Source organism: Drancourtella sp. An12 (genome assembly GCF_002160935.1).
Taxonomy (GTDB): Bacteria; Bacillota; Clostridia; order Lachnospirales; family Lachnospiraceae; genus Sellimonas; species Sellimonas catena.
In genome coordinates this window covers 1-57,671 of the sequence record NZ_NFLO01000022.1, presented here as the reverse complement: position 1 = coordinate 57,671, position 57,671 = coordinate 1, and the positions used below count along the sequence as shown (strand labels likewise).

Here is a 57,671-nt window from a genome sequence, read left to right as displayed (position 1 = left end):
TCCCGCAATATCTACGAATTCAATGACAGCCGGAACGATCTTTTTTGTCTGGTACATTTCCGCCAGTACATTAAGTCTCTCGTCCGGTACAGTTACGACGCCCACATTCGGGTCAATGGTACAGAACGGGTAGTTGGCTGATTCCGCTCCTGCCTTTGTCAGGGAATTAAACAGCGTACTCTTCCCTACGTTCGGTAATCCTACGATTCCAAGTTTCATTTAATTTCTCTCCATTCTCTTTGTAAATTTCTTACTCGTCTTTTGTTTCCATCAAAATCAGTGTTCCGTATGCAAACGTGATCACAAGCTCGTCTTCCGCGATCTCATTGCTGACACAGAGACTGTCGTTCGGGAGCAGGTGATGATGGTTCAGCGGATATTTCGCTCCGCGGATCGTGAGATCCTCCACCTCTCCCCCAAACGGGAACAGGGAAAAATATTTCCCGAATGCATTGCGCCGTTTCAGGCGCACTTCCCGGTCGCATAGCCGGATCCTGTTGCATGAATCCAGAATCTCCGCCTGTATTCCTGCCTTTCTGGCAATTTCCAGAGACTGTACATTGGCCCAGACATGGTCAATCCTGCATCCCGTTGCTCCCAGAATAATCATCCGGTCGCAGCCAAGTGTAATGGCAAGCCGGATTGCGATCTCTGTATCCGATGCATCCTTGACCGGATTATACTCCCGGATCGGAATTTTCGTCTCCTCCCGGTAATAGCGGATTACTTCTTCTGAGATACTGTCAAAATCCCCTACAATGTACTCCGGCTCAATTTTGTGCCTGTACAGAAACTCCACTCCTTTATCCACTCCGATGATACGTTTCGATTCGTAAGATTCCAGTACGGAAAGTGCGAAATTATCGTTAATCGCGCCTCCGCTGATGATGATTGTCACTCTACTCATATTGTCTTAATCTCTCCATCATAGCCTTTGTATTTTGTCCCGGATCTCCGCCAAATACCGCGGATCCTGCAACAATTACATTCGCCCCTGCTTTCAGCACTTCCTCTACATTGTCCTGATAGATTCCTCCATCCACTTCCAGATCAATGTCCCGGCCGCATTCCGTAATCATCCGGCGTACCTTCCTGATCTTTTCAATGGATTCCGGAATAAACTTCTGTCCTCCAAATCCAGGCTGTACACTCATGACAAGAATCATGTCCACAAGCTCCATATACGGGAGCAGCTGATCCGCATCCGTCTGCGGACAGATGGAAATCCCTGCCTTCTTCCCGCAGTTCTTAATTTTCTGAATCGTTTCCTTCACATCCTGACATGCTTCCAGATGGATCGTAATGATATCCGCGCCTGCATCTGCAAAATCTGTCACATAGCGGACCGGTTCCTGAACCATCAGATGCACGTCCATCACCTGCTCTGTAGCTCCTTTGATGGACTTTAATACCGGCATCCCGAAAGAGATACTTGGTACAAACATCCCGTCCATTACATCAAAGTGCAGGTACTCTGCCCCGTTTTCCTCTGTCATTTTCATCTGCCCGGCAAGACATTTAAAATCTGCCGCCAAAAGAGACGGCGCCAAAATATATTTCATGCTTTTCCTCCTCAATATCGCTTTTTCTGCTCCAGTTCGCGGTACATCTCCAGATAATTTTCATATCTGCTCTTCGGAATGAATCCTTCTGAAAGTGCCTCCTTTACCTCGCATCCCGGTTCATGGATGTGGCTGCATCCCTGAAAACGGCAGCTTCCCTCGTAAGGTCTGAATTCACGGAAATAATCCTTCAGATCTTCTTTTTCAAAATCATTCACATACAGCGAACCAAATCCCGGCGTATCCATGATATAGGTCTCCCCGCCAATGGAAAACAGTTCGGAATGTCTCGTTGTATGGCGTCCCCGTTCAATCTTCCTGCTGATTTCTCCGGTCTCCATATTGGCATTCGGATCCAGCAGATTGATCAGTGAGGATTTTCCCACACCGGACGGTCCCGCAAGGGCAGTCGTCTTTCCTTCCAGGATCTTCCTTACCTGATCGATATTCTCCTCTTTTGCGGCGCTGGTAAATATAACCGGATAGCCGCAGGCTTCATAAGTCTCTTTTAACAGTTCCCATTCTTTTTCGTCTGCCAGATCCTTTTTATTAAAGCAGAGCGTCACCGGAATGGATTTGCTCTCCATCATAATCAGAAACCTGTCCAGCAGATTCAGATGGGGTTTGGGGCTTGTCACCGCGAATACAATCAGTGCCTGATCGATATTTGCGACCGCCGGACGGATCAGTTCATTTTTCCTTGGCAGGATCTCTGTGATATTCCCCGTTTTCTCCGACTCATTGATCACATCAATTTCGACATTGTCTCCTACAAGCGGTTTGATCTTCTCCTTTCGGAAGATCCCTTTTGCCTTACATTCATAAACACCGGATTCTACTACGTGAACGTAGTAGAATCCGGCAATTCCTTTCACAATCTTACCCTTCATGAAAGTCTCCTTGTATGTTTGTCCGCATCCTGTCCTTAGCCGAGGCTGACATAAAAGGTGTAGCTTCCGTCAGAATTCTGTTCGTAACGGATCACCTGTCCACGGCTTACCGAAGAATTTTCCTCGTATTCCACATTATATTTCGGATTTCCGTTTTCCTGTACCCAGGATTGGATGTTGCTCTCCCAGACCGGTCCATCCGAAGATGTAGAAGATCCGGAATCGTTTCCGGATGAGGAATCGCTTCCTCCATTATTGGTATTGTCACTGCTGTTGTTGTCATTGTTATTACTGCTGTCCGACGGCTCTTCTTCGTCCGGCTCTCCTCCAAGGCTCACCACGTAGCTGATGGTCGTGCCTTTTGCCACAGTGCCGGATGTCAGAGACTGGGAAATGATTCTTCCTATGCCCACATCATCACTGTAGTCCTCAGACCTAGATACGTTGATCTCATTGTCTTCTGCCCAGGATGTCAGATTTCTCTCCGGCATGCCGACAAAGCTCTGAACTGTCACCATCTCATCCTCCGGATTTACTCCCTGGCTGACTACCAGATTAACTGTGGAGCCTTCTTCCACCTCACTGCCGGAAGACGGTGTCGTCCGGATCACTTCTCCTTCATCGTACTCATCGCTGTACTCTTCACTTGTGGAACCCACGCTGAGTCCTTCGGCCTCAATCTTCTCGGTTGCCGTGCTGACATCATCACCGGTTACATCCGGAACAGTCACGGTCGACGGTCCTGCACTTAAAACAACATTGATCGTGCTTCCTCTCTCAGCCTCTTCTCCATATTCCGGATCCTGATCGATGACAGTACCTTCGTCCTGGTCAGACGCTTCGGTGCCGGATACTTCCAGCTTGAATCCTGCTTTCTCGGCAGCTTCTCTTGCCTGGTCTTCTGTCAGGCCAAGGTTGGCAAGATTCGGAACGTCCGCCATACGGACCTCTTCCTCTTCCTGACTGCCGGAGCCTCCTCCAAAAAGGCCTACCGCGCTTCCGATTCCGTAAGCTGCCGCACAGACAACAAGGACTGCCACCAGCGCAATAATGATCTTCATCATATTGCTCATCTTCGGCTTCTTGCCGGTGTGTTCCTCTTTGTTCCTGTGGGTTTTCAGGTTTCTTGTATCGTAATCGTCATCGTCGTAACCATCGTCATAGTCATCGTCGTATCCGTCATCGTACTCATCGTCGTATCTGTCGTCATCATCATACTCGTCATCGTACTGATTCTGAAGTTTCCTTCTGTCTGACTCGGAAATCATGACAGTATCAGCGCCTGCATCGTATGCGGCAGCGCCGTTCTTCACGAAATCACCATTCGGATCGGAAAGTGATCTTCTAAGATCCTGTGCGAGCAGTGTCACGTTTGGATATCTCAGATCCGGATTCTTCTGGGTACATTTTAAGATGATCTGCTCAAGACTGTACGGCATCGGCACGTACTCTGACGGCGGCACGATCTCTTCCTGAAGATGCTTCATGGCAATCGCAACTGTGGAATCTCCGTCAAACGGCACACGACCGGTCACCATTTCATACATCGTAATACCGATGGAATAGATGTCGCTCTTTTCATCGGAAAAGCCCCCTCTTGCCTGTTCCGGTGAAGTATAGTGGACCGATCCCATGGCATTGGAACTCGTTGTATTAGAGCTTGCCGCCTTGGCAATACCGAAGTCGGTTACTTTTACCTTTCCTTCATTTGAAATAATAATATTCTGCGGTTTGATATCACGATGAATGATGTGGCCTTTATGTACCGCCTCCATGCCGGCACATACCTGAAGTGTGATGCTGATTACCTCTTTCGGTGTCAGCTTTTCTTTCTTTGCGATATATTCTTTCAGCGTGATTCCCTCTACTAGCTCCATTACCATATAATAAAGTCCGCGGTCCACGCCTACATCATAGACATTGACAATATTCGGATTCATGATTCCGGCTGCGGCCTGAGCCTCCGACCGGAACTTCTTCACATAGGTTTCATCTTCCCGGTATTCTTTTTTCAGTACTTTGACGGCAACATAACGATTCAGTACATTGTCGCGTCCTTTGTAAACATCGGCCATGCCTCCGGCACCGATCTTACTGAGGATCTCATACCGCTCCCCTAATACAATACCATCTTTTACCATACACTCACCTCATCTGCATACGGCTGCGCCAGTACTACTCCAATATTATCCGAGCCGCCGTTTTCATTTGCTCTTTGAATTAGACTTTCCACTGCTTCCACTATATCACGTGCGCTCTTTACAATCTGAAAAATTTCATCGTCATCTACCATATTCGTGAGGCCGTCGCTGCACATCAGTATGATGTCTCCGCCCTTTAAGCGGTACTCAAAAAAGTCCGGCTCTACTTTCTGCTTCACCCCGATCGCACGTGTGATGATATTTTTATCCGGATGATGCTTTGCTTCCTCTTCTGTCAGTCCTCCAAGCCTTACCATCTCTTCCACCATGGAATGGTCTTTGGAAAGCTGTCGGATCTCCTTGTTGATCAGATAGAGTCTGCTGTCTCCGACATTTGCAAAATAAAGTACATGATCCAGTATCGTGGCAGCGACCAGAGTCGTTCCCATGCCCTCCAGCCTGTTGTCCTTTTCGGCCTCTTCTAAAAGCCGCTCGTTTGCCGCCTGGATCGAGTTTCCAAGAATCGTCTCAGGATGGGTCTCTTTGCAGTTCTGTACCTCTTCGGCCAGAACCTCCACAGTAAACCTGGAAGCAAAGTCACCCGCACGATGTCCGCCCATTCCGTCAGCTACCACAAGAAGATTCGGGAGATTCCCGATCGTTTCATCTGTAGCGAACACGTAGTCCTGATTGACCTCTCTTTTTCTTCCAATATCAGTCATTGAAAATGTTTTCATTTTCATTCTCCTTATTATTGTCTCTGTGTTTTATTCTGAGCTGACCACAGGCTCCGTCAATATCAGAGCCCATTTCTCTTCTTATAGTAACATTAATCCCATTTTTTTCAAGTTTATTTTGAAAAATCCCTGCAGTTTTTTTATCCGGTCTTTTGAAATTATTTTCCCTTACCGGGTTGACCGGAATCAGATTCAGGTGGCAGTTTCTATGCTTCAAAAGGGCCGTCAGCTCCCGGATGTCTTCTTCTGTATCGTTGACACCGTGCACCAGACTGTACTCAAACGTGATCCTTCTTCCGGTCTTTTCAAAGTACTCGTCACACGCCTCAAGGACTTCAGACAGCTCATATTTATTTGCCACGGGCATAAGTGATTTCCGATTCTCCTGGTTGGATCCGTGAAGGGAAAGCGCCAGCGTGATCTGAAATTTCTCATCCGCCAGGCGCCGGATATTCGGCACAATCCCGCAGGTGGATGCGGTGATGTTTCTCTGGCTGATGTGAAGCCCGTGCCCGTCGCTGACCATCCGGATAAACCGGACGAAATTCTCATAATTGTCAAGGGGTTCGCCCGTTCCCATCACAACGATGTTCGAGATCCGCTCCCCGCTGATTTTCTGCACTTCATACACTTCTCTCAGCATCTCTGACGCGGTGAGGTTTCGCACCAGTCCGCCGATGGTTGACGCGCAGAAGCGGCACCCCATCCTGCATCCTACCTGGGAGGAAATGCAGATGCTGTTTCCGTGTTTATATTTCATCAGGACACTCTCAATCATGTTTCCGTCCGAAAGCTCAAAGAGAAATTTGTTCGTTCCGTCGATTCCGGAAATCTGCCGTTCCACCAGACTTACCGTCGCGATCTCATACTCCCGGTCCAGCTTTTCCCGGAGAGCTTTGGATACGTTGGTCATCTCATCAAAGGATTCCACCAGTTTTACATGAATCCACTCGTAAATCTGCTTTGCCCGGAACGGCTTTTCACCGATGGCTTTCATCTCGTCTTCCAGTTCCTGAAGAGTATAGGACGCAATATCTTTCTTTTCCATCTATTTCGACTCCTGTTTTTTCATAACTGCTATGTAAAATCCGTCGCACGGATCAATGCCCGGAAGAAACTGTTTTTCCTTATTAAGTGCAAACTCCCTGTGCTGTTCCAGAAACCAGGCTGTATTTTCCTCGTTCTCCTCCCGGTTGATGGTGCAGGTGCTGTAAAGAAGCGTTCCGCCCGGCTTCACATAACGGTGCACCACGGACAAGATCTCCCGCTGAAGCGCGGCAAGCTCTTTTTGTGTCTCCGGCGTCATATTGTAACGGATATCTTTCTTTGTGGCAAGTACGCCAAGGCCGGAACATGGAAGATCGGCAATGACGATGTCCGCCGTTTCAACCGAAGCCTCATCGCACACTCTTGCGTCCTGCTGCCGCGCGCTGATATTGGTAAGCCCGCTGCGCCCGATATTCTCTTCGATGAGTCCCACTTTATATTCCGTCAGGTCTCTGGCGTCCACATGCCCGGTTCCCGCAAGCTTTTCCGCCGCATGGAGCGCTTTCCCGCCCGGCGCGGCACAGACATCGATAATCGAATCGCCTTTCTTGACCGGCAGGCTTTCCACCGCCATCATGGAACTTGCATCCTGCACATAAAACAGTCCTTCTTCAAATGTTTCCAGGCCGCCCAGATAATCGTATCCGGAAATCCACAGCGCATACGGGAGAACCGGATGATCCTCCACTTTTTCCACTCCGTCTTCTTTCAGGCGGGCTTTGATTTCCTCTTTGGTGATCCGTTCCGGGTCAAACCGGATACAGGTCGGATGCTCTTCCATCATAAAGGAAAGCATCTTCTCCACCGTCTCTTCCGGATAGCTCGAAAGCCACGTTTCCACCATCCATTCCGGAATGGAATACTGCACAGAAAGACGTCTGGAAAGAGGATGCTCCGGAAGCTTCACCTGATCCATCTGTCTTGCGATGGTCCTAAGTACTCCATTGACAAATCCGGAAAGATTCTGAAATCCTCTCTTCTTTGCAAGTCTTACCGCCTCATTGCAGACTGCGGAGGCCGGTACCTGATCCATATACTTCAGCTGGTAGACCGCGCTTCTTAAAATAATACGGATAACCGGCTTCATTTTTGCTGTTTTTGTTTTGGAAAACTGATCGATGATGTAATCAATCTCGATCATATGCTCCAGCGTTCCTTCCGTCACCCTTGTGATGAAGGCACGTTCTCTTTTATCCAGATACTGATACTTGCTAAGGACTCTTGACAGGGCCAGGTGGCCCGGCACCTTGTCTCTTGTCACCTCCAGCAAAATGGCAAGAATCAGTTCTCTTTCTTCGATCGGTTTATTCACGCCGTCTTCCTCCTGTCAGCAGAATGATACGCAGAAGCTGCAGAATCGCCGAGGCGGCTCCTGCCACATAGGTCAGCGCCGCAGCCCGTAATACTTTCTTCGTCATGGAGAGCTCATCCGGAAGCAGCATCCCGCTCTCTCCCAGAATCTGCACTGCCCTTCTCGATGCGTTGAACTCCACCGGAAGGGTAACAAGCTGAAACAAAACGGCAAACGAAAATGCCAGAATCCCGATCTGGATCAACAGATACGAAGAACGGCTGTTGAATAACAGTCCCAGAAGGATCAATGGCCATGCGATGGCAGATCCAAAATTCGCCACCGGAACGATAGCGCTTCTGATTTTCAACGGCGCATATCCCCGTGAATGCTGGATCGCGTGTCCGCACTCGTGGGCCGCCACTCCAACCGCCGCTACAGAAGCAGACTGATACGTGGCATCTGACAGGCGCAGTACCCTGTTTCCCGGATCAAAGTGATCCGTCAGATTTCCGCTCACATGCTCGATCCGCACATCGTAGATCCCTGCGCTTCGCAGAATCCGCTCGGCAGCCTCCCGTCCGGTGAGCCCGGAACGGCTCCGCACTCTCCCGTACTTTGCATAGGTGGAACGAACCCGTGCCGATGCCGCAAGGCAAAGGAGGAGCCCGATCAGTACAAGGCTGTACGTCGGATCATAGTAATAGTAAAATGGCATTTCTACCTCTCCCTTTCTTTATTCAGATCAGTTCTCCCCTAAACTCATTCCTGCTTCCAGCGGATATCCACGCAGAAATGCTCCCGCGTCCATCCGCTTTTTCCCCGGAATCTGAAGCTCCCGGATCACCAGACTCTTCTCTCCGGTCTTTATTGTGAAATCCTTTTTGGACACTGCCGTGATCTCTCCCGGTCCGGCATCTTCCGTTCCCGGCACATCTTCTGTCACATCCGCATCCCAGATTTTCATTGTCTTGTTGTCCCATGTAGTATATGCACTTGGCCATGGATTTAAACCACGGATCAGCCGTTCAATAGAAACCGCATCCTGATTCCAGTCAATGGCTCCCATCGCTTTATTCAGCATCCGGGCATATTCCGTCGGGCTTTCTCCCTGCTTTTCCGGCTGGATGCTTCCTTCCTCCAGACGTTTTAATGTTTCAACACAAAGCTTTGCCCCGGCATCTGAAAGTTTGTCGTGAAGGCTTCCTCCCGTCTCCTTTTCATCCAGAACAATCGTTGTCTTTAACAGCATGTCTCCGGTATCCAGCCCTTCATCCATCTGCATGGTCGTCACTCCGCTTTCCTTTTCCCCGTTGATCACGGCCCACTGAATCGGCGCCGCGCCCCGGTACTTCGGAAGCAGGGAGGCATGAACATTGACACAGCCATACGGCGTCATCTCCAGAATCTCTTTTGGCAGAATCTGTCCAAAAGCGATGACAACCATGATGTCCGCCTGATAGGCGGCAAGTTTCTCGATACATTCTTTTTCCCGGATTCTTCTTGGCTGGTAAACCTCAATTCCATGCCGAAGAGCCGTCTCCTTGACCGGAGGAAACTGCATTTCCTTTCCTCTTCCCTTCGGCTTGTCCGGCTGTGTCACCGCAAGGACAACCTCATGTCCTGCCTCAAGAAGCGCCTCCAGTGTTCCGACGGAAAAATCCGGTGTTCCCATAAAAATGACTTTCATACTCTGTCACAGTCCTTTCTATTCTTCTTCCGCTGCATTGTCATGGATGCCGTCTTCTGCAAGACGCATGTACATCAGGCCGGAGAGATGATCAATCTCATGACAGAATGCTCTTGCAAGGAGGCCTTCTCCCTCCCAGATGACTTCTTCCATGTCCTCGTTGAGCGCCCGCACTTTGACATGGTTCGGACGGGTTACAATGCCGTATTTGCCCGGAAGACTTAAACATCCTTCCTCCCCGGTCTGCGTGCCGTCCGATTCAATGATTTCCGGGTTGATCAGCACGATCGGCTGATCTCCTACATCAATGGTGATGATCTGCTTTAAGATGCCAACCTGCGGAGCCGCAAGTCCGACTCCCATTGCGTCATACATCGTATCGAACATATCCTGAATGAGGATCTTCGTCCGAAGTGTCATCTTGTCCACCTTTTTGCACTGCTTTTCCAGTACGTCATCTCCAACTTCCCGTATCTTTCTGATTGCCATAATGAATCCCTCTCTTTACTATTAAAATGTCTGAACCGGATCAAAGTCAAACTGGATCCGGATGTTTTGAAATCCTTCATTAATCTCAATATATTGTTCCATCTTATCCTTTGCCTCTGTCAGCACGCGGTAATTCTCATGCTTCAGATAAAGCACTTTCCGGTACTGATCCTTCACCTTTCCGATGGCAGGACTGGCAGGCCCGATGATCTCAAGCCCTGCATCCGTCCGGATCCTGCCCGCAAACAGCTTTAGATAGTAGGCCCCTTTATTTAAAAGAGCCTCATCTTCGCTCGTCATCAGCACCGCCATCAGGTGAGCCGCCGGCGGATATCCCATCAGCGTCCTGAACTTCATCTCCTCCGCAAAGAACGCCTCGTAGTCCTGCCTTGCCGCGGCCTGTATGCTGTAATGCTCCGGATTGTAGCTCTGGATCACCGCTTCTCCCGGCAGATCCCCCCGGCCTGCACGGCCTGCCGCCTGACAAAGAAGCGCAAAAGTCCGCTCTGCCGCCCGGTAGTCACTGATATAAAGGGAAAGATCCGCCGCCAGCACCCCGACCAGGGTGACATTTGGAAAATCATGTCCCTTTACGATCATCTGGGTACCGATCAGAATATCGGCCTCCTGATCTGCAAACGACGAGAGAATAGTCTCGTAGCTTTCCTTCCCTCTTGTCGTATCCAGATCCATCCGAAGCACCTTTGCCTCCGGAAACTCTTTCCGGATCAGATCTTCCACCTGCTGCGTCCCTGCCTTAAAGGCTCCGATGTGAGGGGAACCGCAGGACGGGCAGGTATGAATCATCGGTTCCTCATACCCGCAGTAATGGCAGACCATCCGTCCCCCTCTGTGCCAGGATAAAGACACGTCGCAATGAGGACATTTTACTACATATCCGCAGGACCTGCAAGACAGGAAGCCCGCAAATCCCCTCCGGTTCAGGAAAAGCATAACCTGTTCCCGCCGCTTCAGCCGGTCCTCGATCTTCTCCCGTAAACAGTCACTTAAAATGGAGCGGTTTCCTTTTTGCAGTTCCTTTCGCATATCGATCACGGACACCTCGGCCATCTTCTGCTTCTTCACCCTTTGGGTCAGGCGGAGCAGGCGGTACTGCCCTCTCCTGCATCCTTCAAAGGCTTCCAGCGACGGTGTCGCCGATCCGAGCACCACGCCCGCCCCTTCGATTCTGGCCCGCTCGATCGCGGTCTCCCTTGCATGATACCTTGGCACCTGCTCGCTTTTATAGGTCGTTTCATGCTCTTCGTCAATCACAATCAGACCCAAATGCTCAAACGGGGTGAAAAGCGCCGACCTTGGACCGATCATCACATCGATCTCACCATTCTTTGCCCGCATCATCTGGTCATAGCGTTCCCCGGCAGACAGTCTGGAATTCATAATGGACACCCGGTTTCCAAATACCCGCACAAACCGCATGACCGTCTGATAGGTCAATGCTATCTCCGGGATCAGGACAATCGCCTGCCTGCCGCTTTGTACAACGCTTTGGATCATCTCCATGTAAACTTCCGTCTTCCCGCTTCCTGTCACGCCGTACAGAAGATAAGTCCCCGGATTTCCCCGCTGGAAATCCTCCTTGAAAATCCGGATTGCTTCTTTCTGCTCTGTTGTATATTCGATCTGCTTCGTCTGCTCTTCGGATGCCTTGACCGGATTTCTCCATACCGTTTCTGTATCCACGGTAAGAATCTGCATTTCCTCCAGTGCCCGGACAACCGAAGCGGTCAGACCAAGCTTTCTCAAAATCCAGCCGTAATCCAGCTCCTCATTTTCCAGAAGCGCCTCCAAAAGCCTTGCCCTTGCCTTCTGATTCTTCCTTTGGAACAGAGCAAGCCACTCTCTTCCTTCTTCCTCTGTGACAGTCCGGCGGATGATCCGCTTTTCTTTTGGACGCTCCTGTTTCTTTACCGGCCAGACCGTCTTAAGCGCCTGGATCATCGTACCGCCGTAATGCTCTTTCATCCAGGCTGCCAGCGCTACCAGATTCTCCTCGATCCGGACACTTTTCGGAGCTTTCCCCCTGATCTCTTTGATCTTTGCCGGATCAAAGCTGCTCTTTTCCGAAAATCCGATGATAAAACCTGTTCGGACTTTGTCCCCGTTTCCAAACGGAACCAGAACGCTGCTTCCGACGGCAAGTGTCCCTTCCAGTTCTTCCGGCACCTTATACTCAAAGGTCCGGTCCAGTTTTTCATGTGTGATATCTATAATAATTTCTGCGTACATGCTTCCTCTACCAATTCCTGTTCATCCATCCGATAGAAAACACCCTGAATCTCCTGGGTATTCTCGTGGCCTTTTCCCGCGATCACAACCAGATCGCCCGGTCCTGCCATCTCCACCGCCTGTTTCACTGCTTCTTTCCGATCCGTGATCCGAAGATACTTCCCGTCTGTCTTTCGTACTCCGGTCTCGATGTCATCCATAATCGCCTCCGGGGCCTCCCATCTTGGATTGTCAGATGTAATCACCGTCAGATCCGACAGTCTTCCCGAGACTTCGCCCATCTGAAATCTACGTTCCTTCGCCCTCTGGCCTCCGCAGCCAAACACCGTAATCAGCCGGGCCGGTCGGTATGCCCGAAGCGTCGTAAGCACACTTTCAAGGCTCATGGCATTGTGCGCGTAATCGATGACCGCCTCTCCTCCTCCCGGGATGGAGAAAAACTGCATCCGTCCCTTTACCTGAAAATCAAGAAGGGATCCGGCTGCCGTCTCCGGCGTCACGCCGTACTGCATACAGACACGGACAGCTGCCAGCGCATTGTATACCGTAAAGATTCCGGGGGCCGGGATCTGAAAATGCACCTTCCCGATGTCAAACTCCACTCCCGGATGCCCCTGGACAAAGCTTTCCGTCCGTATCTTTACCGCCCGGAAGTCTCCATTTCGGATACCAAAGGTCTGAAACGGGCATTCCGTTCCCGCAAGCATCTGCTTCCATGCCGGATCATCCGCATTGACCACTGCCTCCCGGCTCTGCAAAAACAGCTTCCTCTTACATGCCAGATATTCCTCTTTGTCCGCGTGCTCAAATCTTCCGATATGATCATCCCCCAGATTCAAAAACACGCCGGTATCAAAGCAGATCCCCTTCGTTCTCTGAAGCTTCAATGCCTGGGAGGATACTTCCATCACACAGGCACGGCAGGCATTTTTCCTCATTCTTGCGAGACTTCTCTGCAAGGTCACCGCATCCGGCGTCGTATGTTCGGACGGCAGATGCTCCTTCCCGTCAAACTGCCCGGTCGTTCCGATCATTCCGGTCCGGATTCCGGCCTCCGACAAGATCTTCCGGATCATGCTGACTGTCGTCGTCTTTCCCTTGGTTCCTGTCACGCCGATCATCGTCATGGATCTCGACGGTTCTCCTTCGTACCTTGCCGCCAGAAGGGCCGCTGCCTCCCGCTCATCCTCTACAAGGACTCCTTCACATTCCGGGAATTGCCCAAGTATCTTACCGATCAGTTCCTGCTCTTCTTTTGCTGCCACCAGAACCTTTGCTCCATGCCGGACCGCTTCTTTTGCATAGCGGCTCCCGTTGCATACGCTTCCCCGGATGCATACAAACACCGAACCCTCCCGGCAGTCTCTGGAATCGATACTGACTCCGGAAATCTCTCTGTCCGGAAACCGGATCTTCTCTCCTGCCGGCTCATACCGGACTGCCTGTAAAAGCTCAACTGCTCTCATAAGCCCGCATACTTTCTGACAATTCTTACTATCAATATAAGTAATCATAGCATAATTGTTACTTTTCGCCAACCGTCATCTTAGAGCCCTCCTTGTCTTTTCCATACCCTCATGTTATACTGGTTAGGCACAAAAACTATATCATTGGAGGTTGCTATGTTCAGTATTTTTGGATGTCCGATGCACTTTGGGGTTGGCGCACCAGGACTGAAATATAGTCTGGATTATCTGAGAAATCGTTACGAAAATTTAAGAATTGTAAAGCTTCCGGAAATCATAATGGAGGAAGATCCGGACTGCGTATTAAAAAACCGGAATACCGTGGCTGCTACCTGTCAGAGCATTGCCCAGTATATGTATTCTGTATTTGAGACAGGAAAGACGCCTTTGTTTCTGGGCGGTGACCACAGTGTAGTGATGGGCTCTGCCTCGGCTGCCAGTGTCTATGTAAAGGATCACTTTCAAGAGGAAATCGGACTGATCTATATCGATGCCCATGCGGATATCAATACGGATGCCACGACGGTAACCGGAAATATTCACGGTGTGCCGGTAGCTTCTCTTCTGGGACTTGGCGATCCTAAACTCACCGGATTCTTACACCCGGGTGCCAAGATCCGCCCTGAGAACATTGTATATCTTGGACTTCGGGATATCGATCCGCCGGAGCTTACGATCATGAAGGATCTTGGGATCCGCTTCTATACCTATCCGGAGATCTGCAAAAAGGGACTGGCTTCGTGTCTCTCCGAGGCGGTACAGTATCTCTCCCGCCTGAACTACTTCCATCTGAGCTTTGACATTGACTCCATGGATCCGGCCCTGATGCCGGGAGTGTCTGTTCCTGTCAAAAGCGGCTTTACGGAAGAAGAAGTCTATGAAATGATGGGAACTCTGATGAAAGAACTGCCGATTGTATCGTATGATATCGTCGAGTTCAACCAGGAGTTTGACCGCGATAACCGGACCGCCGACTTTGTCTCCGAGCTGGTTGACTTTATCACAAACGCCGAACGAAAAGAGGCCTTCTGACAAATGATGCCGGGGAAGCACATCCCCGGCATTTTTCTTTAATGAGTCTGGTCGTAAATCTCCAGATATTTTTTCACATATTCCACGTCGGACGGGCAGTCGATGTACTCACTTCCGTACTTCTGACGTGTCTCATTTCCCTTTCCTGTCACAAGGATCACGGTCTTGTCCTCTGACTCCTCGATCGCTGTACGGATGGCTTCCCCACGGTCTTCGATCATCACATACGGACAGTTCTGGGCTTTCACATACTGGGCGATATCGCCGGAAATCTCTTCCACCGGCTCATATCCCGGATCTTCCGCCGCCAGATACACCTTTTCGGAATACTGTCCCGCGATAGTTCCCAGATCCTTTCTCCGGATGTAGGCTTTCTTTCCCGGGCATCCGAACACCGACTTGATGGCGTAGTCCGGATATTCCTCCTTCGTAGAGGAGAACAGCTTTTCAAAGCTGAGCTTGTTGTGGGCATAATCGACAATGGCAATGATCTTTTTGTCCCTGCTTGCGTAAAGCTCCATCCGTCCGCTGGATCTTGCTTTTTCCAGTCCTGAATGAATGCAGGAATCCGGAATGCCAAGAATCTTTGCCGCCACAATGACCGCCACCGCGTTTTCCACATTAAACAGGCCCGGCATGGTCAGGACATAATCTTCCTCCCCGTCTTTGGAACGTACGGAAAACTTCGTCTCATGTCCGTCTTTCCGGATGTTGTACGCAAAGTAGTCTGCCCCCTCGTCCTTCTGGCTGAACGTGGTCAGGTCACCTGCCGCCCTGGCAGCTTCCAGAATCCGGTCTGAAAAGTCCGCGTCCAGGTTGACTACCGCATGATCGGTCTGGGCAAACATTTTCATCTTGGATGTAAAGTAATCCTCAAAATCCGGATGCTCAATCGGACTGATATGGTCTTCTGAAATATTCAAAAAGATTCCAACATCAAAGCGCATCCTGTCCACCCGGTTGTATTTGAGCGCCTGGCTGGATACTTCCATCTCCGCAAAAGTAATTCCGCTGTCCACCGCGTTCCGGAAATGGCGCTGAAGCTCTACCGCCTCCGGTGTTGTGATGTGGGACTCCACTCTGCTGACACCGTCATAGATATCGATGGAGGAAATCACGGCGCTCTCAGGCTTTCCGGTCTCTTTCATATAATCATCTACAACCGATTTCATGTAATATGCGGAAGTGGATTTTCCTTTTGTTCCGCCGATTCCGGTCACGGTAAGCTCTTTCCATGCGGAACCGTAGAAGACATCTGCCAGTACCGCCATCGCCTTACGGATATCTTTTACAAGGATATGCGGAATGTCCTTTCCGGTATCGTACTCTTTCTCACTGATATAAAGGATTGCTCCCTTTTCCACGGCGGAAGTCAGATACTCTTCCTTAAATGCCGCACCTTTGCAGATGAACATCGTATTTTCCGTCACTTCCCGTGAGTCATAGGTCAACACTTCCGGATGAGTGTCTTCCTGTCCGAAGAACTCTGCTTTTACAAGAAGACCGCACTCCTCCATCAGATCCGCATATGTTTTCAAGGTATCGCTTTTCCTCTGTGACATACATTTTCTCCTTTTCTTTATTGATAGCAGGCCCCGGACCTCATGATGGACTCCCGGATCAGCACATCCATGGCATCCAGGCAGATCTCCGGCAGCACGTGATCTTTTTTAAAGACCGAAATCTCGGTACATGCCAGAATCACCACATCGCAGTCCTTTTTGATGAACTCTTCCATCACCCGCTCAAACTTCTGATAATCTCCTTTTTTTCCGGCTTTGACATCATCGTAGATCAGAGACATGACGTCTTTTTGTCTTTTTTCCGACGGCACAATCTCCTCGATTCCCAAAGCTTCGCACTCTTTCCGGTAAATACCGGCAGATACCGTTCCGTCTGTCCCCATGATTCCGATCCGCTTTACATTTTCATAATGGCTTTTTGCGTAGCGGATCGTCTCCCTCGGCATGTGGATGATCGGAATGTCTGTCATTTCCTGAATCTGGTCATAAAAATAATGCGAGGTGTTGCATGGAATTGCAAGATTGGCCGCACCGACCGCTTCCATGATCCGGATATCTTCTGCCATCGCCTGCAGAAGCTTCCGGCTTTCTCCCGTCTGGATCGCTTTCGTCCGGTCCGGCATGGAAGCATGGCTTAAGATGGTCATGTCCAGATGGTCCTGGTCACAGTCCGCTTTCGTATGCCGGATCACTTCCTCGTAAAAATATGCGGTTGCCTCCGGTCCCATGCCGCCGATTACCCCTAATTTTTTCTTCATGGCTCCTCCTGTCATTTCCAGCCTTCTAGCTGTAGTACTTCCTGAATTTGATAAAGTGGCTGAAATGTGTCCGCAGCATCCGGTAAAGTCTCGGCCATCCAAGATCTCCCTTCTTGAAGACCGGGTTGACCATCTTTCCTGCTTTGATCAGTTTCTTCATCTTCGCTTTTGACTCCGGATCTTTGACATATTTGAATGCGACCGCCTTCGGAACAACCATCCAGAGGTGCTCTTCCTTTGCAGTCTCAAACTTCAGTTCTTTTCCGTACACATATTCTTCTACAATATATTTTGCAACATTGAACCCGGAACCGGTCACATAGTAGTTACTCCGTCCCTGTCTTGTGTTGATCTCGAAAAACTTGTACTTTCCGTCCCGTCTGTCGTACTTGATATCGAAATTGGAAAATCCTACATAGTGCAGATCCTCCAGAAGATTTCTTACCCGCTTCATCAGCTCCTGATTCGGCTCGGTGATGATCACCGCATGATTTCCAAGTCCGTGCGGTGTGTGCTCCTCTAACAGTACATGTCCCAGACACATCATTTTCACCTTTCCGTTTTTGTCGGAATAGGAAGTCAGCACACGCATGTACTCGTCATTTCCCGGAATCATATCCTGGATAATCAGGTCATCATCGTATCCCGCATCGTAGATCTCTTTGATGACGCTGTTTAACTCCTGTCTGGACCGGATCGTGTAAACCTTCTTCTGGGTGTCAAACGGATGCTCCCAGTATTTGATACTGTCGGACGGCTTTAAGATCACCGGGTACGGGAAGTCGATGGTAAAATCCATAGACATGCCATTCTTATAAACAAAGGTTCCAGGATAGTCTACCCCGTGCTTCTCACAAAGCTTATAGAAGGTCTCCTTCTGCTGAAGGCTGTTCATCAGGTCAAAGTCAATGTACGGGGCAATAATGTTATCGTCAAGCTCCGCTTTATGCTTACTGATCAGCGCTACATAGCTGTCTCCGCAGCCGATCAGTACAATCTTTTTATCTTTATGTTTCCGTGCAAAGGCATGTACGGTTTTCAGAAAATAGTCATCCGTATCAATCTTTGGATTGGCCCGGTACTCGATCATCCTGCTCTGGTAGCTCGGTCCGGTCGGATATTTTCCAAAAATATACGTCTTTACCTGATACTGCTCATAGAAGGCGCGCGCCACACTGTACGTGTTGATGTCACCGCCAAGCAGAACCGGTATGAATTCTCTTGACACAAATTCCATAGTTTTTTCCTCTTTTCTCCTGTTTCACGTCGTTTTATTATAACCCTCCAGGAAACCGCTGTCAAACGCTATCCCTGCTCTTTCGGGTCCTTTTCCTCTTTTTTCAGAAAAGCGGCACGCATCACCGCATCGTCACCGAATTTCTTCCGGATCTGATCCAGGGCCTGATCCAGCTTCTGATGCTTTTCGTCCTTTCTCTTTGGCTGTTTCTGTGTTTCCTGTATCGTCTCCAGATAATCGAAAAGATTCATCTGCTGCGGAGCGCTCTCTTCTTCCAGTTTTGCAGTCCGGATTCCAAGCAGACGGATGGGCATCCCGTTCCACAGCTCATGAAAAAGAACGCACGCTTTCTGATAGAGAATGGAATCCGACTGTGTGGGTGGTGAAATCTGCATCTGATGGGAGACATTCTGAAAGGTGGCATACCGGATTTCCACAGTGATGCTTCCGGCCTTCTTTCCTGCCTTCCGCAGTCTCCCTCCGACACTTTCGGAAAGCATCAGAAGTACTTTCCTCGCCTCTTCTTCTGTCTCGACATCCTCGGAAAGGGTGGTGGAATTTCCGATCCCCTTTGCCTCTTCCCCTTCGGACCGGACAACGTCATCCCCCTGTCCGTTCGCAAATTCCCACAGAAGCCTGCCGTGGCTTTTCAGATGGATCTCCAGATAATCCGGATCCGCATGAGCCAGCTCCCCGATAGTACGGATTTCCAGCTTTTTCAGCACTTCCACGCTTGCCTTTCCCGCCATGTAAAGCTCCGAAACGGAAAGCGGCCACATTTTCTCCTCGATCTCCTCCGGGAACAGAGTGTGCACCCGGTCCGGCTTTTCAAAATCGGAGGCCATCTTTGCCAGCAGCTTGTTGGTGGAAATCCCGATATTCACGGTAAACCCAAACTCCTCCCGGATCCGGTTCTTGATCTCAAAAGCCGCGTCAATCGGTGTGGCAAACCGGTGGGCGATGCCGGTAAAATCGAGGAAACATTCGTCGATGCTGAGCTGCTCGATGTCCGGCGTGTAGCTTCGCAGAAGATCCATCAGATTCCTGCTGTACCTTGCGTACATCTTGTGATCCGGCGGCTCCATCCGAAGGGTCGGACATTTTTTGATGGCCGACACGACCGGCTCCCCGGTGCGGATGCCGTAGGCCTTTGCAGGGATGGACTTGGCGAGGACAACCCCGTGCCTTGACTTTCTGTCGCCTCCGATGATGCACGGAATATCGCGGATATCCTCCTCATCCCCTCTTTTTAAGTATTCGATTGCCGTCCAGCTTAAATACGCGGAATTCACATCAATATGAAAAATAATCCGTCTCATCCTCTTCGCCGCCTTTCTCTTCTGCTTCTATGGTAACAGCAAAAGAAGCAGGATTCCAGCAAAATCCTGCTTCTTTTCTATTCTTTTCCCAGGCGGTTATCCCTTCATTCCGCTGATGGTGATTCCCTCTTCGAATTTCGACTGTAAAATCAGATAAAAGATAAACGGCGGAAGGAAGGTCACTGCTGCACCTGCCATAGTCAGCCCTACATCCGAATCATAGACTGTTTTCATCGTGCTGATGGCAAGAGGCAGCGTCCGCATGGAATCCTCCGTTGTTGCAACCAGCGGCCAGATAAAGTTATTCCATGCACCTACAAAAGTGAAAATGGCAAGTGTCATCATGGAAGACTTCACAAGCGGAAGGATCACTCTCCATAAAATCTTCATATCACCGGCGCCGTCCAGTTTTGCTGACTCAATCAGCTCTTTTGGAACCCCGATGATTGCCTGCCTCATGATAAAAACCCCAAACGCCGTCGGGAGCGGCAGGATCAGTGCCCGGAATGTATTAATCCAGTCAAATCCACGGACAATCAGGTACAGTGGTACAATAATCACTTCCGAAGGTACAACCATCGTCATCATCAGAAAAAAGAAAATCTTGTCATTTCCTCTAAACTTCAGCTTTGCAAATGAATATCCAGCCAGACAGCTGCAGAGCAGTGTCAGGGCAACTCCCCCAAATGACACAATCACACTGTTAGTCAGATACTGCAAAAAATTGTTTTTGGTAAAAATCTTAATATACTGTTCCAGTGTTGCTTCGGACAAACTGAAACTGAAATCATAGGCATTCACCGTGCTTTTCAATGACATCAGAATCATGTAGATAAATGGAAGCACACAGAACACCGCTGTCGCAAGCAGAAGAAGATCACCAAGAAATCCCGGTATTTTTTTCTTTCCTTTCATGCTCTTCCTCCCCTCTATATTTCCGAAGCTTCCCGCTTCATGAATCCTTTTTGCAGCACCATGACTGCCAGAACAAGCAGGAACAGCACAATGGATACCGCCATGGCATATCCGGCCTTTCCGGTTTTAAATGTCAGATTGTACGCATAAAATACCATCGTCATAGTGGAATTTGCCGGACCGCCTCCGGTCATTGTATAAATCAGTTCAAAGCTCTGCAGTGAGCTGACCACGCTTAAAAATACATCCATGATAATCGCCGGTTTCATCAGTGGAAGAGTAATGTACCGGAACCGCTGAAGTGTTCCGCCTCCATCCACCTTTGCAGCCTCATAGTAACTGTCCGGTATGGACAGAAGTGTCGCGAGATTCAGTACCATATAGTATCCAAAGCTTTTCCACACCATGATCATGGACACCGTAACGATTGCAGTGGTACTGCTTCCAAGAAGCATTGCGGTATCGATACCGAAAAGATCCAGCAGATCCGAAAGTACCGGAATTCTTGCATTCAACATTGTTTTCCATACAGTACCGACGACCGCATTGGATGAAATCACCGGAATAAAGATTGCCGCCTTGGCAATTTTACCGATCAGAGTATGCTTTCTGGATGCTACCAGCACGGAAAACAGTACAGATAATACTACCTGCAGAGGAACTACCAGTACCATGACTTTCAGTGTATTTATAACAGCCAGATGCATCTTCGGATCTGTCAGCATCCTTTTATAATTATCAAACTGAATGAACTCCGGATCCAGAAGCAGGTTGTATTTTGTAAAACTGAAGATCAGAGAGATCACGACAGATCCGACCACGAAGGTCAGAAGAATCAGGCTGATCGGCATCACGTACCCGTAGGGCGCGATGGTGGATAAAAACTTTCTCCTTTTTTTCATCTCTGCTCCTTTTCTGTAACCGCCAAAGCCGGTTTATTCTTTATCAGCCCAATATTCATCCAGAGCCTGATTCGCGTACTGGGCAGCATCGTCCATTGCTTCCTGAGGGCTCTTGCTTCCTTCCATCATTCCCTGAAGCTCGCTTGCAAGGTTCTGAAGAATATCGCTTCCGCAAGGTCCTACCTGAAGCGGACGGTATTTATCTCTGTCTTCAGTTACAATTCGTTCCATCTTCGGATCTCCCTGGTACTGCTCACTCTTTGTCAGCGGAGCGCCGGAAGCAATCTTGTGGTACTCTGTCATGAACTCGGATCCTGTGATGTACTTGATCAGCTTCATGCAAAGTTCCGGATTTTCCGCCTGTGAAGATAAAGTCAGACAGTCTGTTGCTCCGAATGTACCATAATCTTTATTCTTTAAGGATGTAACATAGTTCCAGTTCAGATCCGGATAGGACTCTGCAAACAGTGTCTCCTGAATTGCGGAAGAACGTGTTACTCCGAACGCCGCTTTTCCCTGTCCGAAGATTGTAGAAAATGCATCCTCAGCCGCAAGAGACATCATGTTCTCCGGCATATAGTCTTTCAGGCTGTAGAAGAATTCCGCTGCCTCTACACCTGCTTCATCGTTGAATTTCACAGTCTTATAGTCATCGTTGTAGATATCTGTTCCTGCCTGCCACAACAAGCTGTAAAAATATGCGTTCAGAAGGTAAAGCATGTTCATGCTTCCATTATTGAATCCGACTGCATATCCGTACTGATCAACCTTGCCGTCACCGTCTGTATCCTGTGTTGCTTTTTCACAGATGCGCGCGAAGTCTTCCCATGTCTCCGGCGGCTGTTCGCCAAGGGAATTCAGAATGTCTTCGTTATAGTAAAGAACAAACGGTACTCCTGTTACAATCGGAAATCCGTACTGTCCGTCCATCATATACCCATGATCCAGATAGAGATATTCTTCTCTGTCTTCATCCGTAATGTATTCACTCATGTCCGCCACGGCTCCGGAATCGATGTAAGTAGGGAACATCTCCGCATACATATATCCGATGTCCGGCAGTTCACCTGATGCCGCGCCTGTGGACCATTTTTCTTCATAGTTTTCCCAAGGCTGAATCTGGATATCGATTTCACAGTTATTTTCCTCTTTGAAGTCTTCTAAAAGCGGCTCCCAGTTTTCCAGCATGTTGTCATCAAGCGGAGGGCACCACATGGTGATCGTCTCTTTTCCTCCGTCGCTGCTTCCGCCCTTATCATCGGATCCCCCTCCGCATCCTGCGAGAAGTCCTGTGACCATGGCTGTACAAAGCAGTACACTCACTAATTTCTTTTTCATGTTCTCTCCTCCTGTATCTTATAAAAAGTTACAATATATATCGTCGTTTATGATATCACGCAGTTTGTTATTTCCACAAATCAATAATGTCTATATGGACATAGGCATTTTCTATAAGCCGGAAATCTTACGGATTTCATCCATCCAACTATCCAGCATGGCAAAATCGGTCTGGTACGGCACATCGCATCCGCTGGCACTGATATATCCTTTCGGACTTCCCGCTGCTTTTTGTACCTCTTCCCGGATTTCTTTGCGAAGTTCCTCTTCCGAGCCATGCAGGAGACATTCCACCGGAGGGATATTTCCTACAATCGTCATCCGGCCGCCCAGTTCCTGTTTTGCTTCTTCCAGATCCATAATGTTGTCAAGACTGATGGCACGGATCGGCATCTCCCGGAAATAATCCCATACTTTTCTCGTATTTCCGCAGATGTGAAGGGACGGCTTTTGCCCGATTTTCCCGTCGGCATACTCCATGATCTCCACAAGATAAGGATAAACCAGCTCCCGGAAATATTTCGGAGAGATCAGTGCCGGGGATGCCACCGGATCTGCCATCCGAAGACCGTCTGCATAAGGTGCGATCATGTCCACGCAGTTCTTCATGGAATCTGTCACAAGGCGCAGCAGACGCTTCACCTGTTCCGGCTCCTTTCTCAGATCACGAAGAAAATATTCCACGCCTCGTAAATTGGCAGCAATCGTAAACGGGCCGCCGATACTCGGGGCCACATCCACGACTCCGTCCGCCGCCTTTTTCATCCGTTCCAGCGCCTCCCGGAAAAACAGCAGACGCTTCGACTGTTCCGGACGTACCGGCTCCATCCCATCCAGCATCCGGTAGTCTGTCAGATATCTTCCTTCAAAGTAAGGCATTCCCTCCTCCGGGTAGACAACGTTCCCTCCAAGGGCCTCCAGAATCCCGCACGTATTCGGGCCGAGGCTGAGTTCGTCGTGTCCCAGCCGGTTAAAGGCCGTAATCTCCGCCTCCACCATTTTCCCGGCATCGTGCCAGTACTCCCGGCTCGATGTCCCTGTCAGGCGGCCGGATATCTCTCCGATAAAAGGAATCACCGGAATCCGGTCTGTCCTTTCCCCTTTCTCCATGGCAAGCCTTCTTTCATGGGGTGTCATCTGATCCCGTCTGTTCGGTTCTGCTTTCATCTGCTTTTCACCTCCGTCAGTTTCCCGGAAAGATCATGCTTTCCGTAAAAATCCGTTCGTAATTTTCTGTCTCGGCAAGTTCCATATATTCGATTTTCTCCGCCAGTGCTTCCATCTCCTGCTTCATCGTCTCTGACATCAGTGTCATGTAGGCTCCGGTCTTGGAAGAATTGCCCACATAGACAAGGCGGTCCTCCACCTCTTCTGGCAGGATTCCCACTCCGGTGAGGAACTCTGCCGGAAGATGGGCTCCGAACTGCCCGGCAATCAGTACTTTTTTCAGATCCTTCATCTCGATCCCCGCCTTTTTCAGAAGGGCGGTAAATCCGGAGAGAATCGCTCCTTTTGCAAGCTGTACCTGCCGGACATCCCCCTGTGTGATGAACAGATCCCGTTCGTCATCAAGAATCAGCTCCCGTTTGGTGCCGTTCAGGCGGATCAGGTCATAGCGGTAATCTTTCGGATCCAGAGCATCCTTTTTGACAAAAACTCCGGTCTTTTTGACAAGTCCGGTACGGAGAAGCTCTTTGACCGCTGCCAGGATTCCGCTTCCGCAAAGTCCTTCCGGCTCTCCGTCTCCGATTGTAGTAAGCCGGATTCCGTCTTCGGTGATCCGGACATCCTCCACCGCTCCGTCCGCCGCCCTCATTCCGCAGCTGATATTCATTCCTTCCAGCGCAGGTCCCGCCGCGCAGGAACAGCTGAGCAGATGTCCTCCGCCTGCAAGGACAATCTCTCCATTCGTGCCGATATCGATAAAAAGCACCTTCTCCGTTTCCTCATGCAGGCCGCAGACCCGCACGCCTGCCACGATATCCGCACCGATATAGGCAGAAACCGACGGCAGGCAGTAGAGCATGGTCTCTTCCCCTGCCCACAGGCCGATCCCGGCCGCCTTTAATTTCTGTGCTTTTGTAAATTCCGGCCGGTACGGCGCGCGTCCGATGGATCTTGCATCTACTCCGAGCAGCATATGCATCATCGTACAGTTTGCCGCCACATCTATCTCCCGGATCTCCTCTTTTTCGATACCGGCTTTTTCGCAGAGCTGCCGGATCTCTTCATTCAAAGACTCCACGACTGCCCGCTGAAGGTCCGCAATCCCGGTATCCGGGTGGTCGTACTCATAGGTGATCCGTGTCAGCACGTCCTGGCCAAACTGCTTCTGGGCATTCAGCATGGACGCCTGGCCCAGTACTTCTCCATCGGAGAGTCTCACCAGATCCAACGCCGCCGTTGTCGTACCGATATCCACCGCAATTCCGTATCCGTTCCTGAATTCCTTTTCAAATTCCGGAACATAGCCGGAAGTGAGCACCTTTCCTTCCTTTTCTGTTCCAAGAATCTCCACCTCCAGATCTTCCGTCACCTCTACCAGGCAGGAAAGCCGGATGCCAGGCTCGTCTCCGGAAAGGATTCTGACTTTACACTTTCCACATGTTCCGTTTCCGTTGCATGGATTGTCCACAAAAAAGCCCTCCTTTAAGAGGGTCTGTAACAGATTGGCTCCGTTCTCACAAAGAATGGCTTTTTCGCTTCCTTTTACTCTGATTTCAGGCATGATTCTCCTCCTCTCTCACCGCCTGGAGGATGGCGCGGATATTGGCAAGGGGTGAGCGCATTCCCAGTCCGCATGCCGGGGCAATGATGTCAGATCCGTTTTTGACACAGTTTTTCGCCAGTGTCTCCACCTTGTCCGGATCTCCGAATTCCAGCGTGTAGGTGCTGACATTTCCCATCAGTGTCCGGTCTTTCAGCTCTTCTCTCGCCTCTTTCATCGGTACGACAGAATCAAAGCTCAGTGCATCACTGTGGATTTCGTCCACCTCTTTGTACACCGGATTCATGTGGCCGCAGATATGCACAATCGTCTGCGCACCTGCCTCCTTCATGGCATCCACAATCTGGTTTACGTACCGGACTGTAAATTCCCGAAAATATTTTGGCCCCAGAATTTCCCCGGTTGCGCTTGGGTCGGAAATGGCAATCACGTCCGCCCCCGCTTCAATCTGTGCCTGCCCGAACCGGATCAGCTGGTCTGTCACAAACTGCATAAACGCATGTGCGTCCACGTTCTTTTTCCGAAGTTCTTTATAAAAGACGACCGGTTCCATCACCGAGCTTGCCGTACTGACCGGACCGGTGAGATTTCCTACGATCGGCACAGCGTCTCCCTCTTCTTTCAGAATCCCCAGAGCATCCAGAACTACCTTTGCCCTTCCTTTCGTCACATCGAGTTTTGGGAGCTTTTCCCAGTCACTCACTGTCCCGATCACGTATTCTGTCACATGCGGCTCGTAGGCACTGGATCCCAGATCCACCCCGGCGCCCATCTCCTCCGCCTCAATCGTCATACAGAACGGCACGCCGTAATTTTCAAAGCATCCCTGTTCGTAGACCGCCTTTGCAAGACCCGCCATCATCCTGGCATCTGTATGCGCCTGCGGCAGATAGATCTGAACCGTTTTCATCAGCTCTTCGGTAATCATATTCATCATACCGCCCGGGCAGATACACGGCGTACGGTCCGCCTTCTTTCCGGAAAGTACCGTTTTCAGTCGTTCTTTTGGTGTCAGCATTTCTTTTCCCTCTTCTTTCTGTTATGCGATGTTGAGCAGACTTTTCGCAAGGCGCACTGCCTCCACTGCATTCTGCGAATAGCCGTCGGCACCGATTTTATCCGCGAAGTTCTTGGATACCGGTCCCCCTCCGATCATTACTTTGACCTCATCCCGGATACCGGCCTCTTTGAGCAGATCAATAACTGTCTTCATTCCGCTCATGGTCGTTGTCATCAGCGTGGACAGGCAGACCAGATCCGCGCGGGTCTCCTTTGCCGTATCCACAAACTTCTGGAGCGGCACGTCTCTTCCAAGATCCACCATCTCAAAACCGGCCGTCTCCATCATAATCTTAACCAGATTTTTTCCAATATCGTGGGTATCTCCTTCTACAACACCGATCACCGCTTTCTTTTTGCTCTCCGGGTCTTCCTCCGGGAGATGCGGTTTTAATACGTTTAATCCTGCGTACATGGCGTCCGAGCAGAGCAGGACATCGGTCACGAAATACTCTTCCTCTTCAAACAGAACGCTTGTCCGGTTCATTCCGTCAATCAGCCCGTCCATGATTCCTTCCAGTGCCGGGTATCCCGCATCGATAAATTCCTGCGCGGCCTCAGCCACATCATCTTCTTCCATGTCCACCACGCCGTCGGACATCCGTTTTAATAATTCTTCCTTTGAACTCATGTTGTTCCTCCTTTTCGCCTCCCGGCGTCTTCGCTATTACTCCTCTATTTCATTCCGGCAAAGCCTGATCACCTGTAATGTTTTGCTTTTCAGCACGCTCCCGCCGCCATTGATACACATCTGAGCCGGAAACCGGGCTTTCCCTGCTGCATAGATGCAGGCTTTCTGATACGTCATCTCTTCCGGCAGGGCAATCTCCTCTCTCACCGCAGATCCGGTGTCTTCCAGCGCACAGGCTGTCTTCGGACAAAGAATCATCACCATCTCCTGTCCAAGGATGTGCTCTGCTTTTCGCAGAAATGGTGACGTAAACACGTCTGTTGTCCATTCTAACATACGGGGACCAAGAATAGAAAGCCCTCCTGCGGAATCTGCGTAACTGACCATCCGTACACCGTTTTTCTTCACTTCCAGAAGCAGGCCGAGCAGATCCTCCTCCAGCTTCTGAAACAGCGCTTCCACCTGTTCCGGTGTTTTTCTGACGGCCTTAAAGACCTGTTTCAGCTCAATCAGCGTATTCCAGATCGTGTAAGGTCCGGACATCTGAAATACCACTTCCTCTCCCTGCTCTCTGAGCATTCGGCACGCCGCCAGTGTTTCTGCCATTCTGCCGCTTTCCGGATCCATCCGGGAGAGAAAAGAAAGTTCCTCCAAAGAACTGCAGACCGGGGCAGCCGCCCTCGGTCCTGCTTTCTCATTTCCATAACGGATGTTTCCGCCCATATTCTCTGCCTCCAGCGTATGGTCAAAAGGCAATGTACAGAATGGTTTCTTCCGTTTCTCTCTTTCCAGCACTGCAGCTTTGATCATCTGTTCTCTCTTTTTATATATTTCCGGAACCGGAAGATCGTATTCCCGGATCAGACCGGTAATCCCCTGCTCTGACATTTCCGACCTGCACGCATAATCCCGAATCATATCCTGTCTCGCTTTCTTTTGTGTTAACAATAAGGTATCACAAATGCTCCGGCTGCTCTAATAGATATTTCCTATAAACGCGCAAAAAAAGAGACGGTACTCTATAAGTACCGCCCCTGATTCTCTGTTAGTTGTCGTTTTCCTGATATTCCATCGGTACCCGTCCTCCGGTACCTGCTGTCAGTTCTCCGTCCTTTTCATCGATAATGATCGTATCGCCGGATCCGACATTTCCTTCCAGGATCAGCTTGGCTGCAAGGGTTTCCACATATTTCTGCAGATACCGTTTCAGCGGTCTTGCGCCGTACATCGGATCGTAGCCCCCCTCAACGATGTGCTTCTTGGCATCCTTTGTCAGTTCAATGTGCAGATCCCGATCTGCCAGACGTTTATTGACATCTTTGACAAGCAGATCAACAATTCCGGTAATGTTTTCTTTCGTCAGCGGACGGAACATGATGATCTCATCCAGACGGTTCAGAAATTCCGGACGGAAATGCGCTTTCAGTTCGTTCATAACAAGCTCTTCATTTTCCGGGCGGATGTTTCCGTTCTCATCGATTCCTTCCAGCAGGTGGGCAGAACCGATATTGGATGTCATGATCAGGATGGTATTCTTAAAGTCTACCGTCCGTCCCTGAGAGTCCGTGATCCGCCCGTCATCCAGTACCTGCAGGAGGACGTTGAATACATCCGGATGTGCCTTTTCCACCTCATCAAAGAGGACAACCGAATACGGTTTTCTCCGGACTGCCTCTGTGAGCTGTCCGCCTTCGTCATATCCGACATATCCCGGAGGTGCTCCGATCAGTCGGGACACGGAATATTTCTCCATATACTCACTCATATCAATACGAACCATGTTCTTTTCATCGTCAAACAGGCTTTCCGCCAGTGCCTTGGCAAGCTCCGTCTTTCCGACTCCGGTAGGTCCAAGGAACAGGAAGGATCCGATCGGCTTTGTCGGGTCTTTGATACCCGCTTTGGAACGGATGATAGCTTCTGTCACTTTGGTAACACCTTCGTCCTGTCCGATCACCCGTTTATGAAGCTGCTCATCCAGGTGAAGAGTCTTGCTCCGCTCACTTTCATTTAACTTGGCTACCGGAATTCCGGTCCATCTGGAAACAATCTTCGCAATTTCTTCTTCTGTCACACTTTCGTGTACCAGGGACATGTCTTCATCTTTGACCTTCGCTTCTTCTTCCTCCAGCTGCTTTTTCAGCTGCGGGAGACGGCCGTACTGAAGCTCTGCCGCCTTCTCCAGATCGTAGCTGCTCTGTGCTTTCTGAATCTCCTGGTTGACACTTTCAATCTCTTCACGGAGACGGTGTACCCGCTCCAGAGATGATTTTTCATTATCCCACTGGGCTTTCTGTTTGGCAAATTCTTCTCTGTTTTCCGCCAGCTCCTGCTGCAGTTTTACAAGACGCTCCTGACTTAACCGGTCGTCTTCTTTCTTAAGAGCTGCTTCCTCGATCTCCAGCTGCATCGTCCTTCTTCTGAGCTCGTCAAGCTCGGTCGGCATGGAATCCAGTTCTGTCTTGATCAATGCACATGCCTCATCCACCAGGTCGATCGCCTTGTCCGGCAGGAAACGGTCGGAGATGTAACGGTTTGACAGGGTTGCCGCCGCTACCAGGGCACTGTCTGTAATCTTTACACCATGGAATACTTCATACCGTTCTTTCAGTCCACGAAGAATGGAAATGGCATCCTCCACTGTCGGCTCATCTACCATTACCGGCTGGAACCGCCGCTCCAGAGCAGCGTCTTTTTCAATGTACTCCCGATATTCATCCAGCGTGGTGGCTCCGATACAGTGAAGCTCGCCTCTTGCCAGCATCGGCTTTAACATATTGCCGGCATCCATGGAGCCTTCCGTCTTTCCTGCTCCCACGATCGTGTGCAGTTCATCGATGAAGAGAATGATCTCTCCGTCGCTGTTTTTGACTTCCTCGAGAACCGCTTTTAAACGTTCCTCAAATTCACCTCTGTATTTTGCTCCTGCTACCAGCGCACCCATATCCAGTGCAAACAGCTGCTTATTTTTCAGTCCTTCCGGAACATCGCCCCGGACGATCCGCTGTGCCAGCCCTTCGACAACTGCGGTCTTTCCGACACCCGGCTCACCGATGAGCACCGGGTTATTCTTCGTTTTACGGGAAAGAATCCGGACTACATTCCGGATCTCGGCGTCACGTCCGATGACCGGATCCAGTTTCTGCTCTCTGGCTCGTTCCACCAGATCATACCCGTATTTGTTCAGCGTATCATAGGTTGCTTCCGGATTGTCACTTGTTACTCTCTGGTTTCCTCTGACTTCGGAAAGCACCCGCAGAAAATTCTCCCGATTGATGCTGAACTCTTTAAAAATCTCTTTTACCTCACGGTTTGCGTACTTCAGAAGTGCCAGGAAAATATGCTCTACTGAAACATATTCGTCCCCCATCTGCTTTGCCTCATCCTCCGCATGGATCAGCACCTTGTTCAGATTCTGACCGATATAGAGCTGTCCGCCCTGTACCTTCGGACGCTTCCTGAGCGCCTGCTCTACACGCTCAATCAGCAGTTCTTTCTGAATCCCGAGCTTTTCCATCAGCTTCAGAATCAGGCTCCCATCCTGTGTCAGCAGGGAATAAAGCAGATGCTCCTGCTCGATCTCCTGATTTCCGTAATCATCTGCGATCTTCTCGCATCCCTGTACCGCAAGCATAGAATTTTGTGTGAATTTGTTAATATTCATACCTTTCTTCCTCCTTACGAATGATTCTCTTAATCTATTTACAGTTTCTGTTTGTCTGTTCTATCGACGATATAACAATAGCATTTTTTATTAGCACTGTCAACACTCGAGTGCTAATTTTCTGAATTTTCTCGTTTCAATTTTCTATATTTCCTGCTTTTTCACTATCTAGTTCTTACCTGACTTAGAAGATCATCGCCAGTTATCCGCCTGTGCGATAAAACTACGGTTCTGTCAAGGAAACTCTCTTTTAGAACCGTAGTAAAATGCGGGTGACTACGGTGCTTACAACGAAAATCGAGCGGTAACCGTAGTAAATCGTATGTAACTACGGTTCTCTTAACGAAAACTGGCTAGCTAACCGTACTATATCGCCCGTGTCTACGGTTCTTACAGCAAAAATCGATCAGCTAACCGTTCTAAACCGCTCGGAACTACAGTTCTGCCAGGGAAATGCTTTGCGATTGTTCTCTTTCTTTCCTTATTGTATAATGAAATCAGGGGTGATCCTATGTCCGTAACTGTAGAGATCCGTCAAAAATCTATTTTCAGAAAACCGTTGACCCTGGAGGATGTGATCCGTCTGTCCGGCTTGTCTTATGGGACCGCCGATGAAAATTTCCGGCTCATAGAGCGTGAAACCGGGAACTGTACCCTTCTGTATGATCCGGAAACACTTGCGAGAGGGATGGAGCTTTCCGTAAACGAAAATGCAATTTCCCTGAAGCTCAGCCTTCCTACCAGCAAAGCGGAAATCCGCCGTTTCTATGAAGTAGTCAAGCTTCTTTGCACCACATTGAAAACAAAACAGTTTATTCTGGAAGGCCAGACAAAGATGCTCCGTGACATCAATACGTTGATCCAGAATGACATGAACGCATCCATGGGCGCTCTGGAGGATCTGAAGCAGATCTTCCGACCGTCCTGCCGACAGAACCTTATATTATTCTTGATCAGATCAAGGGGATTGAGGACTGGTATCTCATGCTGAAGGATCAGCGTACTGTCCGTTACGAAGACTTCATGAACGCGGTTTCTGAAAAAACTTATTTTGACGCAAACCACCGGATCATTTCACTGAGCCAGGAGAAACTGGATGCCATTCTGGAAACCTGGGAATCTCCGGTAGACTAAAGCGAAGGCTGTGCGGATGTCGTTCCGCACAGTCTTCGCTTTACTTTCCTACGGCACCAGCCGGTGGATGTCTCTTGGAAACAGGGATGCCCGGCGCACATTTTCAAAGCCAAGCAGCCTGCTTGTAAATCGTTCCAGTCCAAGTCCCAGGCCTCCGTGCGGCGGCAGTCCGCACTTATGTGCCATGAGATAGCTTTCAAACACTTCCGGATGCATACCTCTTCGTTTCATCTTCGCCACCTGTTCTTCGTAATTGTGAATCCGAAGCCCTCCTGTCGTGACTTCCAGACCTTTGTAAAGAAGGTCGAAACTTTTTGTCACATTCGGATTTGTCTCGCTGTCCATAGCATAAAATGGACGCTTTTTCTCCGGATATTCGGTTACAAAGACAAGCTCGCTTCCGGTCTCTTTTAGAATCCATTCGGAAAGCAGCTTTTCTTCTTCCGGTTCCAGGTCTTCCGGCTCCTCCACCGGTCTTTTCCGAATCTTGGCCACAATCTCTTTTGCTTCGGCAAATGGAATCGCCGGGATTTCTTTCCATTCCGGAATCTCCACCTGAAGGAGGGCAAGCTCTTCCTGGCACTCTTCTTTCAGAGAAGCGAATACGAATTTCAGCATCGCAGCCTCCATCTCCATCAGCTCTTCCACTCTCGTCACATATCCCATCTCAAAGTCCACGCTTGTATACTCGTTTAAATGTCTGGAGGTGTCATGTTTCTCCGCCCGGAATACCGGCGCGATCTCAAAGACTCTCTCGTAGACGCCTACCATCATCTGCTTATAAAACTGCGGGCTCTGTGCCAGATACGCTTCCTTTCCAAAATAGTCCAGCCGGAAAATATTAGCTCCGCCTTCGGCTCCTGCGGATCCGATCTTCGGTGTATGAATCTCCGTAAATCCCTTCCCTTGCAAAAATCTGCGTACCGCGTTGGTAATGCCGTTCTGAATCCGGAAAATGGCACGTTCCTTTTCATTTCGAAGTGTCACCGGACGATAGTCAAGCAACGTGGCGATGGATGTGTCCACCTGCTTTTGATTGATGACCACCGGGCTTTTTTCATACGGCCTTGAGAGTACTTCCATCCCGATCAGATGCAGCTCCACACCGGTCCGTGACCGCTCTTCCTTCACCACTTCCGCCTGGAAGATCACGCAGCTTTCCTCTTCCAGTTCCTCCAGCGAAAAGGATGCCTTTTCTTCGGAATAGACACACTGAATCACGTGTTTTGCCGTCCGCAGCAGCACAAATGCAAACCCTCTCATCTTCCGGATTTTGTAAATGCTTCCGTGTATCTCCACAATCTCCCCTGCATGCTCCAGAAGGCTGAGTTCCTCCTGCTGATTTTTTACGTTTCCTTCGATATATCTGATTTCTTCCATCTTTCTTTTCCTTACCCTTTCATGAATTTCTGATCGTTATTTTCTCCTTTTCCATCCGGATCCTCATCCATGTGGGCATCGTCTTTATGTCCCATTCGATCACAACCTTTCCTGCCAGAATAAAAAGAGCTGTTGGCTGTACCTTTGGCTTTTCGGTAACAAAAAAAACAGAACCACACAAGATTTCTCCTCATCCTGTGTGATTCTGTTTCTATTTCTTCCACACAGGTACAACACAAGAAGCGCTTGTACCTGTGAACTCTCTCACAATACAAGCGCTACCTATCGTCGTCCCTGTTCATACTTACAAACTGATTCATTAATACCGGGCTCATACAAAAAGCAGCTCCTTTCGATTTTCTTCATTCTAGATCGAAAGGAGTGCTCTGTCAAGACCTTTTATATTTTTCGTACTTTTTTTCCTTAAAGCTTCTGCCGGAAAAGAAAGCCGCCAGCCATACGCCGAGAAATACCACTACAAGAAACGGTGTCAGCACATAGGAAAGCACGGCTCCGAGCACAAACCACAGTGCCCACAACACAAGTCCGTTTCTTGCCCCGTTTACAACAAGGCCCGGATCATAGAGATTCTGTTTCTCCTTTGGAAGATCCCGGTAACTTTTAATCAGCCAGACGCATTTTTCACCCAGAACAGTAAAGACCACTGCGTGGGCAATCAGAAGCGCCGTCATCATCATGCAGATAAACACTGCAATTACAATCACTCGTTCCATTATCCTTCTCCTTTGCATCGGTCTTCTATTATCTTACTCCGATTTCCAGAAAAGGCAAGTGCTTCTTTTTCAGGATCGTTCTTTATGAATACTTACCCACACTGCCATCAGGAGGCATATAAGGCCGGTCACAGCCAGATACCTTTTTTCTGTATAGCCTCCCGCCGACAAGGAAAACAAAAACCAGTTGCCCAGATATTTTTCTCCGGTCCCGAAAGCGAACAGATAATATGCAAGAGATGCCATATAACCGATGACCGGATTTCCGCTCAGAGCGTAAGCCGCGGCCCCCAGTCCTCCCAGGAAAATCATTCCGGAAAGTGCTGCCGGAAGGAATTTCCCTGCTGGAAAACTGCATCCGCCCTGTTTCAGCATCCACACAAAAGCCGTGGTCAGAAGCACCATCACAAGAGCGCTTAGTAGAATCCGGATCAGATAAATGCTTCCCATGGAAGTATATTTTGACCGGATCAGATCCCGGATGTCCGGATTCTGTTCCGGAAGGAAAATCGGAATCAAAAGAATCATGCCGGGCAGTACGGCATAAAAATCCAGAAGCTGTGCTGTCTCCGCCTGACTTAAATTCTCGACTCCGGCAATCAGGGGAGCCGCGCCAAACAGAACGGCACTAACGAGTGCCTGCTGCGGCAGATGATGCCGGATGTACTCTTTTCCGGCCGCGAGATATCGTTCCATTTCCCCATTTCCCCTTTCTTCTTGCCTCAAAAATCATGGCTGCCGCTGTCACAAGTGCCAGTGCCAGCACTACATAAAATCCCCGGTTCAATGCAAGCTGTGAAAACTGATCGTGGAATCCTGTGTAGTTAAACTCTGTATTGTGTCTTGGGATCAGGTTCATGCCGTAGGCTCCTCCACCCATCGTGTCGCTGCCTGCAAAAATCGAGAGAAACCACCAGGCTGCCTGCACGAGGACGCCCGCCGCCGTTCCCGTCAGTTCTGTCAGGAATATCCCAAGCGCCGTCACCACAAGAATGGTCGGAAGAAGCCAGCCAAAACTGTACCGGAAAAAGGCGGTCAGATCCAGGGAAATTCCTTTTCCCTGCACGAATCCGGCGCATTCGGCCAGAGGATAGCATGACAGGAGAAGCACCGGTACAAACATGCACAGGCACAACGCCGCATACCTGCTGAACAGAATCGTAAAGGAGGACGCTCTTCTTACATAGAGCAGTTCCTTCATCTGCGCCCGTTTATCCCGGATTTCTCTTGTCACGGCCACAAACACAGGAAGGACTGCCAGAATAATTCCCATATAGTCGCAGAACAATCTTGCGTACCCTCCGGTCAGACCGTCTTTTTCCAGCAGATTGTTGTATTCTTCCAGGGCGTCTTCATAAGTCATTTCCACCATGGCATTCTGTCGGATTCCCTCCTCGGTAAAACCCGATCCCGGTCCCAGGATCTCACAGACCTTCTGCATATCTGTCAGAAACGTATCGTAGGCAAGCCCCTCCTTCGGTTCCAGTACAAAGTTTCCGCCCACCATCATGTAGCTTCCATCTTCCATCGCGACGGTCTGACTTTTCACCCACTCCTCGTAGCAGGTCTCAAGCTCTTCTGTCGAAAGGCCGGTTGTATCCTCGAGAATCGTTTCGATCTCCTGCTTCTCTCCATCACTCAAGGAGACATGCTTGTTAAATCCCACCGGTGCTGTTGTAAAGGTATCATTGAGATAAGATTCGGCAAGAAGTCCAAGTGTTCCCCTTATCTGGTCTTCCTTCTTGTCGGAAATCTTCAGTCCGTAGCTTTCCTGTCCAGGTTCCGGCTTCGACTCAAAGGTGATCGTCCCCATCTGGCTGAAGAAAAAAAGGGCGGCCCCCAGAACATACAGCCAGAAAATCAGGCTTCTCAACAGCATCCTGCACTCTTTTCTAAACAAGGTCCAGAACATGAGAAAATCCCTCCTTTTCCTGCATCAGATACATATACGCATCTTCCACACCCGGCTCGCAGGCCGAAGCTTCCACCTGCGGCTTCTGCTCCGAAAGGAAACGAACCATTACATTATTTCCCTGGGTCAGCATACTGGTCAGGACATAATTCTCCTTCATCTTTGCAAGCTCCTTCCTGCTGATCTGTGCAGTGTAGACTTTTCCTTCCGTCATCCGCAGCAGATCCATCACCGTGCCGTTATAGTAGATTTCTCCTTCATCCATGATGGCAATCTGTTCGCAGGTGGCCTCAATATCCCCGACAATATGGGTAGAGAGAATCACAATCCGGTCCTCGGCAATTTCACAGAGAAGATTTCGGAACCGTACCCTTTCTTCCGGGTCAAGCCCCGCTGTCGGCTCATCTACAATCAGAACTTTCGGATCGTGCAGAATGGCCTGGGCAATTCCGAGCCGCCGCTTCATTCCTCCTGACAGAGCCCGGATTTTTGTCCGATAATGCTCCTGAAGATTGACCTTCTCCAACAGAACCGGGATCCGCTCCTTCCGCACCTTTTTCGGCATTTTGGATAAGGCCCCGAGATAATCCATCGCTTCATAGACTCCCATGTTGGGATACATGGAAAACTCCTGCGGCAGATACCCTGTGATTCTGCGGATCCTGGCCGCCTCTTCCACCGGAATCCCGCACACGGTCACCTTTCCTCCCTGCTTTCCGATCAACGTGGCAAGCACCTTCATCAACGTTGTCTTCCCGGCCCCGTTTCTCCCAAGCAGGCCAAACATGCCGGAGGGAATCGTAAGTGTCACATTTTTCAGCGCATGCTTTTTCCCGTAATATTTTTCCAATCCTTCAATCCGGATTTCCATTTCATTTCTGCTCATCTGTCCACTTCCTTTCTTCTTGATATCCTTATCATACATGGGATTTCTCTACTTTCTCCCTAGATATCTGAAAGGATTTCTTTAGATTTTCCCCTGAATTTCAAAAGAAGCCGACACGACAGCCCCGGACTTCCATGCACTGTTTGCAAAGCTGATCTCTCCTCCGTGCTTTCTGCAAAGCAGATCCGACAGGCTAAGCCCGATCCCGAAATGCTCCTCTTTTAGTCCCTCACTGAAATACAGATCCGACGCATTTTCCAGTGCTTCCACGGAAAATCCCGGTCCGTCATCGGATACAAACAGATAGAAAAACGCCCCTTCGACCTTTGTTTCAATCTCCACCTGACTTTTTGCGTACCGGATTGCATTGGAGAGCAGGTTGTCGAGTACTTCCATCACAATATCCTCGTCCAGAATCAGCTTTCCCCCGGAGCAGTCATGCAGGTAAACAATCTTTACTTCTTTTGCCACATTCAGTGCATCCACCATGCCCTGAATCCGCATCTCCAGTTCCTGTTTTCTTTTCCCTGCCGGTGCAAATGGAATTTCATCTACCGACCGCAAAGACTTCATGGTTCCGCTGAACCGTTCCAGCCGTTCCGCCTGTTCCGAAAGAAGACGCAGGGTGTCCTTTAATTTTTCCTGGCTGATCTTCCCCTTAGGCAGATACCGGACAAGAAAATCCGAATACCCCCGGATCACGGTCAGCGGGGTTCGCAGATCATGGGCAAAGGCAGCATTCAGCTTTTTCTGCTCTTCTACCAGATTCCACATCTCTTTCTGATTTTCCTCCAGATTTTGCCGCATCTCTTCAAAGGAAGCGCAAAGCTTTCCCATCTCATCCTCACTCTCATAAGCAACTGTAAAATCCAGCTCCTTTTTTCCTACCTTCTCTACGGCATCCCCGAGAATCCCAAACGGCTTTTGAAGTCTCTTCCGGTAAAACAGGGATCCTGCCGCCAGCATCGTCAGCACCGTATAGACATACGGACACCATCGTACCATCTCCTGGAGCAGAATCAGTATCGTTTCCTCCCTGTCGGTAATCCCGGCCGCTGACTGTTTATAATAAAAGAAAAGAGCCTCTCTTGTATAGGCCCGGTCCATGTTCACATTCTGCCGCTCCGCTAAAATTTCCGTCCATTTTTCACAGATCCGTATGGTAGCGCTGCTCAGCAGGAATGCAATCACCGCAGCGATACACAAATAAGAAAGCAATGCCTTCTTCACCGGAAGATTCCGGATACAGCTCCGGAACTGTTCCATCTTTTCATCTATCCAATCCATTTATAGCCCACTCCCCAGACTGTCTCAATATAATCCTGTTTCGTTTTCTCCGCAATCTTTCCCCTGAGTCTGCGGATATGCTCCATCACAATGCTGCTGTCACCGTTTCCTTCCAGTCCCCGGACCGCTTCGTAAATCTGTTCCTTGCTGAATACCTGCCTTGGATGCATGGAAAGAAATGCCAGAATGTCAAACTCGGTTCTTGTCAGACGAATCTCCTCCCCGTTGCAGCGGACACTCCGCTCATCGTACCGGATGGCAAGGCCCTGATTCTGCGCCTCCTCTTTCTCCTGCCGCCCCCGCTTTTCCCGTCGCAGGTGGGCCATTACTCTGGCACCCAGTTCATCGATGGAAAACGGTTTGGTTATATAATCATCTCCTCCGGACAGCAGCCCGTTGATCCGGTCCTGCTCTTCAATCTTTGCCGTTAAAAAGACAATCGGACAGCGTACTGTTTCCCGGATTTTCTGGCACACCGTCATTCCGTCCATATCCGGAAGATTAATATCCAGAAGGATCAGATCCGGCTGCTCCCCGGCACACCGGACCGCCTCCCGTCCGTTTTCGGCCGTCCGTATTTCATATCCCATCATTTCAAAATAATCTTTTAAAAGCATCCGGATTCCCGGTTCATCATCTACAATCAAAAGTCGTTCCATTTTCTTTTCCTCTTCTTTTCCATATCATTTCAGCGTTATTATACTACATCTTTCCCTATTTTTTCCCTACAATTCTCCCTCCAAAGTGTCCTTCCGGATTTTCGGGACTTGTACATCCTGTAAAAAATGCTATAATGGGATATAGGAAAATTTACAATAAAGGAGAGGAATTCCAATGAAAGCTTATGAAAGATTACTAAAATACGTCGTTGTCAGGACACCAAGCGATGAGAACAGCGAAACTGTTCCATCTTCCAAATGCCAGTTTGATCTCGCGAACATCCTGGTAGACGAACTGAAAGAGCTGGGCGTGGAGGCTCATGTGGACGATCAGTGCTATGTATACGGAAAGATCCCGGCAACTCCGGGCTACGAGAACTGCCCGAAGATGGGATTCATCGCTCACATGGACACGGTTTCCGATTTCTGCGACCATGACATCGTTCCGGTGATCCATGAAAACTATGACGGCGGAGACGTTGTGCTTGGCGACAGCGGCCGTGTACTGGAAGTCAGCGCCTTCCCTCATCTTCCGGAACTGAAAGGCCGTACTCTGATCACAACAGACGGCACGACAGTACTCGGAGCAGATGACAAGGCCGGCATTGCCGAAATCATGACCATGATCGAACGCATCAAAGAAGAAAACATTCCTCATGGAGCGATCCGTGTTGCTTTCACACCGGACGAAGAGATCGGAACCGGCGCTTCCCACTTCAATGTAGAGGAATTCGACGCGGACTTCGGCTACACTCTGGACGGAGACGGAGAAGGGGAAATCCAGTACGAAAACTTCAACGCATGCAAAGCAGACTTTGAAATCACGGGCTTTGCCGTTCATCCGGGATCCAGCAAGGATACAATGATCAATGCAAGCCTTGTTGCCATGGAAATCAACAACATGCTTCCGGGCTGCGAGACACCTCGTGGAACTGAAGGATATGAAGGATTCTACCATCTTGTTTCCATGAGCGGAGATGTAGGAAAGGCGGAACTCCACTACTTCCTCAGAGATCATGACGCTTCCATGTTTGAAGCACGCCAGCAGACACTTCGTCTGATCGAAAAAGACCTGAACGAAAAATGGGGCGAAGGCACAGTAAAACTGACGATCACACAGCAGTACAAGAACATGTCCACCATTATCAAGGACTGCATGCACCTCATTGAGAATGCGAAAACTGCCTGTGAACGTGCCAATGTTCCGGCTCAGATTCTTCCGATCCGCGGCGGCACAGACGGATGCCAGTTAAGCTTCAAAGGACTTCCTTGCCCGAACCTTGGTACCGGCGGACACGCATACCACGGACCATATGAACATATCACAGTAGAGGGAATGGATCTTGCAACCGATGTAGTAGTCGAAATCGTAAAGCTTTACGCAGAACAGAAATAAAAGATACGAAAAAAAACGGCAGAGACCTGAATGATCTCTGCCGTTTCTGTTTTCTCCTACATGTCCCGGGCTTTAGTGGGCTTTGAATCCCTCTCCAAGTACTTCGTTGGACTCCACGATGATGATAAATGCCTTCGGGTCAATCTCCTTTACAACCTTACGGATTCCGTACATTTCTTTATTGTTGCATGCACAGAGTACAACATCTCTCTGAATATGGGAATAGCTTCCCTCTGCCTTTAAGAACGTGCTTCCCCGTCCGACTTCTTCGTCGATCCGTGCCGCCACTTCTACCGGAAAGTCTGTCACAATCAGAGACATCTTTCCGGAATCAATTCCGTACATTACCTTGTCCACAACCGCTGAGAGAATAAAGCTGATCATCATACCGTAGATCAGGCTGTCAATATCTTTCGAAACAAGAATTGTTCCAATAAGAACAACAATCGCTTCCAGCGCAAATGAAATCTTTCCAAGAGACAGATGCGGATTCAACGCCTTAATAGAAAGCATGATGAAATCCGATCCTCCTGTAGATGTATTTCTCATGTAGATCAGGGCATAGCCCAGACCGGAGAAAATACCCGTACAGATTGCTGCCAGCATCCGGTCTCCGGTATATACCGGGAACATCGGCGCAACAACGTCCATGATCACGGACGTAATGATGATCGTCCGGATGGAGCGGATAAAAAAGTCTTTTCCGAGGATCCGGAAGCACGCAATGGCAACCGGGATATTCAGAAGCATCGCAACCGTACCGATCGGCAGTCCAAACAAATGATAGAAAATCAAAGCAATTCCGTTAAATCCTACCATTGGGAATTTCGCCATGGCGGCAAAGTTGTATGTTCCAATTGCAATCAGAATTCCCCCGACAATATCAATCAGTATGTCAATTCCAAGTTTCTTCGTATCCAGTTTCTTCATGTTGGATTCTCCTTTCCGCAGTTTTACTCTCTTTTTTCCAAAAAAATAACATCTGCAAACTATTAGTATAATTCGCAAATGCTCTTCTGAGGATTAGTATACTATTTCTTCTGATTTATTGTCAACCCCTTTTCTTTACTTTTCCGTTCGTTCTGTCTATAATGAAAAAAAAGAAATAATAAGGAGGCTCTTTCATGAAACTTGTATTTCTGGATGCCAAAACCATCGGCTCAGATATCGATCTGTCCGCTTTTGAAGACTTGGGCGAAGTGATCTATCACGACTTCACGACACCTTCGGAAGCATCTGCACGGACTCAGGACGCTGATGTTCTGATTGTCAATAAAACACCCGTCAACGAAACAACCATCGGGAACGCTTCCCATTTAAAGCTGGTCTGCGTCACCGCCACTGGTACCAATAATCTGGATAAAGACTATCTGGAACGCCGTGGGATAGCCTGGCGCAATGTGGCCGGCTATTCTACCGAATCCGTTGCGCAGCACACCTTTGCCATGCTCTTTTACCTGCTGGAAAAGCTCCGCTATTACGATGACTATGTCAAGGAAGGCAGCTATATCAACGACCGGATCTTCACCCATTTTGCCGAGCACTTTCATGAACTTTGCTCCATGCGCTTCGGCATCATCGGACTTGGAAACATCGGCCGCCGGGTAGCTGATATTGCCTCCTGTTTTGGTGCGGACGTTGTATACTATTCTACCTCAGGCAGCCCGGAGCAGGAAGGCTATCATCAGGTGGACTTTGACACTTTATTATCCACCTCCGATATTATTTCCATTCACGCCCCTCTGAATTCAAATACGGAAGGGCTGATCAATGCAAAAGCTCTCGAAAAGATGAAATCATCCGCCATCCTGCTGAACCTCGGACGGGGACCGATCGTTGTGGAGCAGGATCTGGCGGACGCATTAAAAAAGGGAACCATCGCCGCGGCCGGTCTTGACGTACTTTGTCAGGAACCGATGTCAGCTGACAATCCCCTCTTTGATATCAGAGACAGTAAAAAACTTCTGATCACACCCCATGTTGCCTGGGCGGCGGTAGAATCCCGCACCCGGCTGATGGAAATTATTCATGGTCAGATTAAAGAGTTTTTCTCTGCTTCTTAACCTCTTTCCGGATTTCTTTTGTGACTGATCTGGCGGCCTGGGCGGCTGCAAGAACGGCAGCCCCGGCCATCAGGCAGAAATCTCCGATATTAAACGTAATCTTTCGTATCTGCGGATCCGCCGCCGCAAATCCGATGTAATCCACCACATAGCCTCTCCTGAAACGGTCGTATAGATTACTCAGCGCCCCGGCAAGCATCAAGGATGTCCCTGCAAATTTCCATGTTCCTTTTTTAGAAAAAAACAGCTTCACATGGTAACAAAGCAGCAGGATTCCGGCAAGAAGGGATCCTCCCTTTACAATCCGGTCCTCTCCGCTTAACACATTCAGGGCAAATCCATGATTGTGTACCTTGCGGATCAGCACTTTCCCTCCGAAAAGCTCTTTTTCTTTCTCTCCGTCGGCTTTTTGTTCCGTACGGTACTTACAGAAGAGATCTGCACCCAGAAGAACGGCCGCAAATCCCGTCATCCATTTCTTCATCCGCATTTATTCTCCTTTGATCCGGTCGATCTCCTTTTTCAGGTCTTCGATCTGCTCCTGTCTTTTCTCAATCGCTTCACAGAACTCAATGCATGACTCATCTGTCACCTCATTCTCCTGAAACTTCTCATAGACGGACTTGCCGATGTCAATATAGTCCCGCTCATTGGCACGTTCCAGAGTACGGATCCGGCTTTTCAGCTTTTCCGTATCCAGGATCTCATTGGTCTTTTTTCCTACAATATCTGCAGTCTCTGAAATTTTCTTCCCAAGTTCGCTAAAAAAATCATCCATTGTTTCTTCCTCCTTTATAACTGCCGTATCTCTTCAAAGGTGTGGTAAAGGTCCATCGTACCATAGCCCCACTGCCGGTTCGGATATTCGTTTCCAGGAATCCTTCTTGTACCAAGAATAAGAATATTCCTCACCTGAGCCGAGGATGCCTGAGACTTCTGATCCTGTATAATCCACTGCAAGAGAAGCGCCGCGCTTCCGGCCGCAATAGCGCTCGCCGCGCTGGAACCGGACCTCTCCGTAAAGGTTCCTCCCGGAACAGCCCCTGTCACATTAACGCCCGGAACGGCAAATTCCGGCTTGATCATCCTGTTTCTAGTATAGCCCCTGCCGGACTGAACCGCAACCGAATTTTCTTCCCAGTTATAAAAGGAAACGGTAATAGCTGACGGTGTGCTTCCCGGCTCCAGAATCGTCTCGTCCGGACTTGACCTCAGAAAATAGGCTTCTCCCGTCAGAAAATCCGAAACCGGAAGCCAGATATGAAAAAGCCCGTCGATACTCTGCAGAGGTTCCAGACCGATTTTCCAGATTCCTTCTGCCGGATTGATAAATCTCAGAATAATCAGTTCCGAATTCGTCCGCTCTACCAGGAGACGGTAGTCTATAATAACCGTTGTCTGTTCCAGAAGAAAACGGTATTCATTTCTACTGTTCTGACGGATCGGAACTTTCTGAATCTGCTCCCCGGACGGGGAGTATAATGAGACTGCCAGAACATCCGGAATGTCTGTCCAGATTTCCGCCTGAAATCCCCGTACTCCCGGCCCGACCCGAAGTTCCACCATCTCCCTTTCCTTCTGTCCGCTGGTCTCTCCCTGATAATGATGCCGCTTATCCGCCTCGTTTCCTGTTCCTGTCACAACTACGCGGTTTTTCTGACCGGCATAGAATTCCAGTTCCTCACATACCGGCGCCGTCCCGTTATGCCCTCCAAGACTGCCCCCCAGGGGCACGCAGAGTACAAGCGGCCGGTCATATTTCAGCGCCAGCCGGTTTAAATAGTAAAGTCCGGCAAGCATATCATTCTCCTGATAGGCCAAGGCCCCTTCCCGGATAAAATAATACTCCCGCAGATACTGTTTTGCGGGTTTCAGCTTCACCATGGCAATCATCGCCTCCGGCGCAGCCCCCACGAACTGGTTCTCCACATTGGCGCTTCCTGCTGCCACGCTTGCCGTAAAGGTTCCATGCCCGTCCTCATCTTTTGTCGGCACAAAAGCAAACGGATCTTCCTGCTGCAGTGCCTTGTTAATATCTTCTCTTGTATAGGCACTTCCATAGCAGAATCCTTCCGGCGGATTGCCGTCCTGAATGGTCTGGTCCCAGATCCCCAGAATCCGGGTGGATCCGTCCAGACTTCGGAACACCGGATTGGGATAATCGATCCCGGTATCCAGAAATCCGATCAGCATCCCCTGCCCTTTCAGCTCCAGTCCCGGATAATTCTGTACTGTCGTAATCCCGGCAGCATTTAAGGCCCCCATATCGAGCGGCGTGAAACACTTTGGAATGGAATAATAAGGAATATCATTTTCCGGAAAACGCTCTGCCTCAGAGCGCGGCAGATACACATTCTGATACAAAGTTCCTGCCGGCTGTGTCAGATAGGTGCCTTCCCTGAGTAAAGAAAAAAAGCGGTCTGTGAACATAAAATCCCGATATTCTTCCGACAAAACCGCTTCCCTGCACTGTTCTACATCCATCAAAAAACCTGCATATACTTTTTGTAAGTATATGCAGGTCCCATATTACTTATTTCATTTTTCTAAAGACCGGACTCCTGTACCGGATTATTCTCAAGCAGCGGAGGCACTTCCTGGCCCCTGAGCCGGATCACCGGTCCGCCGGTTCCCTCTATGTAGTCCCTTGTGATAATCACTTCTCCGATGCTGTCATCCTTTGGAATCTCATACATGATATCCAGCATGAACTCTTCGATAATGGCACGCAGCGCTCTGGCTCCGGTATCCTTCTCCATTGCCTTCTCCGCAATGGCGTACAGCGCGTCATCCTCAAATTCCAGACGCACCTCATCCAGAGCAAGGAGTTTCTGATACTGCTTGAGGATCGCGTTTCTAGGCTCTTTTAAGATCTTGACGAACATATCCCGATCCAGGCTCTGCAATGTGCAGATCACCGGGAGACGTCCCAGAAATTCCGGAATCATTCCGAAGTTTCGCAGATCCTCCACCGTCACCTTTGACAGCAGATTTTTGTCGTTGTCATATTTGTCCTTCAGATCTGCAATAAAGCCGATGGAGGAGTGCTTATTGAGCCGCTCTTTGATAATCTGCTCAAGCCCCGGAAAGGCTCCGCCGCAGATAAAGAGGATATTTCTCGTATTGACCGTAGTCAGAGGTACCATCGCATTCTTGCTGTTGGCTCCTACCGGAACCTCCACATCGCTTCCTTCCAGAAGCTTGAGCATTCCCTGCTGTACGGATTCGCCGCTGACGTCTCTCTGATTTGTATTTTTCTTCTTGGCAATCTTGTCGATCTCATCTACGAAGATAATTCCCCGCTCCGCCTTCTCTACATCATTATCGGCTGCCGCCAGAAGCTTCGATACAAGGCTTTCGATGTCATCACCGATATATCCGGCCTCTGTAAGGGAAGTCGCATCCGTGATGGCAAGCGGTACATCCAGAAGCCTTGCCAGTGTCTTGACAAGGTATGTCTTACCGGAACCGGTCGGTCCAAGCATCAGAATGTTGGACTTTTCGATCTCGATGTCATCCATCGTATCGGTCACCACTCTCTTGTAGTGGTTGTAAACCGCTACCGAGATAATCTTCTTTGCCTGCTCCTGGCCGATCACATAATCATCCAGCTTTGCCTTGATCTTGTGCGGCGCCGGAATATTGTGAAGATCCAGCTCCGGCTTTTCTTCTTTCTTCTCTTTTTTCTTCTTTACCTTCTGCTGCTTCGGCATCATGTTTTCCAGATCCTGCATATTCAGAATCTGAACACCCGGCATCCGCATCAGCTGGTTTAAGTCGATCTGTCCGTTATTCATCATATCAAAGCTCTTCTGCATACAATCCGGACAGACATACAGATTATTCGGAAGCTCTATCATCTTTCCCGTAATGCTTTCCGGGCGGTGGCAGATAGAGCAGAGTTTTTCATATTCGCTGTCATCTTTTGACGTATCTTCTACAACGCCTTTGACAGTCTCTTCGAGTTTCTGGTCATCTGTGTTCACTTCGTCGATCGTTGTATTCTTTTCATCTGACATTTGCTAAAACCCCTTCTATACTGATTTTATAGAATTTTATAGAAGATATTATAGCCCAGATGTCCCGTTCGGACAAGTAAAGTTTTTCTAAACTGATGCTTTACTCTTCCACCCACGCCTTTAATTCGTCCTCCATCAGGACTCCGGAATGGCGTTTTACGGATTCGCCGTTCTGAAACAGCATGACTGTCGGAATGCTCAGGATCCGGAACTGCTTTGCAAGCTCTCTGTTTTCATCCACATTGATCTTTCCGACTTTTACCGCGTCCGTCTTCTCTGCGTAGGAATGGATGATCGGGATAAAGGTCTGGCATGGTCCGCACCATTCTGCCCAGAAATCAATTAATACCGGTTTCTCGGATTTTAATACTTCCGCTTCAAAATTTTCCTGTGTGATTGTCATTACTTCTGCCATCTATTATTCCTCCTGTGAATTGTTGTTTTCCTTGTTTCTGTCTCCTATTATACGCAATTTCCCACCTGTTTCCGTAACAAAGTCACAAAGCCGGCCGCTTTTTTATCGAAGACTCTCCTCCGCCAGCGCATAAAGGCGGTCCCGGTCCAGGATCCGGACCTTTCCTCTGGAAAGAAGCACAAGCCCCTCCTGCTGGAAATACCGCAGCATCCTTGTGACGACTTCCCGCGCCGTTCCAAGCTCTCTCGCCGCCCGGTCGTGGGTGAGGGAAAATTCCTCCTCCCCGGTATTCTGGGCTTCCTCGATGAGCAGTGCTGCCAGACGCTTGTCCACACTCTTTCCAAGGATCTGCTCCATCGTCCACATGACGTCGGAAAACCGCTCCGCCATCAGGTCGTTTGTATATTTCATGACCGGAAGAGACGTATCCATCAGCTCCTGATAGACGACCGGAGGGATGACCCAGTAGGTCGTTTCCTCCCGCGCCTCCATCCAGATCTCAAAATCAATGTTCCGGAAAATACAGCTTGCCGCCAGAAGGCACATATCCCTCTCAAACATCCGGTATACCGTGATCTCCTTTCCTTCCTCCGAGACCACATAGGCTCTTAGCTGCCCGCTTTTTACAATCAGAAATCCCAGGCAGTCACCGCTTCCCCGGTGGACAATTTCTCCTTTTCCGGCTGTTTTTTGCACTGCCTCCGAACGGATCTTCGCCTTCTGGGGCTCAGTCAGGCTCTCCCAGAAGGGCAGGTACGCTTCTATTTTATTTTCTGCATGATTTTCCATTTTTATCCCTCGTTTTTCAGCATATCCAGAAAATCTTCCTCCGAAAGAATCGGAATTCCGAGCTCTTTCGCCTTCCGGTTTTTGGAGGAAGTGGATTCGGTGTCATTGTTGATCAGGTAGTTTGTTTTGGATGTTACAGAACCTGTCACCTTACCGCCCCGTTTCTCAATCTCTTCCTTGACTTCGTTTCTGTTTTTAAAATGTGTAACCGATCCGGTAATGACAAAATTGATTCCGGCAAAGCTCTGCTGCTCCTGCCGTTCTTCCTTTTGCAGATGAACTTCCTTTAACAGATTTTCATACCGGGCTCTCTTTTCCGGATCCTGAAAATACTCTGTAAATGTTCCGGCAATAACATCCCCGATTCCCTGAATCCGGCTCAATGCCTCCCGGTCTGCATCGGCAATCTTTTCCGGATCGTCATCAAACTGTCTGCAAATCAGTTTTGCCGTGGCCGCCCCCACGTTTTCAATACCAAGGGCGTAGATCAGCCTGGAAAGTGTCGTCTCTCTGGACGCTTCAATACTGTCCAGCAGATTCTGGCAGGACTTTTCTCCGAAACCGTCCATCCCCTGAATCTCCTCCCGGTGTTCATCCAGGTGGTAGATATCCGCAAACTCGTGGATGAATCCCTTTCCGATCAGCTTTTCCATGGTCGCCTCAGAAAGCCCGTCAATATTCATGGCATCCCGGCTGACAAAAAGGGTGAATGCCTTGATCTGTTTTGCCTGACACTGCGGATTCGTACAGTAGAGCGCTTTCGCATTCAGGATCTGCCGGACCTCAGTCTTCCCGCTGCACACCGGACACGTTTCCGGAATGTCCCGTACTCCGCTTCTGGTCAGATTTTCCGCGATCTGCGGGATAATCATATTGGCCTTGTACACCTGAATCCGGTCCCCGACGCCCAGCTCCAGTTCCTCCATAATGCTGATATTGTGGACGCTGGCTCTGGAAACGGTCGTTCCCTCCAGCTCCACCGGATCGAAAATAGCCACCGGATTAATCAGCCCTGTCCTGGACGGACTCCACTCGATCTCCCGAAGCGTCGTCTCCCGGATTTCATCCGCCCATTTAAAAGCGAAGGAATCCCGGGGGAATTTGGCAGTACTTCCTAAAGACTGGCCGTAAGCAATGTCGTCATACAGAAGCACCAGCCCGTCGGACGGCACTTCATTTTTCTGAATCTGATCCGCAAACCAGGCCACTTCTTCCTCGATCGTGCCTGCATTTACCATATGATATTCTACAGTCTCAAAGCCCTGTTCTTTTAACCACTCCATCTGGCGTTTTCTGGAGTTCTCAAAGTCTACGCCATCCGCCCGCACAAGGGAAAAGGCATAAAAGCGGACATTTCGCTTTGCCGTGATCTCATTATTCAGCTGACGCACGGAACCGCTGCAAAGATTCCGCGGATTTTTGTATTTCGCATCCACATCTTCGATTTCCTCGTTGATCCGTTCAAAATCATCATAACGGATCACCGCCTCGCCACGGAGAATCAGTTCTCCCTGATAAGGAATCTTTAACGGAATGTTTTTGAACACCCGGGCATTGTTGGTAACAACCTCCCCGATTTCTCCGTTTCCTCTGGTGACCGCCTTAAAAAGCGCCCCGTCCCGGTAGGTCAGGACAATCGTAAGCCCGTCCATTTTCCAGGAAAGCAGGGCAGTCTGGTTTCCCAGAAATTCTTTCAGACGGCCCACCTCCTTGGTCTTGTCCAAAGAGAGCATCGGACGCTCGTGCCGTTCTTTTGGAAGCTCGCTGACTACCTCGTATCCGACATGCACCGTCGGGCTTGCCGCAAGGGTCGTCTGAAGCTCCTCCTCCAGCGAAAGCAGTTCATCATAAAGCCTGTCATACTCAAAGTTGCTCATGATCTCCCGCGCTTCCTGATAGTAGGCGCGTCCTGCCTCATTCAACAGATCGACAAGCTCGGTCATCCTCTGCTTCTTTTCTTCTATGCTTCCCTGTATTTTTGTCATGGTTTCTGTCTCCTGTTCTCTTTTCTTTCCCGGTTCTTCCGGTCACGCTCCGGCATGTTGGAAGAGTGTTCCAGCATCCGGTCCAGACTTGCAAGCTCCTGCTCTGTAAGAGGCCGGTACTGCCCCGGCTTTAAATCTCCAAGGCGGATCTGCATGATCCGCACACGCTTCAGCGTCACGACCTTATAGCCGAGTGCCTCGCACATCCGGCGGATCTGACGGTTAAGTCCCTGTGTCAGGACAATCCGGAAGGTCTTTTTCCCCTCTTTCTTTACCTGACATGGTCTTGTCACCGTATCAAGAATCGGAACTCCACGGGCCATATGCTGCAGGAATTCCTCTGTCACCGGTTTGTCCACCGTAACAAGATATTCCTTTTCATGATAATTGCCTGCCCGCATCATCTTATTGATAATATCCCCGTTATTTGTCATCAGAAGAAGTCCCTCGGAATCCTTGTCAAGCCTGCCTGCGTACGTGATTCTGGTCGGATAATTGAGAAAGCGGATAATATTGTCCGGCTCCCGCTTCTCTTCCGTACAAACAATTCCCCTTGGCTTGTTGACCGCAAGGACAATCATTTCCTCCTCCGGTTTCACCAGTTTCTGGTCTACCCGGACTTCCTGTCCCGGCGTGATCTTCATACCTGTTTCGGCCTTTTTCCCGTCCACGGTCACCCGGCCGGCTTCAATCAGACGGTCCGCCTCCCGGCGGGAGCAGACCCCTGCTTCGCTCAAAAATTTATTCAGACGTAAGGCTTCTCTTTTGGAACGTTCCTGAAACTGTCGTTCGATCTGGCTGTTCAAAATCCTGTTTTCTCCCCTTTTCTCTTTCTCATCTTCCATTATTCCGCTGAAAAGAAAGTGCGGATAAAGGAAGTCAGCGCTTTCATATCTTTCTTTCCCATCAGTTCCCTGCTGGAATGCATAGCAAGAAGCGGCACGCCGATATCAATGGTCCGCACCGGTACCAAGGCGGACGCAATCGCTCCCAGTGTTCCGCCGCCGGTTCCGTCCGAGCGGTTTACAAATTTCTGGTACGGAATCTTTTCTTCCTCGCAGAGTGCCTGTACAATGGCAATCGCTTCGCTGTCCGTAGCGTAGCTCTGGGAAGAAGCTTCCTTGATACAGAATCCCCCGTTCAGCACCGGATGATTCGTCGGATCCGCCTTTTCCTGATAATTCGGATGTACACCGTGGGCTACATCCACAGAAAGCAGCATCGTATCCTCCAGCATTCTCAGAAGATCCATCCGGTCCCATCCAAGAGCTGTCACAATTCTCTCCAGAAGCAGAAGAAGCAGCGTCGATCCGGCTCCCTGCTTGGTGCTGCTTCCGATCTCCTCATGGTCGAACACGATTCCAAGATTGATGCCGCCCGTTCTTTCGCCGTCCCAGAGACCTTCCAGAATCGCAAGCACTCCGGTCAGGTCATCCAGTCTCGGTCCGGATACAAATTCCTCTTCAAATCCAATCAGCTCTCCCGGATCCGCATTGTAGATATTCATCTCATATTCCAGAATATCCTCCTCCGCTACATCCAGCTTTTTCGCAAGGTATTTCTTAAAAAATCCCTTCTCTTCCACTCCGGTTCCCATGGCTGCAAGCGGGAGCATCTGGGTCTGACGGTTTAATTCTCTTCCTTTATTCATCTCACGATCCAGATGAATAGCAATATTCGGAATCGTCAGAACCGGTTTTTCAAAATCTACCAGCCGCATTTCCGGATGAAAGGCATCTTTCCCGCGGACTGCCACACGTCCCGCTGCTGAAAGCGGACGGTCCAGCCAGCTCGCCAGATTCACCCCTCCATAAGGCTCCGTATTCAGCCTGATATACGCTTCTGCCTTCATATCCGGATCCGGTTTGATCCGAAATCCCGGAAAATCACCATGGGCTGCCGCCATCCGTATCTCCTGCTCCTTCTTTGCGTCTTTTCCGATGGTAAATGCAAAGATGGAAGATCCGTGGTGAATCAGATAGTATTTTCCGCCCGGATTCAGACGCCATTCCTCTTTCCAGGAAAGCGGGGAAAATCCCTTCTCCTCCAGCAGCTTTCCCGCCGCCTCCACCGTATGGAACGGGGAAACCGCTTCCTTTGTAAATGTAAGCAAGCGTTCTATTTCATTCATCGTCATCTGACCTCCTGATCTCATTTTGCGCTACCTCTATCTTACTTACAACAAGACAAAAAGTCAACGCCGGGACGGCGCAGGGACGCAGTTTCCCATGAAATGAAAAGAAGGCGGTCCTTCTCCGGTCCGCCTGTCTGAATCTAGTAGTTCTGTACCTTTCCAGCTGTTTCTATCAGCCTCTCTATCGTATCGCGAATATCTTTTTCCCTTGTTTCCGGATTGATTGTACACATCCGCAAAACCTTTTTCCCTTTTAGCTTTGTTGTGAAAACCTGCGCGAAACCGCTTTCCGTAACAATTCTGGCAATTTCCTGATTCATCACATCCAGTTCCTGTTCTGTTTTCGTGCCGTTCCCTTTAAACCGGAAATTGATGATTCCAAGCTGTGCGCGGGAAATGATTTCCCATTCTTTTTCTTCTATTAAAATCTGCTCCGCAAGTTCCGCCAGACCACATCCGTGGTCAATCACATTTCCAAGTCCTCTGCTTCCCAGCGTCTGAAGCGTCAGCCACAGCTTCAGTCCCCGTGCCGGGCGCGTCAGTTCCGGTCCCAGATCCCAGAATTCCACATTGTCTTCCGAAGTTTCCGCATCTTTCAGGTACTCCGGATGAGCCGCAAAACTCCGTACCAGAGCGTCCTGATTTTGCACCAGTACCACGCTGCATCCGTAGGTCTGCATCATCCATTTGTGGGCATCCCAGCTCAGACTGTCAGAAAGTTCGATTCCGTCCAGCTTTTTCCGGTACTGTCCGGACAGAAGCGCTGAGGCTCCAAAAGCACCGTCCACGTGCATCCACATATCATATTCCCGGCAAAGCGCAGCGATCTCCTTCATCGGGTCCACACTGCCCGTATTGGTCGTTCCCGCAGAGGCAATGACCGCAAACGGCTTTCTGCCGGCCTGGAGGTCCTGTGCTACCGCCTCTTTCAGCGCGTCCATGTCCATGCGGAATTCTTCATCTGCAGCAATGATACGGATCTGATTCTTTCCAAATCCGATCATATGAAGCCCTTTCGCCGCCGACACATGTGTCTGGTCCGAAAGATAAACAACCGCATTGCTCCTCTGATCCTCCGTCAGTTTCGTATCCCTTGCCGCTGTCATTGCAGTCAGGTTCGCAATGGAACCGCCGGAAACAAACAGGCCGCCGGCTTCTTCGCAATATCCTGCCCGGTCACACATCCAGCGGATCAGTTTCTTTTCCACCAAATCTGCCGTCGGCGCATTGATTTTACAGCTTGCATGCGGATTATATGCATTGGTCATCACATCCCCCATCCAGGAAAGCAGGGATGCCGTGGACGGCACACAGGAGAAGCTTCTCGGATGCTGCGCCAGAAGAATATTGGAATAAATATCCCGCTGCATCTCCTCATAGACCTCTTTTAACGGACGGCCGTTCTCAGGGATCTGCTGGTGTTCCAGATGCTCCCATGTCTCCTTTTCTACCGGGCGTCCCACCGGCTTTGTGTGCAGATTATTATAAAATCCGACCATCTTTGCGCTGAATTCATTCATCAGTTCCCGGATCTCTTCGTTTTGCTTTCTTACATTCTGATACATCAGTTTCCCTCCTTGACTTTTTCTGTTACCCATGCTAGCATAAAATTCATCATTTTTGAAATTCATAGATTTTATAAAAACGATCAATTTTTTTGAACTATCCAGGGAGGGAGTTGTATATGGAAATCAGAAATCTTATGACCTTTGTCCGAATCGCGGAAATACAGAACTTTTCCAAGACAGCCGAGCAGCTTGGATATTCCCAGTCTGCAGTGACCATGCAGATCAAACAGCTCGAGACCGAACTGCACGCCCAGCTCTTTGAGCGGATCGGCAAACAGGTCAAACTGACACAGGCAGGAGAACGCCTGCTGCCCCACGCCCTGGAAATCCTCAATACGGTCCGGAAAGCAGAACGCATTTCCCAGGAGCCGGAGCAGATTTCCGGGAAACTCCGGATCGGCACATGTGAATCCCTCGTCATCAGTATGCTGCCTCCTGTCATTCTGGAGATGAGCCAGCTGTGTCCCCATGTGGAAATCAGCACCCACACCGCCCTGGTACCGGATCTGTTCCAGATGCTGCGGCAGAACGATATTGACATCTTGTATTTTCTGGACGAAAAGCATGATTCACCGGAATGGATCAAAGTATCCGAACGCCCGGAAAAAATCTTCTTCGTCGCCTCCGCCGAGTCCAGTCTCGCCGGACAGAGCCGGATTCCCATCGAGCGCCTGCTGGAAGAGCCCCTCTTCCTGACAGAAAAAGGCATCAGCTACCGCTACACCATGGAACAGCTTCTTGCGGCAAAAGGCTATGAACTGCATCCCTTCTGGGAAGTGGGAAATACAGACGTGATCACCCGGTTTCTCCTGAAAAACAAAGGGATCTCCTTTCTACCGGAATACGTGGTGCACGACTATCTGGAGCAGGGCGATCTCGTCGTACTGGACACCGAATGTAACGACATTATCATGTGGAGCCAGCTCGCCTACCACCGTCACAAGTACGTGACACCCCAGATGAATCTCTTTCTGGACCTCATGTCCAAACACATTCCACCGGCCGGAACAGCATGATCACGAAGCAAAAGGGAGGTATTTCAGGGAAATCCGGCTCCTCCCTTAGAAACAAGACTATATCTTTTTTATGACGATTCTGGTATACTGATACAAGGAAAAGATCGGAACTGATCAGAACCGATTAAGAACTGATTAAGAAACTACAAACCATGGAGGCTTACGAATGGTCAGCTATATCATGAATACAAAAAACTGCATGTCCGTCCTTCTGTTGTCCAGCCGCTTCGACAATTTCTCCTTCATCAGCGGAGAAATCACGACCTACTGCACCTTCCAGATCGACGGAACCTACCACCCGGAATTCTATCCGGACACCGAAAATGAAAGCCCTGAGCCTTACGTCCGCTGGAAACAGGTAAGAGAATACTGCTTCTCCCTCATCAAAGGAAAACAGACGCCATTACGCTTCCACTTCATTCTCTCCCTCGCTCCAGACCAGATCGAGTCCCTCCTCCAAAACGAAGGACTCCCATACCAGACCAGCGACATTAAAGGCCTGTATCTGAACTTCCGCTTCGACGGCACCAGACTCACATGCACCACTGGAACATCCTTCCACACATTTGTACTTGACAAAAGCCTGGAACACACATGGGACAGCATGGTAACCAAAATATTCACACAAAAAGGACTGGAATTCGAAGAAAACAGGTAAAAAACACCACAAACACAAAAGTTGTACGGTACAGATTGCAATACAGATTTTTCAAAGGGGACGTGTTCCGATGCATCGGAACACGTCCCCTTTGAATTAAAAAAATTATTTTGTGAGCATCATCATGATGTCGTTGCTTCGTTTGATGAATGCTGTCATTTCTTCCGGGTTGAGTGGTTTGTTGGACAGCATTGCCAGGTCGTAGAGCTGCTGGCAGATGAGGTTGATATTTTCGTTGTCTTTGTTGTTTTCGATGTACTGTACCAGTGGATGGTTGATGTTCAGTACGAGTGTGGTGTCGGTTCCGAACATGGAGGCGTCCATACCGCCCATGCCATACATCTTCATCATTTCCTGCATTCTTCTGGACTCTTCGGAGAGGGTCATCATGGATGCAACGCTCTCGTCTTTGAGTTTTTCGACTTTGACGTTTAAGTTTTCGTTGTTCATCGCTTTTTTCACGATACCGGCAATTTCTTCTGCGCGTTTGTCGAATGTTTCTTTTTCTTCTGCGCTCACTTCTTCTTTGAACTGATCTGTGACATCAGCGTCAATTCTCTGGAAGTGGATGTGTGGATTTCTCTGCTCTAACTGTGTGATGAACGGAGAGTCGATATTGTGGGAGAGGATGACCGCATCCATGCCCTGGCTCTTGAACATGTTGATGTACTGGCTCTGCTGCTGTTCATCTGTCACGTAGTAGATAGTCTTCTTCTCCGGCTCTTTCTTCTCGTCTGCTGTTCCTGCTTTCTGATCTTCTGTCTTTTCTTCTTCGGTTTCTTCCGGTGCTTCGCCGATCAGGTCTTTCATGGACAGATACTTGTGATCCAGGTTCTTGAAGAGGATGGAATCCATCATCTTATCGCAGAATTTCTGGTCTTTGAGGCATCCGAATTTTACGAACGGACTGATATCGTCCCAGTATTTCTCGTAATTTTCCAGATCTGTGTTGCACATTCCTGTCAGTTTGTCAGCCACTTTCTTGGAAATGTAGTCAGCCACTTTATTTACAAATCCGTCGTTCTGCAGAGCGCTTCGTGATACGTTCAGCGGAAGATCCGGACAGTCAATCACACCTTTTAAGAGCATCAGGTATTCCGGAATGATCTCTTTGATATTGTCCGCAATAAATACCTGATTGTTGTACAGCTTAATTGTTCCTTCAATGGAATCGTACTCGGTGTTAATCTTCGGGAAGTACAGGATTCCTTTCAGGTTGAACGGGTAGTCCATATTCAGATGGATCCAGAATAATGGTTCTTTGTAATCCAGGAATACTTTTCTGTAAAACTCGATGTAGTCTTCTTTGCTGCATTCGTTTGGATGTTTTGCCCACAGCGGGTGAATGTCATTGATCGGAACCGGACGTTTCTCGATTTTGACTTTCTCTTTAGCCGGAGAAACTTCTACCATTTCTTTTTCGCCGTTTTCATTCTCGCGCTCTTCCATCTTTGCATCTTCATGGATGTGCTCTACTACGACGTCGGTATCTTTCAGTTCGCTCTCATCGATGGTCTCATACTCGGTCGGTGCATTGGCCTTTTCGAGATAAATCTCAACCGGCATGAAAGAGCAGTATTTCTCAAGTACTTCTCTTGCACGGTATTCGTTTGCAAACTGTAAACTGTCCTCATTTAAGAACAAAGTAATCTCGGTACCTACGCCTTCCTTATTGCCTGGCTGCATCTCATACTCTGTGCCGCCTTCGCTTACCCAGTGAACGGATTCAGCTCCTTCTTTATAGGAAAGAGTATCGATATGCACTTCATCCGCTACCATGAACGCAGAGTAAAATCCAAGTCCAAAGTGGCCGATCATATCGTCTTCTGTCGTCTTGTCTTTATATTTCTCAAGGAACTCGGTTGCACCGGAAAATGCGATCTGGGTGATGTATTCTTCTACCTCATCTGCTGTCATACCGATACCGTTATCGATGAATTTCAGTGTCTTCTCTTCCGGATTGACTACAACGTGAATCTCCGGCTTGTAATCCTCCGGCAGGCTGTATTCGCCCATCATATCCAGCTTTTTCAGCTTTGTAATGGCGTCGCATCCGTTTGAAATCATCTCACGGAAGAAAATGTCATGGTCTGAATACACCCACTTCTTTATAATAGGAAAAATATTTTCACTGCTGATGGAAAGACTTCCTTTTTTTACTGACATGATAATCACTCCTTCATCATATATCGTGCCGGCGGTGCACTCCTTCTCATGGCACTTTCAGCTCCGCCGGCATATCTTCTTTTCACATCTAACAGTAATCTTAATACTCGAATCTGAAAAAGTCAATAGAAAATTAGCACTCTTTCCAAAAGAGTGCTGATAATCTATCCTTTTTCACTTTTTCATGCTGTTTTTCTACCCGCACACTACTGCATAGCCGGGATATCCCAGAGATTCAAAGACGTTCCGATCTGCATTTCCCGCGCTGCGTCATAACAGTCACATGCCCACGCAACATCTTCTACCGGAAGACCGCCTTCCGCAAAAATGTATATTATTCCTCTTTGCTTTCCACAAGCTTTTGGAACTCTTCTACTGGCATTTTTGCCTCTTCTGCCGCCTCTTCCAACGTCAGACGGTTCTTTCGGTAAAGCTGAATCAGCATCGACTGCTCTCCCTGAGTAATTCCACGCTCGAAGCCCTGCTCCATGCCCCGCTGGAAGCCCCTATTCCTGGCTCCCTCCATATTGGATCTGTAATCCAGGATCGCTTTCTCCCTGGCCTCATACTGTAAACGTTTCTTCTCATCCAGGCTCATCTTTACTAAATCTTCGTATGCTCCTTCCAGATATTCATTTCCCTTTGCCACTTCTTTCAGCTCCTCTTTATTCTGTCCTCGAAAGAAACGCATCCACTCCATCACATCTTCCGGTCCGCTGGCCTTTTTCTGAAGTTTCGGAAGCTCCAGGATCTGAATCTCCAGCTTATCTGTATACTTCTTCCCGGCCATTTCATCCCAGA

At 49.2% G+C, this 57,671-nt stretch carries 54 protein-coding genes (1 of these 54 running past the window's edge); 7 read left to right on the top strand and 47 right to left on the bottom strand.

Annotated features, from left to right (window positions below; genetic code table 11):
* The 13 genes in view from ychF to B5E64_RS15145 are tightly spaced (at most 35 nt apart) and all read right to left on the bottom strand, a layout consistent with a single transcriptional unit that may run on beyond the window.
* Nucleotides 1–219: the beginning of a redox-regulated ATPase YchF gene (gene ychF / locus B5E64_RS15205; RefSeq protein WP_087169298.1), read on the bottom strand. It extends 882 nt beyond the left edge of the window; 219 of the gene's 1,101 nt are visible here — the first part of the coding sequence; it begins with the start codon at nucleotides 217–219; the stop codon falls past the left edge of the window.
* A gap of 31 nt (nucleotides 220–250) precedes the next feature.
* The gene (locus B5E64_RS15200; protein WP_087169297.1) at nucleotides 251–907 is read right to left on the bottom strand and encodes a thiamine diphosphokinase; all 657 of its coding nucleotides are present in this window, start codon (nucleotides 905–907) and stop codon (nucleotides 251–253) included.
* Nucleotides 900–1,562, bottom strand: a complete 663-nt coding sequence (gene rpe / locus B5E64_RS15195) for a ribulose-phosphate 3-epimerase (RefSeq protein WP_087169296.1) — start codon at nucleotides 1,560–1,562, stop codon at nucleotides 900–902. Before rpe ends, B5E64_RS15200 begins: the two co-directional genes overlap by 8 nt.
* Before the next feature lie 11 nt (nucleotides 1,563–1,573).
* Nucleotides 1,574–2,452: a ribosome small subunit-dependent GTPase A gene (gene rsgA / locus B5E64_RS15190; RefSeq protein ID WP_087169295.1), complete on the bottom strand. Its 879-nt coding sequence runs from the start codon at nucleotides 2,450–2,452 to the stop codon at nucleotides 1,574–1,576.
* 35 nt (nucleotides 2,453–2,487) lie between these two features.
* Complete coding sequence (gene pknB, locus B5E64_RS15185; protein ID WP_087169294.1) at nucleotides 2,488–4,593, bottom strand: Stk1 family PASTA domain-containing Ser/Thr kinase; 2,106 nt, start codon at nucleotides 4,591–4,593, stop codon at nucleotides 2,488–2,490.
* Complete coding sequence (locus tag B5E64_RS15180; RefSeq protein ID WP_087169293.1) at nucleotides 4,587–5,330, bottom strand: Stp1/IreP family PP2C-type Ser/Thr phosphatase; 744 nt, start codon at nucleotides 5,328–5,330, stop codon at nucleotides 4,587–4,589. The genes pknB and B5E64_RS15180 overlap by 7 nt, the downstream gene beginning before the upstream one ends.
* Nucleotides 5,308–6,378, bottom strand: a complete 1,071-nt coding sequence (gene rlmN / locus B5E64_RS15175; protein ID WP_087169292.1) for a 23S rRNA (adenine(2503)-C(2))-methyltransferase RlmN — start codon at nucleotides 6,376–6,378, stop codon at nucleotides 5,308–5,310. Before rlmN ends, B5E64_RS15180 begins: the two co-directional genes overlap by 23 nt.
* A complete protein-coding gene (gene rsmB / locus B5E64_RS15170; RefSeq protein ID WP_087169291.1) occupies nucleotides 6,379–7,689 on the bottom strand; it encodes a 16S rRNA (cytosine(967)-C(5))-methyltransferase RsmB in 1,311 nt (436 codons plus the stop codon).
* A complete protein-coding gene (locus B5E64_RS15165) occupies nucleotides 7,682–8,386 on the bottom strand; it encodes a zinc metallopeptidase (protein WP_087169290.1) in 705 nt (234 codons plus the stop codon). Before B5E64_RS15165 ends, rsmB begins: the two co-directional genes overlap by 8 nt.
* 27 nt (nucleotides 8,387–8,413) lie before the next feature.
* Nucleotides 8,414–9,358, bottom strand: a complete 945-nt coding sequence (gene fmt / locus B5E64_RS15160; protein ID WP_087169289.1) for a methionyl-tRNA formyltransferase — start codon at nucleotides 9,356–9,358, stop codon at nucleotides 8,414–8,416.
* An 18-nt stretch (nucleotides 9,359–9,376) separates the two neighbouring features.
* Entirely contained in the window at nucleotides 9,377–9,847 is a 471-nt protein-coding gene (gene def, locus B5E64_RS15155) for a peptide deformylase (protein ID WP_087169288.1), read from the bottom strand.
* Nucleotides 9,848–9,868: 21 nt separating this feature from the next.
* Complete coding sequence (gene priA / locus B5E64_RS15150) at nucleotides 9,869–12,097, bottom strand: primosomal protein N' (protein ID WP_087169287.1); 2,229 nt, start codon at nucleotides 12,095–12,097, stop codon at nucleotides 9,869–9,871.
* Nucleotides 12,076–13,635: a UDP-N-acetylmuramoyl-L-alanyl-D-glutamate--2,6-diaminopimelate ligase gene (locus B5E64_RS15145; protein WP_087169286.1), complete on the bottom strand. Its 1,560-nt coding sequence runs from the start codon at nucleotides 13,633–13,635 to the stop codon at nucleotides 12,076–12,078. Before B5E64_RS15145 ends, priA begins: the two co-directional genes overlap by 22 nt.
* 84 nt (nucleotides 13,636–13,719) lie before the next feature.
* Here B5E64_RS15145 and B5E64_RS15140 point away from each other — a divergent pair, with 84 nt between their 5' ends.
* Nucleotides 13,720–14,595 carry an arginase gene (locus B5E64_RS15140; protein ID WP_087169285.1) on the top strand — a complete coding sequence of 292 codons (876 nt, stop codon included), beginning with the start codon at nucleotides 13,720–13,722 and terminating at the stop codon, nucleotides 14,593–14,595.
* A gap of 38 nt (nucleotides 14,596–14,633) precedes the next feature.
* Here B5E64_RS15140 and B5E64_RS15135 read toward each other — a convergent pair whose 3' ends face one another.
* The 13 genes from B5E64_RS15135 to clpB form a co-directional block, all read right to left on the bottom strand.
* The gene (locus tag B5E64_RS15135; RefSeq protein ID WP_087169284.1) at nucleotides 14,634–16,157 is read right to left on the bottom strand and encodes a UDP-N-acetylmuramoyl-L-alanyl-D-glutamate--2,6-diaminopimelate ligase; all 1,524 of its coding nucleotides are present in this window, start codon (nucleotides 16,155–16,157) and stop codon (nucleotides 14,634–14,636) included.
* A 17-nt stretch (nucleotides 16,158–16,174) separates the two neighbouring features.
* On the bottom strand, nucleotides 16,175–16,876 hold the full coding sequence (locus tag B5E64_RS15130; protein ID WP_087169283.1) for an amino acid racemase: 702 nt from the start codon (nucleotides 16,874–16,876) through the stop codon (nucleotides 16,175–16,177).
* A gap of 25 nt (nucleotides 16,877–16,901) precedes the next feature.
* Nucleotides 16,902–18,113 (bottom strand): ATP-grasp domain-containing protein, encoded by a 1,212-nt coding sequence (locus B5E64_RS15125; RefSeq protein WP_087169282.1) that lies wholly within the window; start codon nucleotides 18,111–18,113, stop codon nucleotides 16,902–16,904.
* Nucleotides 18,114–18,181: 68 nt separating this feature from the next.
* Nucleotides 18,182–19,432: a DNA polymerase IV gene (locus B5E64_RS15120; RefSeq protein ID WP_087169281.1), complete on the bottom strand. Its 1,251-nt coding sequence runs from the start codon at nucleotides 19,430–19,432 to the stop codon at nucleotides 18,182–18,184.
* A gap of 96 nt (nucleotides 19,433–19,528) precedes the next feature.
* Nucleotides 19,529–20,347 (bottom strand): carbohydrate ABC transporter permease, encoded by an 819-nt coding sequence (locus B5E64_RS15115; RefSeq protein ID WP_087169280.1) that lies wholly within the window; start codon nucleotides 20,345–20,347, stop codon nucleotides 19,529–19,531.
* A 14-nt stretch (nucleotides 20,348–20,361) separates the two neighbouring features.
* Nucleotides 20,362–21,249 carry a sugar ABC transporter permease gene (locus B5E64_RS15110; RefSeq protein ID WP_087169279.1) on the bottom strand — a complete coding sequence of 296 codons (888 nt, stop codon included), beginning with the start codon at nucleotides 21,247–21,249 and terminating at the stop codon, nucleotides 20,362–20,364.
* Between the two features lie 33 nt (nucleotides 21,250–21,282).
* Nucleotides 21,283–22,587 (bottom strand): sugar ABC transporter substrate-binding protein, encoded by a 1,305-nt coding sequence (locus B5E64_RS15105; RefSeq protein WP_087169278.1) that lies wholly within the window; start codon nucleotides 22,585–22,587, stop codon nucleotides 21,283–21,285.
* A gap of 111 nt (nucleotides 22,588–22,698) precedes the next feature.
* The gene (locus B5E64_RS15100; RefSeq protein WP_087169277.1) at nucleotides 22,699–23,754 is read right to left on the bottom strand and encodes a uroporphyrinogen decarboxylase family protein; all 1,056 of its coding nucleotides are present in this window, start codon (nucleotides 23,752–23,754) and stop codon (nucleotides 22,699–22,701) included.
* A 16-nt stretch (nucleotides 23,755–23,770) separates the two neighbouring features.
* Nucleotides 23,771–25,315 (bottom strand): ASKHA domain-containing protein, encoded by a 1,545-nt coding sequence (locus tag B5E64_RS15095; RefSeq protein ID WP_087169276.1) that lies wholly within the window; start codon nucleotides 25,313–25,315, stop codon nucleotides 23,771–23,773.
* Nucleotides 25,308–26,333 (bottom strand): methylcobamide:CoM methyltransferase MtbA, encoded by a 1,026-nt coding sequence (locus tag B5E64_RS15090; RefSeq protein ID WP_087169275.1) that lies wholly within the window; start codon nucleotides 26,331–26,333, stop codon nucleotides 25,308–25,310. The genes B5E64_RS15095 and B5E64_RS15090 overlap by 8 nt, the downstream gene beginning before the upstream one ends.
* 21 nt (nucleotides 26,334–26,354) lie before the next feature.
* Complete coding sequence (locus B5E64_RS15085) at nucleotides 26,355–27,005, bottom strand: corrinoid protein (protein ID WP_087169274.1); 651 nt, start codon at nucleotides 27,003–27,005, stop codon at nucleotides 26,355–26,357.
* A 36-nt stretch (nucleotides 27,006–27,041) separates the two neighbouring features.
* Complete coding sequence (locus B5E64_RS15080) at nucleotides 27,042–27,923, bottom strand: uroporphyrinogen decarboxylase family protein (protein ID WP_087169273.1); 882 nt, start codon at nucleotides 27,921–27,923, stop codon at nucleotides 27,042–27,044.
* A gap of 127 nt (nucleotides 27,924–28,050) precedes the next feature.
* A complete protein-coding gene (gene clpB, locus B5E64_RS15075) occupies nucleotides 28,051–30,669 on the bottom strand; it encodes an ATP-dependent chaperone ClpB (RefSeq protein ID WP_087169272.1) in 2,619 nt (872 codons plus the stop codon).
* Nucleotides 30,670–31,180: 511 nt separating this feature from the next.
* Between clpB and B5E64_RS15070 the strand changes: the two genes are divergently transcribed.
* Together B5E64_RS15070 and B5E64_RS18090 are read left to right on the top strand one after the other, a co-directional pair.
* Nucleotides 31,181–31,660, top strand: a complete 480-nt coding sequence (locus B5E64_RS15070; protein WP_087169271.1) for a hypothetical protein — start codon at nucleotides 31,181–31,183, stop codon at nucleotides 31,658–31,660.
* Complete coding sequence (locus B5E64_RS18090) at nucleotides 31,654–31,803, top strand: hypothetical protein (protein WP_158099312.1); 150 nt, start codon at nucleotides 31,654–31,656, stop codon at nucleotides 31,801–31,803. The genes B5E64_RS15070 and B5E64_RS18090 overlap by 7 nt, the downstream gene beginning before the upstream one ends.
* Before the next feature lie 48 nt (nucleotides 31,804–31,851).
* Here the strand turns inward: B5E64_RS18090 and aspS are convergent, their stop codons facing one another.
* The 8 genes from aspS to B5E64_RS15035 form a co-directional block, all read right to left on the bottom strand.
* Nucleotides 31,852–33,183 carry an aspartate--tRNA(Asn) ligase gene (gene aspS, locus B5E64_RS15065; RefSeq protein WP_087169270.1) on the bottom strand — a complete coding sequence of 444 codons (1,332 nt, stop codon included), beginning with the start codon at nucleotides 33,181–33,183 and terminating at the stop codon, nucleotides 31,852–31,854.
* An 11-nt stretch (nucleotides 33,184–33,194) separates the two neighbouring features.
* Nucleotides 33,195–33,407, bottom strand: coding sequence for a hypothetical protein (locus tag B5E64_RS17895; protein WP_140398872.1), 213 nt, complete (start codon nucleotides 33,405–33,407; stop codon nucleotides 33,195–33,197).
* A gap of 165 nt (nucleotides 33,408–33,572) precedes the next feature.
* The gene (locus B5E64_RS15060) at nucleotides 33,573–33,917 is read right to left on the bottom strand and encodes a DUF3784 domain-containing protein (RefSeq protein WP_158099311.1); all 345 of its coding nucleotides are present in this window, start codon (nucleotides 33,915–33,917) and stop codon (nucleotides 33,573–33,575) included.
* Between the two features lie 69 nt (nucleotides 33,918–33,986).
* Nucleotides 33,987–34,613 (bottom strand): hypothetical protein, encoded by a 627-nt coding sequence (locus tag B5E64_RS15055; RefSeq protein WP_087169268.1) that lies wholly within the window; start codon nucleotides 34,611–34,613, stop codon nucleotides 33,987–33,989.
* Complete coding sequence (locus B5E64_RS15050) at nucleotides 34,546–35,829, bottom strand: ABC transporter permease (protein ID WP_087169267.1); 1,284 nt, start codon at nucleotides 35,827–35,829, stop codon at nucleotides 34,546–34,548. Before B5E64_RS15050 ends, B5E64_RS15055 begins: the two co-directional genes overlap by 68 nt.
* Nucleotides 35,810–36,715, bottom strand: a complete 906-nt coding sequence (locus B5E64_RS15045; protein WP_204247075.1) for an ABC transporter ATP-binding protein — start codon at nucleotides 36,713–36,715, stop codon at nucleotides 35,810–35,812. The genes B5E64_RS15050 and B5E64_RS15045 overlap by 20 nt, the downstream gene beginning before the upstream one ends.
* A gap of 81 nt (nucleotides 36,716–36,796) precedes the next feature.
* Nucleotides 36,797–38,002 (bottom strand): HAMP domain-containing sensor histidine kinase, encoded by a 1,206-nt coding sequence (locus B5E64_RS15040; protein WP_087169266.1) that lies wholly within the window; start codon nucleotides 38,000–38,002, stop codon nucleotides 36,797–36,799.
* Nucleotides 37,990–38,661: a response regulator transcription factor gene (locus tag B5E64_RS15035; protein ID WP_087169265.1), complete on the bottom strand. Its 672-nt coding sequence runs from the start codon at nucleotides 38,659–38,661 to the stop codon at nucleotides 37,990–37,992. Before B5E64_RS15035 ends, B5E64_RS15040 begins: the two co-directional genes overlap by 13 nt.
* Before the next feature lie 175 nt (nucleotides 38,662–38,836).
* Here B5E64_RS15035 and pepT point away from each other — a divergent pair, with 175 nt between their 5' ends.
* Nucleotides 38,837–40,057 (top strand): peptidase T, encoded by a 1,221-nt coding sequence (pepT, locus tag B5E64_RS15030; protein WP_087169264.1) that lies wholly within the window; start codon nucleotides 38,837–38,839, stop codon nucleotides 40,055–40,057.
* A 72-nt stretch (nucleotides 40,058–40,129) separates the two neighbouring features.
* Here the strand turns inward: pepT and B5E64_RS15025 are convergent, their stop codons facing one another.
* Nucleotides 40,130–40,987 (bottom strand): YitT family protein, encoded by an 858-nt coding sequence (locus tag B5E64_RS15025; RefSeq protein ID WP_087169263.1) that lies wholly within the window; start codon nucleotides 40,985–40,987, stop codon nucleotides 40,130–40,132.
* A gap of 194 nt (nucleotides 40,988–41,181) precedes the next feature.
* Here B5E64_RS15025 and B5E64_RS15020 point away from each other — a divergent pair, with 194 nt between their 5' ends.
* On the top strand, nucleotides 41,182–42,120 hold the full coding sequence (locus B5E64_RS15020; RefSeq protein ID WP_087169262.1) for a D-2-hydroxyacid dehydrogenase: 939 nt from the start codon (nucleotides 41,182–41,184) through the stop codon (nucleotides 42,118–42,120).
* Here the strand turns inward: B5E64_RS15020 and B5E64_RS15015 are convergent.
* The 10 genes from B5E64_RS15015 to B5E64_RS14970 form a co-directional block, all read right to left on the bottom strand.
* Nucleotides 42,095–42,604: a signal peptidase II gene (locus B5E64_RS15015; RefSeq protein WP_158099310.1), complete on the bottom strand. Its 510-nt coding sequence runs from the start codon at nucleotides 42,602–42,604 to the stop codon at nucleotides 42,095–42,097. The two genes, B5E64_RS15020 and B5E64_RS15015, sit on opposite strands and share 26 nt — an antisense overlap.
* 6 nt (nucleotides 42,605–42,610) lie before the next feature.
* Nucleotides 42,611–42,898, bottom strand: coding sequence for a hypothetical protein (locus B5E64_RS15010; RefSeq protein ID WP_087169260.1), 288 nt, complete (start codon nucleotides 42,896–42,898; stop codon nucleotides 42,611–42,613).
* Between the two features lie 14 nt (nucleotides 42,899–42,912).
* A complete protein-coding gene (locus tag B5E64_RS15005) occupies nucleotides 42,913–44,604 on the bottom strand; it encodes a S8 family peptidase (RefSeq protein ID WP_087169259.1) in 1,692 nt (563 codons plus the stop codon).
* Nucleotides 44,605–44,666: 62 nt separating this feature from the next.
* The gene (gene clpX / locus B5E64_RS15000; protein ID WP_087169258.1) at nucleotides 44,667–46,139 is read right to left on the bottom strand and encodes an ATP-dependent Clp protease ATP-binding subunit ClpX; all 1,473 of its coding nucleotides are present in this window, start codon (nucleotides 46,137–46,139) and stop codon (nucleotides 44,667–44,669) included.
* 100 nt (nucleotides 46,140–46,239) lie between these two features.
* A complete protein-coding gene (gene trxA, locus B5E64_RS14995) occupies nucleotides 46,240–46,554 on the bottom strand; it encodes a thioredoxin (protein WP_087169257.1) in 315 nt (104 codons plus the stop codon).
* Nucleotides 46,555–46,656: 102 nt separating this feature from the next.
* Nucleotides 46,657–47,343, bottom strand: a complete 687-nt coding sequence (locus tag B5E64_RS14990; protein WP_087169256.1) for a Crp/Fnr family transcriptional regulator — start codon at nucleotides 47,341–47,343, stop codon at nucleotides 46,657–46,659.
* Nucleotides 47,344–47,345: 2 nt separating this feature from the next.
* Nucleotides 47,346–49,328: an NAD-dependent DNA ligase LigA gene (gene ligA / locus B5E64_RS14985; protein WP_343284087.1), complete on the bottom strand. Its 1,983-nt coding sequence runs from the start codon at nucleotides 49,326–49,328 to the stop codon at nucleotides 47,346–47,348.
* Complete coding sequence (gene rluF / locus B5E64_RS14980) at nucleotides 49,325–50,134, bottom strand: 23S rRNA pseudouridine(2604) synthase RluF (protein ID WP_087169300.1); 810 nt, start codon at nucleotides 50,132–50,134, stop codon at nucleotides 49,325–49,327. The genes ligA and rluF overlap by 4 nt, the downstream gene beginning before the upstream one ends.
* A 38-nt stretch (nucleotides 50,135–50,172) precedes the next feature.
* Nucleotides 50,173–51,459: a M18 family aminopeptidase gene (locus B5E64_RS14975; protein WP_242960250.1), complete on the bottom strand. Its 1,287-nt coding sequence runs from the start codon at nucleotides 51,457–51,459 to the stop codon at nucleotides 50,173–50,175.
* Nucleotides 51,460–51,602: 143 nt separating this feature from the next.
* Nucleotides 51,603–53,027 carry an aminotransferase class V-fold PLP-dependent enzyme gene (locus B5E64_RS14970; protein ID WP_087169254.1) on the bottom strand — a complete coding sequence of 475 codons (1,425 nt, stop codon included), beginning with the start codon at nucleotides 53,025–53,027 and terminating at the stop codon, nucleotides 51,603–51,605.
* Between the two features lie 119 nt (nucleotides 53,028–53,146).
* On the opposite strand from B5E64_RS14970, the gene B5E64_RS14965 reads away from it, so the two are divergent.
* Nucleotides 53,147–54,046: a LysR family transcriptional regulator gene (locus B5E64_RS14965; RefSeq protein ID WP_087169253.1), complete on the top strand. Its 900-nt coding sequence runs from the start codon at nucleotides 53,147–53,149 to the stop codon at nucleotides 54,044–54,046.
* A 166-nt stretch (nucleotides 54,047–54,212) separates the two neighbouring features.
* The gene (locus tag B5E64_RS14960; RefSeq protein WP_087169252.1) at nucleotides 54,213–54,704 is read left to right on the top strand and encodes a DUF5721 family protein; all 492 of its coding nucleotides are present in this window, start codon (nucleotides 54,213–54,215) and stop codon (nucleotides 54,702–54,704) included.
* 105 nt (nucleotides 54,705–54,809) lie between these two features.
* Here the strand turns inward: B5E64_RS14960 and htpG are convergent, their stop codons facing one another.
* Complete coding sequence (htpG, locus tag B5E64_RS14955) at nucleotides 54,810–56,870, bottom strand: molecular chaperone HtpG (RefSeq protein WP_087169251.1); 2,061 nt, start codon at nucleotides 56,868–56,870, stop codon at nucleotides 54,810–54,812.
* Nucleotides 56,871–57,204: 334 nt separating this feature from the next.
* A partial coding sequence (locus B5E64_RS14950) for a PD-(D/E)XK nuclease family transposase (RefSeq protein ID WP_204247074.1) occupies nucleotides 57,205–57,671 on the bottom strand: 467 nt, incomplete at its 5' end.

Bases quoted from the DNA above. Each gene is read 5' to 3' on its own strand.
- B5E64_RS15020 (WP_087169262.1), top strand. From the start codon at position 41,182: ATGAAACTTGTATTTCTGGATGCCAAAACCATCGGCTCAGATATCGAT.
- B5E64_RS15050 (WP_087169267.1), bottom strand. From the start codon at position 35,829: ATGTTCTGGACCTTGTTTAGAAAAGAGTGCAGGATGCTGTTGAGAAGC.
- B5E64_RS15015 (WP_158099310.1), bottom strand. From the start codon at position 42,604: ATGAAGAAATGGATGACGGGATTTGCGGCCGTTCTTCTGGGTGCAGAT.
- B5E64_RS15045 (WP_204247075.1), bottom strand. From the start codon at position 36,715: ATGAGCAGAAATGAAATGGAAATCCGGATTGAAGGATTGGAAAAATAT.
- B5E64_RS15110 (WP_087169279.1), bottom strand. From the start codon at position 21,249: ATGAAAAAAAGGAGAAAGTTTTTATCCACCATCGCGCCCTACGGGTAC.
- pepT (WP_087169264.1), top strand. From the start codon at position 38,837: ATGAAAGCTTATGAAAGATTACTAAAATACGTCGTTGTCAGGACACCA.
- B5E64_RS15120 (WP_087169281.1), bottom strand. From the start codon at position 19,432: ATGAGACGGATTATTTTTCATATTGATGTGAATTCCGCGTATTTAAGC.
- B5E64_RS15035 (WP_087169265.1), bottom strand. From the start codon at position 38,661: ATGGAACGACTTTTGATTGTAGATGATGAACCGGGAATCCGGATGCTT.
- B5E64_RS15080 (WP_087169273.1), bottom strand. From the start codon at position 27,923: ATGATTCGGGATTATGCGTGCAGGTCGGAAATGTCAGAGCAGGGGATT.
- B5E64_RS15125 (WP_087169282.1), bottom strand. From the start codon at position 18,113: ATGGAATTTGTGTCAAGAGAATTCATACCGGTTCTGCTTGGCGGTGAC.
- rsgA (WP_087169295.1), bottom strand. From the start codon at position 2,452: ATGAAGGGTAAGATTGTGAAAGGAATTGCCGGATTCTACTACGTTCAC.
- B5E64_RS15200 (WP_087169297.1), bottom strand. From the start codon at position 907: ATGAGTAGAGTGACAATCATCATCAGCGGAGGCGCGATTAACGATAAT.
- priA (WP_087169287.1), bottom strand. From the start codon at position 12,097: ATGTACGCAGAAATTATTATAGATATCACACATGAAAAACTGGACCGG.
- B5E64_RS14990 (WP_087169256.1), bottom strand. From the start codon at position 47,343: ATGGAAAATCATGCAGAAAATAAAATAGAAGCGTACCTGCCCTTCTGG.
- B5E64_RS15090 (WP_087169275.1), bottom strand. From the start codon at position 26,333: ATGCTGACACCAAAAGAACGACTGAAAACGGTACTTTCCGGAAAGAAG.
- B5E64_RS15055 (WP_087169268.1), bottom strand. From the start codon at position 34,613: ATGGAACGATATCTCGCGGCCGGAAAAGAGTACATCCGGCATCATCTG.
- B5E64_RS15135 (WP_087169284.1), bottom strand. From the start codon at position 16,157: ATGTCACAGAGGAAAAGCGATACCTTGAAAACATATGCGGATCTGATG.
- B5E64_RS15165 (WP_087169290.1), bottom strand. From the start codon at position 8,386: ATGCCATTTTACTATTACTATGATCCGACGTACAGCCTTGTACTGATC.
- def (WP_087169288.1), bottom strand. From the start codon at position 9,847: ATGGCAATCAGAAAGATACGGGAAGTTGGAGATGACGTACTGGAAAAG.
- B5E64_RS15100 (WP_087169277.1), bottom strand. From the start codon at position 23,754: ATGAAAGCAGAACCGAACAGACGGGATCAGATGACACCCCATGAAAGA.
- B5E64_RS18090 (WP_158099312.1), top strand. From the start codon at position 31,654: ATGCTGAAGGATCAGCGTACTGTCCGTTACGAAGACTTCATGAACGCG.
- B5E64_RS15025 (WP_087169263.1), bottom strand. From the start codon at position 40,987: ATGAAGAAACTGGATACGAAGAAACTTGGAATTGACATACTGATTGAT.
- trxA (WP_087169257.1), bottom strand. From the start codon at position 46,554: ATGGCAGAAGTAATGACAATCACACAGGAAAATTTTGAAGCGGAAGTA.
- fmt (WP_087169289.1), bottom strand. From the start codon at position 9,358: ATGAAAGTCATTTTTATGGGAACACCGGATTTTTCCGTCGGAACACTG.
- B5E64_RS15130 (WP_087169283.1), bottom strand. From the start codon at position 16,876: ATGAAGAAAAAATTAGGGGTAATCGGCGGCATGGGACCGGAGGCAACC.
- B5E64_RS15070 (WP_087169271.1), top strand. From the start codon at position 31,181: ATGTCCGTAACTGTAGAGATCCGTCAAAAATCTATTTTCAGAAAACCG.
- htpG (WP_087169251.1), bottom strand. From the start codon at position 56,870: ATGTCAGTAAAAAAAGGAAGTCTTTCCATCAGCAGTGAAAATATTTTT.
- B5E64_RS15105 (WP_087169278.1), bottom strand. From the start codon at position 22,587: ATGAAAAAGAAATTAGTGAGTGTACTGCTTTGTACAGCCATGGTCACA.
- rlmN (WP_087169292.1), bottom strand. From the start codon at position 6,378: ATGGAAAAGAAAGATATTGCGTCCTATACTCTTCAGGAACTGGAAGAC.
- B5E64_RS14965 (WP_087169253.1), top strand. From the start codon at position 53,147: ATGGAAATCAGAAATCTTATGACCTTTGTCCGAATCGCGGAAATACAG.
- B5E64_RS15085 (WP_087169274.1), bottom strand. From the start codon at position 27,005: ATGAGTTCAAAGGAAGAATTATTAAAACGGATGTCCGACGGCGTGGTG.
- clpX (WP_087169258.1), bottom strand. From the start codon at position 46,139: ATGTCAGATGAAAAGAATACAACGATCGACGAAGTGAACACAGATGAC.
- rpe (WP_087169296.1), bottom strand. From the start codon at position 1,562: ATGAAATATATTTTGGCGCCGTCTCTTTTGGCGGCAGATTTTAAATGT.
- B5E64_RS14970 (WP_087169254.1), bottom strand. From the start codon at position 53,027: ATGTATCAGAATGTAAGAAAGCAAAACGAAGAGATCCGGGAACTGATG.
- B5E64_RS15010 (WP_087169260.1), bottom strand. From the start codon at position 42,898: ATGGATGATTTTTTTAGCGAACTTGGGAAGAAAATTTCAGAGACTGCA.
- B5E64_RS15115 (WP_087169280.1), bottom strand. From the start codon at position 20,347: ATGAAAGGAAAGAAAAAAATACCGGGATTTCTTGGTGATCTTCTTCTG.
- B5E64_RS15005 (WP_087169259.1), bottom strand. From the start codon at position 44,604: ATGGATGTAGAACAGTGCAGGGAAGCGGTTTTGTCGGAAGAATATCGG.
- B5E64_RS15180 (WP_087169293.1), bottom strand. From the start codon at position 5,330: ATGAAAACATTTTCAATGACTGATATTGGAAGAAAAAGAGAGGTCAAT.
- B5E64_RS15095 (WP_087169276.1), bottom strand. From the start codon at position 25,315: ATGCCTGAAATCAGAGTAAAAGGAAGCGAAAAAGCCATTCTTTGTGAG.
- B5E64_RS15040 (WP_087169266.1), bottom strand. From the start codon at position 38,002: ATGGATTGGATAGATGAAAAGATGGAACAGTTCCGGAGCTGTATCCGG.
- B5E64_RS15140 (WP_087169285.1), top strand. From the start codon at position 13,720: ATGTTCAGTATTTTTGGATGTCCGATGCACTTTGGGGTTGGCGCACCA.
- aspS (WP_087169270.1), bottom strand. From the start codon at position 33,183: ATGGAAGAAATCAGATATATCGAAGGAAACGTAAAAAATCAGCAGGAG.
- clpB (WP_087169272.1), bottom strand. From the start codon at position 30,669: ATGAATATTAACAAATTCACACAAAATTCTATGCTTGCGGTACAGGGA.
- B5E64_RS15060 (WP_158099311.1), bottom strand. From the start codon at position 33,917: ATGGAACGAGTGATTGTAATTGCAGTGTTTATCTGCATGATGATGACG.
- pknB (WP_087169294.1), bottom strand. From the start codon at position 4,593: ATGGTAAAAGATGGTATTGTATTAGGGGAGCGGTATGAGATCCTCAGT.
- ligA (WP_343284087.1), bottom strand. From the start codon at position 49,328: ATGACAAAAATACAGGGAAGCATAGAAGAAAAGAAGCAGAGGATGACC.
- B5E64_RS14960 (WP_087169252.1), top strand. From the start codon at position 54,213: ATGGTCAGCTATATCATGAATACAAAAAACTGCATGTCCGTCCTTCTG.
- B5E64_RS14975 (WP_242960250.1), bottom strand. From the start codon at position 51,459: ATGAATGAAATAGAACGCTTGCTTACATTTACAAAGGAAGCGGTTTCC.